Below are 44,257 nucleotides of genomic sequence, written 5' to 3' on the forward strand. Positions count from 1 at the left end.
CGAGGCCGGCGCCTTCCGCCGCGCCTTCGATCAGCCCCGGAATGTCCGCAATCACGAAGCTGCGGCTCGGCCCGACGCGCACGACGCCGAGGTTCGGCGCGAGCGTGGTGAACGGGTAATCGGCAATTTTCGGCTTCGCGTTCGACACCGATGAGATAAACGTCGATTTGCCTGCATTCGGCATGCCGAGCAGACCGACGTCGGCCAACACTTTCAGTTCGAGGCGGACCATGCGGCGCTCGCCCGGCTTGCCGTCAGTCTTCTGACGCGGCGCGCGGTTCGTGCTGGACTTGAAATGAAGGTTGCCGAGACCGCCGGCGCCGCCTTGCGCGATTTGCACGCTCTGGTTGTGCTCGGTCAGATCGGCGATCAGCTCGCCGGTTTCCATATCCGTGATGGTCGTGCCGACCGGCATGCGCAGGATGATGTCGTCGCCGCCCTTGCCATAGCAATCGGAGCCGCGGCCGTTTTCGCCGTTACGCGCCAGATGTTTTTTCGCGTAGCGGTAGTCGATCAGCGTGTTGATGTTGCGGTCAGCAACCGCGATCACACTGCCGCCCCTGCCGCCGTCACCCCCATCAGGGCCGCCAAACGGAACGAACTTCTCGCGGCGCATCGACGCGCTGCCATCCCCTCCGTCGCCGGCGATGACTTCAATCCTCGCTTCGTCAATGAACTTCATCCGTTACTCCGTCCCATGGTGTACTGCCCGATTCGATGCAGGGGTTGATACTGATTGGATGCTGCTATTTTGCCGCGCGCGCCGCGCGTTGATCAATCGACCGAACGGCATAGTCGCCGGTGACGAGCGTCAGCTGCGCGGCTTCAGCGCCACGCGAAAGAGGCGCCGTAATAAAAAAGGCCCCGCGAACTTCGCGGGGCCTTTTCCGGTCCTGAAGCCCGTGCCTGATTAAACTCAGGCTGCCGGGACGACGGAAACGGTGTGCTTCTTCGCCGCGCCCTTCGTCGAGAACTGGACGTGGCCGTCCTTCAGCGCGAACAGGGTGTGATCCTTGCCCATGCCGACGTTCTCGCCAGCGTGCATGCGCGTACCGCGCTGACGCACGATGATGCCACCAGCATTGATAGCCTGGCCGCCGTAAACCTTAACGCCGAGGCGCTTCGATTCGGAGTCGCGGCCGTTCCGGGACGATCCGCCTGCCTTTTTGTGTGCCATTTGATTTGCTCCTTAACCGGTGCGCTTACGCGTTGATCGCGTCGATGCGCAGTTCGGTATAGTTCTGGCGGTGGCCGCCATGCTTCTGGTAGTGCTTCCGGCGACGCATCTTGAAGATCGTCACTTTGGCGTGACGCCCTTGCGACACGACGGTAGCCTTGACGGAAGCCCCACTGACCAGCGGCGTACCGAACTTAATCGATTCGCCTTCGCCCACTGCGAGAACCTGGTCGAGCGTGATTTCAGCGTCAATGTCTGCCGGTATCTGTTCTACTTTAAGTTTTTCGCCGACGGCAACCTTGTACTGCTTGCCACCGGTTTTTATGACCGCGTACATTGAGAACCTCACTCTGTATTCATTTTTCCCACGCACCGCGCGCGGAAACTCTCGATTATACATAGAGTTAGCTGCTCGGTCAAAACCTGCTTACCAAACGGCCTACCGTTCGGGTTCGCCCTCTCTCGCAAGCGCTGGCAGACAATAAACCAGCGACGCGCAGCGGCCCGCAGACGGCCTTGGCGAGCGGCCCTCCCGCCATGCGGAAAGCATCCGCGCCGCAGCCGACGACCCGGAAGCGCCCCGATCGCCTTATAATTCGCGGCACTACCCAATTCAGCCATCATGTCGTCGACTGCCACCACCTCCCCCAACGTCGCCAGCCTGCTTGCTCCGATCGCCGAAGACATGCAGCAGGTCAATCGCGTCATCCGGCAACGTCTTGCGTCGGACGTGATGCTGATCAATCAGATTTCCGAGTACATCATCAGCGCCGGCGGCAAGCGGCTGCGGCCCGCGCTGCTGTTGCTGGTGGCGGGCGCGCTGGGCGATACGACGGGGCACCGGCACGAACTGGCCGCGGTCGTCGAATTCATTCACACGGCCACGCTGCTGCATGACGACGTGGTCGACGAATCCGATCTTCGGCGCGGCCGTCAGACCGCCAACGCGCTGTTCGGCAACGCCGCGAGCGTGCTGGTCGGCGATTTCCTGTATTCGCGCTCGTTCCAGATGATGGTCGGCGTGGGCAAGATGCGCGTGATGGAAATTCTGTCGGAGGCGACCAACATCATCTCCGAAGGCGAAGTGCTGCAGTTGTTGAACATGCACGATGCCGACGTCGACGAAGCCCGCTACATGCAGGTGATCCGCTACAAAACCGCAAAGTTGTTCGAGGCGGCCGCCCAACTCGGCGCGGTGCTGGCTGGCGCGGATGCGAAAACCGAAGCCGCCGCCGCCGAATATGGCCGCCGGATCGGCACCGCATTCCAGATCATGGACGACTGGCTCGACTACACGGGCACGGCCGAGTCGATGGGCAAGAACGCCGGCGACGATCTGCGCGAAGGCAAACCGACGCTGCCGCTCATCTACCTGATCGAACGCGGCACGCCCGAGCAATCGGCGCTCGCGCGCGAAGCCATCGAGCAAGGTGGCACCGACCGTTTCGATACGATTTTCGACGCGATCACGCGCTCGGGCGCGCTCGACCACACGCTCGAGTGCGCGAAGCAGGAGGCGCAAGCAGCTGCGGCAGCGATTTCTTCATTTCCCCATTCCATTTTCAAAGAGAGCCTGCTAGAATTATGTTCTTACTCGACGGCAAGACAGTCTTGAACGAGACTGAAACGCCGAGTTAGTCCGAGTCGAGTCAGCAGTACCAAATCGGGGTGTAGCTTAGCCTGGTAGAGCGCTACGTTCGGGACGTAGAGGCCGGAGGTTCGAATCCTCTCACCCCGACCAGATTCCCCTTGTTAGCTCAAGGTTCAAAAACCGCCGCAGCATTGCTCGGCGGTTTTTTGTTTTGCGCGGCAGTTTTTTTGCTGCTCTCGTGCCTTTCGATGCTTTCTTTTCAGCCGGCTCGACAGACACAGCGCGTACGTTGCGACGTTGTCGTTCTAGCGGGGTCGGCTGCCGTCCACGGCGGAGCGCGTGGCCCCCTCTGCTATATTCTGTCCATCCTTTCCCTGATTTTTCACGACGCGTGGACCAACTTCCCTTATGGGCGCAGATCGGCGCCGTCCTTCTGCTGCTTGTCTGCTCCGCCTTCTTTTCCATTTCCGAGACAGCGATGATGGCGCTCAACCGTCATCGACTCAAACATCTCGCCAGCAAAAACACCCTCGGCGCGAAAACTACCCAGGGACTACTCGCAAAAACCGATCAGTTGCTGAGCGTGATCCTGATCGGCAACAACCTGTTCAACACCATCATTCCGGTACTGACCACATCGCTCGCGTTGCATACGTTCGGCCGCAATAGCCTCGTGCTGTCGATCGCGACCGGTATCGTCGCCTTCCTCATCATCGTGTTCGCGGAAATCACGCCGAAGATCGTCGGCGCAACCTTTCCCGAAAAAATCGCGCTGCCCGCGAGCCTGCTGATCGCGCCGCTGATGCGCGTCGCGAAACCGGTGATCTGGTTCGTCAACCTGTTCGCCACCGGCATCCTGCGCGTGCTGCACATCAACACGAAGGGCGCGCGCGATCAGCGACTGTCCACCGAAGAACTGCGCACCATCGTGCTCGAGTCGGGCAGCTTCATGCCGACCAAACACCGCAGCATCCTGCTGAATCTGTTCGACCTCGAAAACATCTCCGTCGATGACGTGATGATCCCGCGCCGCCGCATCGAAGCGCTCGACTTCGATGCACCGTTCGAACAGATCCTGCATCAACTGGAGACCTGCTACCACAACAAGCTGATCGTCTACCAGGGCGACATCGACCGCGTGCTCGGTGTGCTGCACGTGCGCAAAACGCTGTCAGCGCTGCACAACCAGGAGCTCGAACGCGATACCTTGCGCGAGCTGCTCGCCGAGCCGTACTTCGTGCCGAGCGGCACGCCGGTGTTCCAGCAGTTGCAGTACTTTCAGGAGAGCCGGCACCGCATCGCGCTCGTCGTCAACGAATACGGCGAACTGCAAGGCCTCGTCACGCCGGAAGACATCATCGAGGAACTGATCGGCGAATTCACCACGTCGATTCCGCGTGGCGCCAGTTCGCGCGGCGGCTGGAACGAGGCGGGCGAATGCATCGTCGCGGGCAGCATGCCGTTGCGCGAGCTGAACCGCTGGCTGCAACTCGCGCTGCCCACTGATGGCCCCAAAACGCTCAACGGCCTGATTCTCGAAATTCTCGAAGACATTCCCGACGGCGACGTCTGCGTGCGCATCGGCGACACCAAGCTCGAAGTGATGCGCAGCGACGATCAGGCAATCCGCACCGTCAAGCTGTTCAAACCGCCGTCGCGCACGAAGGCCGGAAAAGCAAGATCTGGCTGAAGTCCGCGCCGTCGCTCGCTAATTGATGGTCAGCATTGCACAGGCTCGCGACGCGCGCCATTAGCCGAATGGCCGAATGGCATTCGGACGCCCGCATCCGGAAGATGAAGCCGTCATGTTCTACAGGCGGCTCATCACCGGTCTCTCATGCAAACACCCTTTGCTACCGCTGCGGCATTGCCGCGCCCACTCGCTGCCGACGGCGAATCCAGCGCAACGAACCTGAACGATCCGGACAACGCCCCGGCCGTGCGGCTGTTGACCGACACGCTGCACGAAGCGACGCGGCGCAATGCGTCGGATATCCACATCGAGCCGGCCGAGCATGGCTGGCGTGTACGGCTGCGCATCGACGGCGTACTGCATGAAATCCCGCGGCCGCCCGCGCATCTACGCGACGCGTTCGTCACGCGTGTGAAGGTGCTCGCGCGCATGGACATCGCCGAGCGACGCGTGCCGCAGGACGGCCGGCTACGCCTTGCGACGTCGCCCGGGCGGCTCGAGGATTACCGCGTCAATTCGCTACCGACGCTGTTCGGCGAAAAGCTCGTGCTACGACGGCTCGACGCGCTGCCCGCCGATCTTTCGCTCGATTCGCTCGGCCTCGATCCGCGGCAGCGCGAAGCCGTGGACGCCGCGATCCGCGCGCCTCACGGTCTGATGCTCGTCACCGGACCAACGGGCAGTGGCAAGACGCTGTCGCTGTACTGCTTCCTGAATCTGCTGAACGGCGAGGCGCGCAACCTGTGCTCGGTGGAAGACCCGGCCGAGATCCAACTGGCCGGCATCAACCAGGTCAGCGTGCGCGAAAAAGCCGGCCTGACGTTCGCGGTCGCACTGCGCGCGTTCCTGCGTCAGGACCCGGACGTGATCATGGTCGGCGAAATCCGCGACAACGAAACCGCCGACGTCGCCGTGAAGGCCGCCCAAACCGGCCACCTCGTGCTGTCCACGCTGCATACGAACGACGCGCCCGCGGCCATCGCGCGGCTCATCGATATCGGTGTCGAGCCGTACAACCTTGCCGCCGCGCTGCGGATGGTGACCGCGCAGCGGCTGGTGAGGCGACTGTGCGTCGCGTGCCGCGCACCCGCGCCGCATTCGGCGACGGCGCTTCACGCCGCGGGCTTCGGCGAACATGAGCTCGACGGCTGGCAACCGTATGCGGCGACCGGCTGCGCGGCTTGCCATGGCATCGGCTATCGGGGGCGCGTCGGCATCCATCAGGTGATGCCCGTTTCCGACGCGATGCGCGAGCTGATCGTCGCAAGCGCGGGCGCGCACGAGCTGGCCCGCCTCGCGCAGACCGAACAGGTCGCGACACTACGCGACGCGGCGTTAGCGCGCGTACGCGACGGCACCACCAGTCTCGCCGAAGCGCTCGCCGCCACGGAGGTCGCATGAGTACCGCCGCGCAGTCACCGACACGGCCCGTCTCAGCCGACCTGCGTTTCAGATGGCGCGGCGTCGACGCGGACGGCACGCGCCAGAGCGGCACACTGATCGCACCCGACGCGAGCGCCGCGCGCACGCTGCTCAAACGCGACAACCTCTTTATCGTCGAGCTCGCAACGCAAGGGCCGGCGCCGCGCCCGAAGACCAGCGCGGCCGATGTCACGCTGTTCACGCGGCAACTTTCGAGTCTGCTGCGGGCCGGCTTGCCGCTCGCGCCCGCGCTCGAACTGCTCGCGCAGACGCCGACATCTGGTCAGCGGCAAGGCATGCCGCGAATCGTCGGCACTGTCGCGCGCGACATCACCGCCGGCCTGCGGTTTTCGGCGGCCTTGCAGCGGCATCCGGCGCAGTTCAATGCGCTGTATTGCCAACTCGTCGAGGTGGGTGAAGCGGCGGGCGCGCTGGTCACCGTGCTCTCGCGCCTCGCCGACGATCGCGAACGCGCCGCCGCGCAGCGTGCCAAGGTGCGCGCGGCTCTCACCTATCCAGTCGCGATCCTGCTGCTCGCGATCGCGATAACCGCCGCTTTGCTGGTGTGGGTCGTGCCGACGTTCAAGCAGATCTTCGATGGCTTCGGCGCGAAGCTACCCGCGCCGACGCAGTTCGTGCTGGCGCTCTCGGCGGGTGCCGCGCGCTGGAGTGTGCCGCTGTTCGTGCTGATGGTCGCAGCGAGCTCGACCATCACGTTCGTGTTGCGTCGATCGACAAACGCGCGCATCCGCTTCGCTCGCCTGTCGCTCAACCTGCCGGTGGCCGGCCCGCTACTGCGCACGCTGTGCGCGGCGCGCTGGAGTCGCGCGCTCGGCACCCTGCTGTCCGCGGGCACACCGCTCGCCGACGCGTTCGATTCGCTCACTCAAGCGACCGGCAATGCCTTCTTCGATCGCGCGACGGCAAGCATCGCCATCAGACTGCGGCGCGGCGAACGGCTCGCCGCGGCGATGCGCGCGGCTCGCTGCTTTCCTGCCGAGGTCGTGCAACCCGTCGCGGTCGCCGAGGAATCCGGCGCGCTCGACAGCATGCTGCTCGATGTCGCGTCGCTTGCGGATCGCCAGGTCGACGACAGGATCGGCACGCTATCGAGCCTGTGCGAACCGCTCGTGATCGTCGTGCTCGGCACGCTGGTCGGCGGCCTCGTAATCGCGATGTATCTTCCCATTATTCAACTCGGCAACGTGGTGTAGCATCGCAGCCGAACCCACACCATCACCATGCAGGCTCCTCTTCCGCTCGTGTCACAAACTTCCTCCAGCCTGCTTGCGGGCTTAGTGCCAGGCCGCTTTGCCAGCGATACCGGCCTCGTGCTCGCGAGCCTGCCAGCCGGCGTGCAGATCGCGTTCGCGATCGTGCTCGGCCTCGTCATTGGCAGCTTCCTGAACGTGGTCGTGCATCGACTGCCGATCATGCTCGAGCGTGCGTGGCGCGCCGAAATCAGCGAGGCCACCGACGCGCCGCAACCCGACGACGGACTGCCCGAGCGCTATAACCTGTGGGTGCCGCGTAGCGCGTGCCCGCATTGCGGCCACGTACTGAGCGCGTGGGAAAACTTGCCGTTGTTGAGCTACCTGCTGTTACGCGGCCGCTGTTCCGCATGCGGCACGCGCATCAGTGCACGCTATCCGCTGCTCGAAATCGCGAGCGCCGCTTTCGCGGCAGGCGCACTGATGGCCTTCGGCCCGACGCTGATGGCACTTGCAGCGTTCGGCCTGTGCGCAACGTTGCTTGCGATGAGCGCGATCGATATCGACACGCATCTGCTGCCCGATTCGTTGACCTTGCCGCTGTTGTGGGCCGGCCTGATCGTCAATTTCAACGGCATGTTCGCGAACCTGCATGATGCGGTGCTCGGGGCTATCTTCGGATATCTGGTGTTATGGGCCGTGCATTGGGCGTTCAGGCTCGTGCGCGGTATCGAAGGCATGGGCTATGGCGACTTCAAACTGCTCGCGGCGCTCGGCGCGTGGCTCGGCTGGCCAGCGCTGCCGCAGATCGTGCTGGTCGCCGCGGTGGCCGGTGCCGTGATCGGCCTCGCGGCGACGTGGGGCGGCCGTATGCGCTTCGAGGAGCCGCTGCCGTTCGGACCATTTCTCGCGGCGGGCGGTGCGCTCACGCTGTTTGCCGGCACGCCGCTTTACCTGGCTTTGGGAGGCTGAAGCATGTTCGTTGTGGGACTCACCGGCGGCATCGGTAGCGGCAAGTCGACGGTTGCCAATCTGTTCGCCGCGCGCGGCGTGCCGCTCGTCGATACCGACGTGATCGCGCATCGCATCACCGCGCCGCATGGCCTCGCGATGCCGCACATTGCCGCCGAATTCGGTACAGAGTTCGTCGCCGCCGACGGCTCGCTCGATCGCGCGCGCATGCGCACGCTGGTGTTCAGCGACGACACCGCGCGCAAACGTCTCGAAGGCATCACGCATCCGCTGATTCGCGCGGAAACCGAGCGCGAAGAGCGCGAAGCGCAAGGCCCGTATGTGATCGTCGTGGTGCCGTTGCTGGTCGAGTCCGGGACCTGGAAGAACCGCGTGAATCGCGTGCTCACCGTCGATTGCAGCGTCGACACGCAAGTCGCACGAGTGATGAGCCGCAACGGCTTCAGCCGTGAGCAGGTGCTCGCGATCATCGCGCGCCAGGCTACGCGCGAAGCGCGCCTCGCCGCCGCCGACGACGTGATCGTCAATGACAATGCGCCGCGCCTGGAACTCGAGGCGCAGGTGGACGCTCACCATCAAGCGTATCTGTCGCTCGCGAAGGGTGAGGCAGAGTCGTAGTGCGCGAAGGTCTCAGGTCGGCCTCGCCGCAAGCATCAAACGCACGATGCCCTGTGCAGGCAGATTCGCATCCTCGACACGCGTCGTCACCGACACAATTGAACTTTTGCGCGCATGCGGGAGCCGAAGCGCTCATACACGGGGAACTGACAAAAAAGTTGCGAAAGCACGCGGAAAGCGTGCGTGATTGCCTGGGTAGTCCCACGGCATTAGAATGTTTTGCATTCCTGTCACCGACCACGCCCGAGGCGAGCCCGCTTGATCCTTTACGAGTACCCCTTCAATGAGCGAATCCGGACGCTGTTGCGGCTCGAAGATCTGTTCGAGCGCTTCACGTTCTTTCTGACTCAGGAAGACGCGCGGGAACATCACGTCGCACTGACAACGCTGTTCGAAATCTCCGAAGTAGCGGGCCGCGCGGATCTGAAGTCGGATCTGATGAAAGAGCTCGAGCGCCAGCGGCAAACGCTCGCGCCGTTTCGCGGCAATCCGGGCATCGAGCAGAACGCGCTCGAAGCGGTGCTCGGCGAAATCGAGCAGACCCTTGCGGGGCTCACGCAGATGCAAGGCAAGACCGGCCAGCATCTTGCAGACAACGAATGGCTCGCGAGCATTCGCAGCCGCGCAATCATCCCCGGCGGCACCTGCAAATTCGACCTGCCCTCGTACTACGCGTGGCAACAGTTGCATCCCGATCAGCGTCGCCAGGACATCGCCAAGTGGGTCACGCCGCTGTTGCCGTTGCGCGACGCGGCCACGATCGTGCTGCGGCTCGCGCGCGAGTCGGGCCAGGCGTCGAAGGTGATGGCGATGCAAGGCAGCTATCAGCAAATGCTGTCGGGCCGCTCGTATCAATTGATGCAGGTTCGCGTCGCTCCCGAATTGCGCGTGATTCCCGAAGCGAGCGCCAACAAGTACATGCTGTGGGTGCGCTTCACGGTGCAGGACGGCGATCTGCGGCCGCGTGCGGTCGACGTCGACGTGCCATTCCAGCTCACGCTCTGCAGCCTGTAACCGCCTGTCAAGCACCGCCGCATTGAGCGGCGCACACCGGATTTGACCGAACGTGCCTTTGAAGCGGCGCGAAATAGCCCTATATTCGTTACTTGTTCCGTTTGCGATTGACCGTCCGACCGTATGCCTACCGTCGTCAAATGTCCTACCTGCGGTAAAGATGTCCGCTGGACCCCCGAGAGTCGCTTCCGTCCTTTCTGCTCCGAGCGCTGCAAGCAGATCGATCTCGGCGCATGGGCCGCCGAAAAATACCGGATTGGCGGCAATGAACAGGAAGGGTCTTCGTCCGAAGAGGAAACGCCGCGCGGCGACTACAACCCGCACTGAGCGAGCCAGTAAAAAAGCCACGCGTACCGACGCTGCCGAGACAGCGCCCGCTATCGCGTGGCCTTTTCAGTCACTCTGTTTCAATCAATCACTTGTGCTCGGCCGCGAGCCACTCCAGCACCGGAATTGTGGCCGGCAGCAACGGCGAGACATCCGCAGGCAAGCTCTGCCACACGAAGGCCTGGCCCTCACGCCCGTGCGGCTCGCCGGACCACTGCGTCACCTTGCAGAAGAAAAGGCGCACATACGCGTGCGGATAATCGTGTTCGAGCGTATGCCACAGATGGCTCGCCTCGACCTCGATTCCGAGCTCCTCGTGCAGCTCGCGCGCGAGCGCGGCCTCGACCGATTCGCCCGCTTCGAGCTTGCCGCCCGGAAACTCCCAATAGCCCTCGTACGGCTTGCCCGCCGGACGCTGGGCGAGCAGATAGCGGCCATCCGGCTGCACCAGCACGCCGACCGCGACTTCGGTGACGGGACGGCCAGCGCCGTTGGCGGCGGCGCGATTGCCCGCGCTTTTGCTAGCGTCGCTCATGCCGGCGTCTTACGGCCGGACCAGTCGCGCGCGAACTGCCACGCGACCCGCCCGGAGCGTGAGCCGCGTTCGAGCGCCCACACGAGCGCATCGCCGCGCGCCGCTTCGATCTCGGCGTCGTCGCAACCGAAATGGCGCAGCCAGTGCGCGATGATCGTCAGATAGTCGTCCTGCTTGAACGGATAGAAGCTGACCCACAGCCCGAAACGCTCCGACAGCGAAATCTTCTCTTCGACCAGTTCACCCGGATGAATCTCGCCGTCCGACGTGTGCTTGTACGTCTCGTTGTCGCTCATGTACTCGGGCAGCAGATGGCGGCGGTTCGACGTCGCGTAGATCAGCACGTTGTCGGACTGCGCGGCGACCGAGCCGTCGAGCGCGACCTTCAGCGCCTTGTAGCCCGACTCGCCTTCTTCGAACGACAGGTCGTCGCAGAACACGATGAAGCGCTCCGGGCGCTTCGCGATCAGATCGACGATGTCGCCGAGGTCGTGCAGATCGTCCTTGTCCACTTCGATCAGACGCAGGCCGTCTTTCGCGTACGCGTTCAGACACGCCTTGATCAGCGACGACTTGCCGGTACCCCGCGCGCCCGTCAGCAGCACGTTGTTGGCCGGCTGGCTGCGCACGAACTGGCGCGTGTTCTGTTCGATCAGCCCTTTCTGGCGATCGATGTTCTGCAGGTCGTCGAGCGTGATCGACGAAATCGCGGGCACCGGCTGCAGGTAGCCGCGCCCCTGGCGCTTGCGCCAGCGAAAAGCGACCGCGGCCGCCCAGTCGATGTCCGGCTCGGCGGGCGGAAGCATCGCTTCCAGGCGGCCGAGCACGGCTTCGGCCCGGGTCAGAAACTGTTCGAGTTTGTCCATGATAAGTGGGCGGCCAGCGGCCGCGCTTTGAACCTGATTACGAGCGGTAGTCGGCGTTGATGCTCACGTAGTCGTGCGACAAATCGCAGGTCCAGATCGTGGCTTGCGCATTGCCGCGGCCGAGCACCACGCGAATGCCGATCTCGCTCTTTTTCATCACGCGCTGGCCGTCTTCTTCGCGGTAGGCCGGGTTGCGGCCGCCGGCAGTCGCGACCAGCACGTCGTCGAGATACAGATCGATCTTGCCGACGTCGAGATCGTCCACGCCGGCATAGCCGATCGCCGCGAGAATGCGGCCGAGGTTCGGGTCCGATGCATAGAAGGCCGTCTTGACGAGCGGCGAGTGGCCGATCGCGTAGGCGATCTGGCGGCATTCGCCGACACTCGAGCCGCCTTCGACATGCACGGTCATGAACTTGGTCGCGCCTTCACCATCGCGCACGATCAGTTGCGCGAGGCTCTGTGCGACCTCGGTCACCGCGTCGCGCAGCGCTGCATAAGCGGGCGAATCGGTGGACGTGATCGCGGGCAGGCTCGATTTGCCCGACGCGATCAGAATGAACGAATCGTTGGTCGACGTATCGCCATCGATCGTAATGCAGTTGAACGAGCGGTCCGCGACGTGCCTCACGAGCTCGTCGAGCACCGGCTGCGCGACGGCTGCGTCGAACGCGAGGAAGCCGAGCATGGTCGCCATGTTCGGCTTGATCATGCCGGCGCCCTTGCTGATGCCGGTCAGCGTGACCGTGTGGCCGCCGATCGTGACTTGACGCGAGACCGCCTTCGGCAGCGTGTCGGTCGTCATGATCGACTGGGCCGCGTCGTACCAGTTCGCTTCCTTGCGGTTCGCGAGCGCGGCCGGCAAACCGGCCTTCAGACGATCGACCGGCAGAGGTTCGAGAATCACACCCGTCGAGAACGGCAGCACCTGCTCAGGCGCGATGTCGGCGAGGCGCGCGAGTTCCGCGCAGGTTTCGCGCGTCGCCGCGAGGCCCGGCTCGCCGGTGCCCGCGTTCGCGTTGCCGGTATTGATCACCAGCGCGCGAATCGGCTTGCCGCCCGCGCGCACGCGCTGCAGGTTCTCGCGGCAGACCGTGACGGGCGCCGCGCAGAAACGGTTCTGCGTGAACACGCCACCTACCGTCGCGCCTTCGTCGACGGAAATGACGAGCACGTCCTTGCGGTTCGGCTTGCGGATATTCGCTTCCGCCCAGCCTAGCGTGACGCCGGCGACGGGGTGGAGTTGAGCGGGATCGATCGAGGGAAAGTTGACAGCCATGGTCGCGACCTGTCGAAGAAAATGCCGGCGGACGCCGGCATCGGGGAAACGGAACTGATGACCCGGGCGTGTTGCCAGGTCACCCGCGAAATCAAAACGGCCAAGCGGCGCTTAAAACGATACGGCGCGCCCTGAAGCGCGCCGCGCCGGCGTCAGGCGATCTTGCCGTGGCACTGCTTGTACTTCTTGCCGCTGCCGCACGGGCACGGGTCGTTGCGGCCGACCTTCGGCACGTTGTCGGTATTCATGTGCACGGCCGCCTGCGGCGCTGCGCCGTGGCCGTGGCCATGGCTCATCGCGTCGCCGATCATTGCGGCGGTGGCCGCTTCGGCAGCAACCGGCGCGGCGGCGCCGGCTTCCGCGAACTCGGCATGACGGAACTCGACGTTCTCCAGATGACCGCCCTGCTCTTCCATCTGCTCCGCGGCCGCTTCGAGCTGCTCCGGCGACTGGATCTGCACGTTCATCACGATGCGCGTGACTTCTAGCTTCACCGCGTCGAGCATCGCGGCGAACAGTTCGAACGCCTCGCGCTTGTATTCCTGCTTCGGGTTCTTCTGCGCGTAGCCGCGCAGATGGATGCCCTGACGCAGATGGTCGAGCGCGGCCAGATGCTCGCGCCATGCGCGGTCGAGCGTCTGCAGCATGATCGAGCGCTCGAACGCGCTGAACGATTCGCGGCCGACCAGCTGGACCTTCGCTTCGTACCCTTCGTCCGCGGCGGCCTCGACAGCCTCGAGAATCTCTTCCGCGCTGATCGAGTTCGACTCGTTGATCATTTCCTGGATCGCGAGGTCGAGCTGCCATTCGTTGCGCAGCACTTCCTCGAGCTCGGGCACGTCCCACTGCTCTTCGATGCTGCCCACCGGCACGAACTGATGCACGATGTCGCCGACCACGCCGTGACGCATCGCGGTGATGGTCTCGGTGATGTCGTTCGCTTCGAGCAGTTCGTTGCGCTGCTGGTAGATCACCTTGCGCTGGTCGTTCGACACGTCGTCGTATTCGAGCAATTGCTTACGAATATCGAAGTTGCGCGCCTCGACCTTGCGTTGCGCCGATTCGATCGAGCGCGACACGATGCCTGCTTCGATCGCTTCGCCTTCCGGCATCTTCAGACGGTCCATGATCGCGCGCACGCGGTCGCCCGCGAAAATGCGCAGCAGCGGATCTTCCAGCGACAGATAGAAGCGCGACGAACCCGGGTCGCCCTGACGGCCAGCACGGCCGCGCAGCTGGTTGTCGATCCGGCGCGACTCGTGACGCTCGGTGCCGATGATGTGCAGACCACCCGCGGCCTTCACCTGATCGTGCAGCGTCTGCCATTCGTCGTGCAGCTTCTGGATGCGGCGCTGCTTTTCTTCGTCGGAGAGCGTTTCGTCCTGCTCGATGAACGACGCCTGCTTCTCCGCGTTGCCGCCGAGCACGATGTCCGTACCACGGCCGGCCATGTTGGTCGCGATCGTGATGCGTTGCGGACGGCCCGCTTCGGCCACGATCGCCGCTTCGCGCGCGTGCTGCTTCGCGTTCAGCACTTCGTGCGGCAAGCCGGCCTGCTTCAGCAAATGCGACAGCAGCTCCGAGTTCTCGATCGACGTCGTGCCGACCAGCACCGGCTGACCGCGCTCGTAGCACTCGCGGATGTCACGGATCACCGCGTCGTAGCGTTCCTTCGCGGTCTTGTAGATCTGATCCTGCTTGTCGATCCGCTTCGGCGGACGGTTGGTCGGGATCACGACCGTTTCGAGACCGTAGATCTCGTTGAATTCGTACGCTTCGGTGTCGGCCGTGCCGGTCATGCCGGCCAGCTTCGCGTACATGCGGAAATAGTTCTGGAACGTGATCGACGCGAGCGTCTGGTTCTCGCTCTGGATCTTCACGTGCTCCTTCGCCTCGACGGCCTGGTGCAGACCGTCCGACCAGCGGCGGCCGGCCATCAGACGGCCGGTGAATTCGTCGACGATGATCACTTCGCCGTTCTGCACGACGTAGTGCTGATCCTTGAAGAACAGCGTGTGCGCGCGCAGCGCCGCGTACACGTGGTGCATCAGCGTGATGTTCTGCGGCGCGTACAGGCTTTCGCCCTCACCGATCAGGCCCCACTCGGAGAGCAGGCGCTCGGCCTTTTCGTGGCCAGACTCGGTCAGGAACACCTGACGGCCTTTTTCGTCCAGCGTGTAGTCGCCCGGCTTCTCGACGCCGGTGCCGTCCGCCTTTTCTTCGCCGATCTGGCGCTCGAGCAGCGGCGGCAGCGCGTTCATGCGCACGTAGAGTTCGGTGTGATCTTCGGCCTGGCCGGAGATGATCAGCGGCGTACGCGCTTCGTCGATCAGGATCGAGTCCACCTCGTCGACGACCGCGAAGTTCAGGCTACGCTGCACGCGCGCGTCGGTCTCGTAGACCATGTTGTCGCGCAGGTAGTCGAAGCCGAATTCGTTGTTGGTGCCGTAGGTGATGTCGGCGGCGTAGGCTTGCTGCTTCGCCGTGTGCTCCATCTGCGACAGGTTGATACCGACCGACAGACCGAGGAAGTTATAGAGACGCGCCATCCATTCGGCGTCGCGCTGCGCGAGGTAGTCGTTGACCGTGACCACGTGGACGCCGCGGCCCGACAGCGCGTTCAGATAGACCGGCAGCGTCGCGACGAGCGTCTTGCCCTCGCCGGTGCGCATTTCGCTGATCTTGCCGTAGTGCAGGGCCATACCGCCGATCAGCTGTACGTCGAAGTGGCGCATCTTCAGCACCCGCTTGCTGGCCTCGCGGCAAACCGCGAACGCCTCGGGCAGGATCTTGTCGAGCGATTCGCCGCTCGCGACGCGCTGGCGGAATTCACCCGTTTTGGCGCGCAGTTGGTCATCCGTCAATTGCTCGATCTGCGGCTCGAGCGCATTGATCGCCGCGACGGTCTTTTGATATTGCTTGACAAGCCGCTGATTACGGCTGCCAAAAATCTTCTGTAGAAAACCGGTGGTCATCGGATCGGTGTCTGCGTCGCGGCTTCGGCTGGCTCGCGGTGTGCGCTACGCGCATACCGCGCCTGGGTCGGAAAGTCCTCGGCGGCTTAGTCCAAGAGTGAATTCGAATCGGGCATTTTAGCACGCGCCTCCGGCTGCGCTCGTGTCGGAGCCGTGACGGCGCCGGCTCCGGCCAGCCCCGCCGGGCAACCTTCGGCGCCGTGCGGACCGGCTTCGCAAGCTGCCCGCGAGGTACAATCGCGGCGTGGGCGCGCATGGGGCGAGCTCACATGTCAATCCCAAACATGAGCCGTTTTTCGTCCTTTTCAAGGCCGCCGAAGCAGTTCGATCTGCGCCGCCCGCAACCGCTCGCCGAGGTTCTCGGCCGTACGGACGCATTCGCGGCGTTGCGCGCGGGCGTCGAGCAGATCGCCGCGCTCGAGAAGGATCTGCGCGAGCTTTTGCCCGATTACCTGGCGACTAGCGTCGAGCCCGGCTTCATCAAGGAGGGCGTGCTAGCCCTATTCGCTGCGCACAATGCGCTCGCGGCGCGTCTGCGGCATCTGGAGCCGCGGCTGCTGGCGGACTTGCAGCAGCGCGGCTGGCCCGTGCAGGCACTGAAGATTCGCGTGCGGCCGCAGCCTCTGAAGGAACCGCCGCCCGTCAAGCAGGCGCGCATGACGCCGGCCGGCGCCGCCGCGCTGCAGGCGTTGAGCGAGTCGCTCGAGCCGTCGCCGTTGCAGGAAGCGCTCGCGCGCATGGCTGCGCGGCATCGGCGCAATCGCTGAACGCTGAACGAAAAAACGGCCCCGAGGGGCCGTTTTTCATTTGCCTGCCTGTCACGCTAGCTTTATGCGAACGCCGTCTGCGTCTCGTACGCGAAGCCGCGCGGGGCCTTCTGCGTGTCGTCGAAAGTGACGATTTCGTACGAGTCTTCGTGCGCGAGCAGCTCACGCAGCAGCGCGTTGTTCAGGCCGTGGCCCGACTTGTACGCGGTGTACGACGCGAGCAGCGGGTGACCGATCACGTACAGGTCGCCGATCGCGTCGAGCATCTTGTGCTTGACGAACTCGTCGTCGTAACGCAGGCCGTCGTTGTTCAGGATGCGGTACTCGTCGAGCACGATCGCATTGTCCATGCTGCCGCCGCGCGCGAGGCCGAGCTCACGCATCATTTCCACTTCATGCGCGAAGCCGAACGTGCGGGCGCGCGCGATTTCGCGCACATACGACGTGTTGGCGAAATCCACTTCCAGCGCCTGGCCGGTTTTGTCCACGGCCGGGTGACGGAAGTCGATCGTGAACTTGAGCTTGAAGCCGAAGTACGGATCGAGGCGCGCGAACTTGTCGCCGTCGCGGATTTCGATCGGCTTCGTGACCTTGATGAATTTCTTCGGCGCGTTCTGCTCTTCGATGCCCGCCGACTGGATCAGGAACACGAACGAACCCGCACTGCCGTCCATGATCGGGATTTCTTCGGCGGTGACGTCGACGTAAAGATTGTCGATGCCAAGACCGGCGCAGGCGGACATCAGATGCTCGATGGTCGACACGCGCGCGCCGTCTTTCTGCAACACGGAAGCCAGACGCGTATCGCCAATCGCCATCGCCGACGCAGGAATGTCCACCGGCGTGGGCAAATCCACGCGCGAAAACACGATGCCAGTGTCCGGCCCCGCCGGACGGAGCGTCAGATTGACTTTACGGCCGGAGTGCAACCCGATGCCGACAGTCTTGACGATCGATTTGATTGTGCGCTGCTTCAACATGGTGGTCTTCTGTTCGATTGAAAATCCTAATCAGGACTTTTTATTCCATAGCGCGAATTATACTCCAATCCCCAGACCAGCGTCTTTGCGGGGAACGTGACAATCTGTTTCGCTGCATTACCCATTGGACTTAGCGACGGAAAGCGTGACGGGCCGATGCCCCGGAACGGAGGCGTTTCCGGTCATCGGCCCGCGTAACGGCCTGTCACAAAAGCGTCGCAATCACCGTTGCCGTCACGCCACGCGGCATAAGCACGCGGGTCGCGGCGACGGTGCGACGTCAGCAACTAGCTCAACGTGGCGAGAATACTCGCTGCATCGCTGACTTCAAATTTGCCGGCAGCCTCGACGTTCAGCGTCTTGACCACGCCGTCGTCGACCACCATCGCGTAGCGCAAGGAACGAATCCCCATGCCGCGCGCCGACAGATCCTGCTCCAGACCAAGCGCCCGTGTAAAAGCCGCACTACCGTCCGCCATCATGCGCACCTTGCCCGAGGTGTGCTGATCGCGTCCCCACGCGCCCATCACGAACGCGTCGTTGACGGACACGCACCAGATTTCGTCGATGCCGGCAGCGCGCAACTGCTCGGCATGCTCGACATAGCCCGGTACATGTTTGGCCGAACAGGTCGGCGTGAACGCGCCGGGCAATCCGAAGATCACCACGCGTTTGCCCGCCGTCTGCTCGCGCACGTCGAAACTGTTCGGTCCGATCGTGCAGCCCGCCCGGTCGTCTTCGACATACTCGAAGAGCGTCGCGTCGGGCAGCTTTTCACCTTCCTTGATCATGCTCAGTCCTTTGCATCGATGCGAAGCACGCTCGCACGTCCTCGTGTCGCAGTGAATATCGGTTCGGCCGTATCAACTATAAGCCACACCGTGCGGCGGCAGTCACTCCGTCCGCTTCGCGAATCCGCAGAGGGCAGTTGCCCCTGCCGCGAACCAGACGATACGCGACCTGCTTGCCGTTCACCCGCCACGCTCGTGCGTTCGTCCGCCAGCGCTGCACTTGCGACCCCAGTCGCAGCGCGGCAACGAAGCCTGCCCGTGCGCTCAGTCCGCCTGCTTGCGCAGGAATGCCGGAATGTCGTACGTATCGACGCCCTTTTCCTGCAGCGCCTGCACGTGCGAGGCCGCCGTGTCGCGCGACGTGCGCCACACCGCCGGCGTGTCGAGCGCGCCGTAGTCGGCCGTGCTGGCATGGCCCGCCGCCGGTGCGTACGCTGCGTGCGCCATCGCGCCGACCGGCTGGTTGTCGGTGCCGGTGCGCAGCAGCGTCATCGGTGCCGATTGCTGCTTCTTCGCAGCGCGGCCGAGACCCGTTGCCACGACCGTCACGCGCAGCGCGTCGCCCATTGCATCGTCGTACACGGCGCCGAAGATCACCGTGGCATCTTCCGCGGCATAGCTCTTGATCGTGTTCATCACTTCGCGCGTTTCCGACAGACGCAGCGAACGGCTCGACGTGATGTTGACCAGCACGCCACGCGCGCCAGACAGATCGACGCCCTCCAGCAGCGGGCTCGCGACGGCCTGTTCGGCCGCGAGACGCGCGCGATCGACACCGGCAACCGTCGCCGTGCCCATCATCGCCTTGCCCTGCTCGCCCATCACGGTCTTCACGTCTTCGAAGTCGACGTTGACGAGACCGTCGACGTTGATGATTTCCGCAATGCCCGCAACCGCGTTGTTCAGAACGTCGTCAGCGCACTGGAAGCACTTGTCCATCTCGGCGTCGTCGCCCATCACCTCGAACAGCTTGTCGTTCAACACGACGATCAGCGAGTCGACGTGATCCTCCAGTTGCTGCGAACCGGCTTCCGCCACGCGCATGCGCTTGCCGCCTTCGAATTCGAACGGCTTGCTGACGACGCCGACGGTCAAAATACCCATTTCCTTCGCGATCTGCGCGACGACCGGTGCCGCGCCAGTGCCGGTGCCGCCACCCATGCCGGCGGTGATGAACACCATGTGCGCGCCGCGCAGTGCGTCGGCGATACGCTCGCGTGCTTCTTCAGCGGCTGCGCGGCCCATTTCCGGCTTCGCGCCAGCGCCCAGACCCGTGTTGCCGAGCTGGATCACCGCGGTGGCGCGCGAACGCGACAGTGCCTGCGCGTCCGTGTTCATCACGATGAAGTCGACGCCTTGCACGCCTTTGTTGATCATGTGCTGAACGGCATTGCCGCCAGCGCCACCGACTCCGACGACCTTGATGATCGTGCCGCTCGTTTCGGTTTCCAGCATCTGGAATTCCATGTTGCCTCCGTCAAGATAAAAAGTTACTGCCACTCGGCGTTATCCGGCAGGAGATCGGGCAACCTCCTGTCGCGCACCGGCCGCCGGCACCAGCGCGAATTTCTCGAAACCCTTAGTCAGAAGTTGCCGAGGAACCAGTCCTTCATGCGCGAGAACACCTGTCCCATCGACCCCGACTGCACTGCAACCTTGCGCCCGCGCATGCGCTGCGAGCGTCCTTCGACGAGCAAGCCCATCGCCGTCGAATAGCGCGGATTGCGCACGACGTCGGCGAGACCGCCCGCGTATTCCGGCACGCCAATGCGTACCGGCTTCAGGAAAATGTCCTCACCGAGCTCGACCATGCCGATCATCATCGACGCGCCGCCCGTCAGCACGACGCCCGAGCTCAGCAGCTCCTCGTAACCCGACTCGCGCACCACCTGCTGCACGAGCGAAAACAGTTCTTCGACGCGCGGCTCGATCACGGCCGCCAGCGCCTGGCGCGACAGCGTGCGCGGACCGCGCTCGCCGAGACCCGGCACTTCGATCATCTCGTCCGGATCGGCGAGCGCCTGCTTGGCGATGCCGTAGTCGACCTTGATGTCTTCGGCATCCGGCGTCGGCGTGCGCAGCGCCATTGCGATGTCGCTGGTGATCTGGTCGCCGGCGATCGGAATCACGGCGGTGTGGCGGATCGCGCCTTCGCTGAAGATCGCGATGTCCGTCGTGCCGCCGCCGATGTCGACCAGCACCACACCCAGTTCCTTTTCGTCTTCCGTCAGCACCGCCAGCGACGACGCGAGCGGCTGCAGGATCAGGTCGTTCACTTCGAGGCCGCAGCGGCGCACGCACTTGACGATGTTCTGCGCCGCGCTGACCGCGCCGGTGACGATATGCACCTTCACTTCGAGGCGGATGCCGCTCATGCCGATCGGCTCGCGCACATCTTCCTGACCGTCGATGATGAATTCCTGCGTGAGGATATGCAGCACCTGCTGATCGGTCGGGATGTTGATCGCCTTGGCCGTTTCGATCACGCGCGCAACGTCCGCCTGCGTGACTTCCTTCTCCTTGATCGCGACCATGCCGCTCGAATTGAAGCTGCGGATATGGCTGCCGGCGATCCCGGTGAACACGTTCGTGATCTTGCAGTCGGCCATCAGCTCGGCTTCCTCGAGCGCGCGCTGAATCGACTGCACGGTGGCTTCGATGTTCACCACCACGCCCTTCTTGAGCCCCTTCGATTCGCTCTGGCCGAGACCGATCACCTCGTAGTGACCCTCGCCCTTCAACTCGGCGACGATGGCCACTACCTTCGACGTCCCGATGTCGAGGGCGACCAGCAGATCCTTATAGTCTTTACTCATAGCGTGCTCAGTGCGTGTGATGTCCGTTTACTTCTTGCCCTTGTCGGGTTCGCTGATGAAGCGCATGCCAGCGGCACGAATCGCGAAACCGTTCGGATAGCGCAAGTCCGCATTCTCGATATCCTTTCCCCAACGTTGCGTCACCGCGCCCCATGCCGCGGTCAGGCGCTTGCTGCGATCGGCCAGCGTGTCCTGATTGCGTTCGCGGCCCAACTCCACCTGCGTGCCGTTCGACAGCTTCACCGTCCACGCGTAGCGCGGCGACAGCGTCACTTCCTCGGGCGTCGCGTTGATCGCCGCGAACCACTTCTGGAAGTCGTGATAACGCGCGACGACTTCCTTCGCCGTACCGTCCGGGCCGTCGAACGCGGGCAGCTCTTCGTCGAGTTCGCCCTGGTTCGCGGTGAACAGCTCGCCGTCGACGCTTACCAGCTGATCGCTGCCCCACGTCCCTAGCGGCTTGTACTCCTCGAGCGTGACAGCCAGCGCATTCGGCCACACGCGCCGCACGCTCGCGTGACGCACCCACGGCATCTGCTCGAACGCCTGACGCGCGGCGTCGAGATCGACCGTGAAGTAGTTGCCCTTCAGGCGCCCCACGACGCCGGCGCGCACCGTCGGCGAATTGATGTGCTCGGTATCTCCGTCGATCTGGATCTCGCGCAGCGCGAAGTTCGGGCGCTGGATCAGCCAGTAACCGCCCGCCGCCAGCAGCACGAGCACCAGCAACGCGTGCAGCGCGTTGGTGGCGAGATTGAGCTGGCGAACGTTGTTCCACATGGTGTTGCTTGCGCTTACCTTTGGTTAATCCTGCAGCGTCAGCGCCAACACGCCGACCACGAGTTCCTGATAGCTGATGCCGACCGCGCGCGCCGCTTTCGGCGGCAGCGAGTGATCGGTCATGCCAGGCGCCGTGTTCACCTCGAGGAAGTACGGCTTGCCTTCGCCATCGAGCATGAAGTCAGCGCGGCCCCAGTCGGTGCAGCCGAGCACGTCGAACGCGCGGCGCGCGAGCACTTTCAGGCGCGCTTCTTCTTCGGAGCCGAGACCGCACGGAATCAGATACTGCGTGTCGTTGGCGATGTACTTCGCGTGATAGTCGTAAAACTCGCCGGCCGGCACGATGCGGATCACCGGCAGGTCCAGATTGCCGGCGATGCAAGCGGTGTACTCGCCGCCGCCTTCGATGCTCTTCTCAACCACGACGATACGGTCGTACTTCACGGCCTCGATCAACGCGGCCGGCAGCGCGTCCGCGCTCTTCACCTTGATCACGGCGACGCTCGAACCTTCGCTCGCCGGCTTCACGAACAGCGGCAGACCGAGCTTCGCGACGATCTCTTTCGCGCGCGCTTCGTAGTCGTCACCGCGCAGCACCGCTTCGAACGGCGGCGTCGGAATGCCGAGCTGCTGCCACACGAGCTTGGTGCGGAACTTGTCGAGACCGAGCGCCGAGCCGAGCACGCCGCTACCCGTGTAGCGGATGCCGTAAAAATCGAGCGCGCCCTGGATCTGGCCGTTTTCGCCGTAGCCGCCATGCAGCGCGTTGAATGCGCGCACGAAGCCTTCGTCCTTCAACGCCGACAGCGGACGCTCGGCCGGATCGAACGGATGCGCGTCGACGCCGGCGTCGCGCAGACCTTGCAACACGAGGCGCCCGGAATTGAGCGACACTTCGCGCTCGGCGGAATTACCACCGAGCAGCACGGCCACCTTGCCGAATTGTTTGGGATCGATACTGCTCATCTCACACCTTCAGTTCCTGAGCGAGGCGACCCGGCACACCGCCGATCGAACCCGCGCCCATCGTAATCACCACATCACCGTCGCGCACCACCGTAGAAAGCGCGTCCGGCACTTCATCGACCGTATCGACGAACACCGGCTCGACCTTGCCGGCGACACGCAGCGCGCGCGCCAACGCGCGGCCGTCCGCGGCGACGATCGGCGCTTCGCCAGCCGCATAGACTTCGGTCAGCACGAGCGCGTCGACGGTCGACAGCACCTTCACGAAATCCTCGAAGCAATCACGCGTGCGCGTGAAGCGGTGCGGCTGGAACGCCAGCACCAGGCGCCGGCCCGGAAATGCGCCGCGCGCCGCCGCCACCGTGGCAGCCATTTCGACCGGGTGGTGACCGTAGTCGTCCACCAGCGTGTAGGAGCCCGCGGCCTGGCCGTCGCTGACGACCGGTACTTCGCCGTAACGCTGGAAGCGTCGGCCGACGCCGTTGAAATCCGCGAGCGCTCGCTGGATATCGGCATCTTTCACTTCAAGTTCAGTCGCAATTGCAATTGCGGCCAATGCGTTCTGCACGTTGTGCTCGCCCGGCAGGTTCAACGTGACGTCGAGCGGCGCCGCATCTTCGCGCATCACGGTGAAATGCATGCGCCCTTCGCGCGCTTCGACGTTGACCGCGCGCACCTGCGCCTCGGCCGCGAAACCGTAGCGAATGATCGGCTTCGACACGAACGGCAGGATCTCCTTCACGTTCGGATCGTCGACGCACAGCACCGCGATGCCATAGAACGGCAGACGGTGCGTGAATTCGATGAACGCCTGCTTCAGACGCGCGAAGTCGTGACCATAGGTATCCATATGATCGGCGTCGATGTTCGTGATGACTTCGATCACCGGGAACAGGTTCAGGAACGATGCGTCCGATTCGTCCGCCTCGGCGACGATGAAGTCGCCGGTGCCCAGACGCGCATTCGCGCCCGCGCTGATCAGCCGGCCGCCGATCACGAAGGTCGGATCGAGCCCGCCCGCGGCGAGCACGCTCGCGACCAGCGACGTGGTCGTGGTCTTGCCGTGCGTGCCGGCGATCGCGATACCCTGCTTCAGTCGCATGAGTTCCGCGAGCATCACCGCGCGCGGCACGATCGGAATGCGGCGATGACGCGCGGCCAGCACTTCCGGGTTGTCGCTGCGCACCGCGGTCGACACCACCACCGCGTTCGCGCCTTCGATGTTCTCCGCTGCGTGCCCGATCGAAATGCGCGCGCCGAGCCCGGCGAGACGCTCGGTGACCGCATTGCCCGACAGGTCCGAGCCGCTCACCTGATAGCCGAGATTGACGAGCACTTCGGCGATGCCGCTCATGCCGACGCCGCCGATGCCGACGAAATGAATATGTTTGACGATGTGTTTCATTGCTTTCCTTCTGGGCTCACGCCCGCCATCGAACCCGCACCCGCCACCGTCGCGCAGATCTGCGCGACCTGTTCGGTGGCATCCGGTTTCGCGAGCGAGCGCGAACGCTCCGCCATTTCCGCGAGACTTTCCCGCGTCTGGCTGCGCAACCAGTCGGCGAGCTTTTCCGCCGACAGATCGCGTTGTTGCACGACCAGCGCCGCGCCGTTGTCGGCGAGGAACGCTGCATTACTGGTCTGGTGATCGTCGACCGCGTATGGGAACGGCACGAACAGCGCCGCGACGCCGACCGCCGATATCTCCGACACCGTCATCGCGCCCGAGCGGCAGATCACCAGATCGGCCTGCGCATAGGCGCTCGTCATGTCGTCGATGAACGGCACCAGCGACACGTCCGCGCCTGCCTGCAGGCCCGCGGCCGCGTAGTTCTCGCGCAGTGCGTCGATATGCTTCGCGCCCGCCTGATGCACGATGCGCGGCCTCTCGTTGGAGCCAAGCAGCGCGACCGCGCGCGGCACGACTTCGTTCAACGCGGCGGCGCCGAGACTGCCACCCACCACGAGCACGTTCAGCGGACCGTTACGCTGCGCGTAGCGTGCTTTGGGTGCAATCGCGCGCGCAAGTTCCGCACGAATCGGATTGCCGGTCCATTCGCCGTGCGGCAGCGCATTCGGAAACGCCACCAGCACGCGTTTCGCGAGCTTCGCGAGCACCTTGTTCGCGAGACCCGCGATCGAATTCTGTTCGTGCAGCACGAGCGGACAGCCGCTCAGCGCGGTCATCAGCCCGGCCGGGAACGTGATGTAGCCGCCCATGCCGAGCACGACGTCGGGCTTCACGCGGCGCAGCACGCTCAAGCTCTGCGCGCACGCGCGCAGCAGGTTCACCGGCAGCATTAGCTTGGTCTTCAGACCTTTGCCGCGCACGCCGCCGAAGCGCACGTACTCCATCGGGATGCCGTGCTTCGGTACCAGCGTCGCTTCCATGCCCGCGGGGTTGCCGAGCCATACGACTTTCCAGCCCCATGCCTGCATCAGATGCGCGACCGCGAGCCCCGGGAACACGTGTCCCCCGGTGCCGCCGGCCATCACCATCAGCGTGCGTTGTGGCAGAGCCGTCATACTTTGCCCCCGCGCATCAACACACGATTTTCGTAATCCACCCGCATCAGCACGGCGATCGCCACGCAGTTCAGCAAAATGCCCGATCCGCCGTAGCTGACGAGCGGCAACGTCAGGCCCTTGGTCGGCAGAAGACCGAGGTTCACGCCCATGTTGATGAAGGTCTGCGCGCCGAACCAGATGCCGACGCCCTTCGCGACCAGACCTGCGAACGTGCGATCGAGCGCGAGCGCCTGACGGCCGATCTCGAAGGAGCGGCGCACGATCCAGTAAAACATCAGGATCACGACGAGCACGCCGACGAAACCGAGCTCCTCGCCGATCACCGCGAGAATGAAGTCGGTATGCGCTTCGGGCAGATAGTTGAGCTTCTCGACGCTGCCGCCGAGACCAACGCCGAACCATTCGCCGCGCCCGAACGCGATCAGCGAGTGCGTCAGCTGATACGCCTTGCCCTGCGCGTAGCGATCGTCCCACGGATCGAGGTACGCGAAGATCCGCTCACGACGCCAAGGCGACGCCCACACCAGCAATGTGAACGTGCCCACCGCGGTCGCGACGAGGCCGCCGAACAGCTTACCGTTCACGCCGCCGAGGAACAGCACGCCCATCGCGGTCGCCGCGATCACCATGAACGCGCCCATGTCCGGTTCGAGCAGCAGCAGCGCGCCGACCAGACCGACCGCGACCGCCATCGGCAGAAAGCCCTTGGCGAAGCTGTGCATGTATTCCTGCTTGCGTACCGTGTAGTTCGCCGCGTAGATCGTCACCGCGAGCTTCATGATTTCCGACGGCTGCATGTTCGTGATGCCGAGCGGAATCCAGCGGCGCGCGCCGTTCACGCCCTTGCCGACGTGCGGAATCAACACGATCACGAGCGCGACGAGCGAGATCAGGAAGAGCTTCGGCGCGTACTTGTCCCACGTCGAAATCGGAATGCGGAACGATACGATGCCGACCGCCGAGCCCATCAGCACGAAGACGATCTGCCGCACGAGGAACGCCCAGTCGCGATACGACGCATACTTCGGTGAATCGGGCATCGCGATCGACGCCGAGTACACCATCACGATGCCGAGTCCGAGCAGCGCGACGACGACCCACAGCAGCGAGTGGTCGTAGTCGAGCATGCGCGAGCGCAGCGGCCGCGCGCCGTTGACCGCGCTCGCGAGACCGCTGCCGCCCGTGCGGGTCGACGTGCGGGAAGACGTATCTGCGGCGGCGCCGTTGCCGCCGGCGGCTTCGCGCGAGCCGAAACGTTCCGACCAGCTCATATCATCGTCCCCCGTTCGGCCGCGATGTCTTCGACCGTGCTGCGGAATACCGCCGCACGGTGTGCGTATCCCTTGAACATGTCGAAGCTCGCGCACGCGGGCGACAGCAGCACCGCGTCGCCGGGCTGCGCGATTGCAGTGGCCGCGCGCGTCGCTTCTTCGAGCGTCGCGTGATCGGTCATCGCGACGCCGCAATGTTCGAGCGCCGCGCGAATCTGCGGCGCGTCGCGGCCGATCAGCATCACCGCGCGGCACCAGCGCATCACCGGTGCGGCGAGCGGCTCGAATTCCTGGCCCTTGCCATCGCCGCCCGCGATCAGCACCACACGCTGGGCGAGACCGTCGAGCGCGGCGACCGTCGCGCCGACGTTGGTGCCCTTGCTGTCGTCCACATAGTCGATGCCGTCGATCGACGCGATCAGCTCCACACGATGCGGTTCACCGCGGTATTCGCGCAAGCCGTGCAGCAGCGGCGCACCGGGCAGGCCGATCGCGCGTGCGAGCGCGTATGCGGCCAACGCGTTCGCGGCGTTGTGCAGGCCGCGGATGCGCAGCGCGTCGGCGGGCATCAGACGCTTCAGCGCGATGTCGGGCGTTGCGGTTGCTTCGTTCTTGCGACGGCGCTTCGGCGTGGGCGCCCCGAAAGAAGTCCCCTTGGGGGATTCATCGGTCGCATCACGATCTTGTGCTTCGACGAGCCACACCATGCCGTTGTCGCGAAACAGGCCGTAGTCGCCGTCGTTCTTCGGCTCGGTCACGCCAAACGTGACGACCGCCGCCTCGCCGCTGGCGGGCGCGAGCGACATCACACGGGCGTCGTCGCGATTCAGCACGCGCACCGTTCGTGTACCGAAGATGCGGCCCTTCGCGGCCGCGTACGCATCGAGTCCGCCGTGCCAGTCCAGGTGATCCTGCGTGATGTTCAGCACGGCGGCCGCGTCCGGCGTAAACGTATGCGAGGTCTCCAGCTGGAAGCTCGACAGTTCGAGCACCCACACGTCGGGCAGCGCGGTCTGGTCGATCGCTTCGGACAGCTTGTCTAGCAGCGACGGGCTGATGTTGCCCGCTACCGCGACCTTCTTGCCCGCACGCTCGCACAGCAGGCCGGTCAGGCTCGTCGTCGTGGTCTTGCCGTTCGTGCCGGTGATCGCGATCACCTTCGGCGCGTAGCCGGACTCGCCGAGCGTGCGCAGCGCTTGCGAGAACAGCTCGAGTTCGCCCCACACCGGAATGCCCCGCTCGCGTGCCGCCGTGATCAGCGGCAGCAGATCGGCGGCCAGCGGCGACAGCCCCGGGCTGATCGCGACCAGCTCGACGCCTTCGAGCAGTACCGGCGAAAACGGACCGCCGACGAAATCGGCATCGACACCATGCGCTTCGAGCGCGGACAAGTTCGGCGGCACTTCGCGCGTATCCGCCACGCGCAGCCGACAGCCGTGCCTGGCGCACCAGCGCGCCATCGCGAGACCGGATTCACCCAGTCCCAGCACGAGCACCATCGGCTTTTGCCGATCCCGAAACTTCTCGCCGAACATCGCCTGCTTCCTTAAATACTGCTGCTTAACGCAATTTGAGAGTGGACAAACCGAATAGGCACAACATCAACGTGATGATCCAGAAACGCACGACCACCTGGGTTTCCTTCCAGCCCGACAATTCGAAATGGTGATGCAGCGGCGCCATCTTGAAGAAGCGCCGCCCTTCGCCATAACGGCGCTTCGTGTATTTGAACCACGTGACCTGCAGCATCACCGACAGCGTTTCCGCAACGAAAATGCCACCCATGATGAACAGCACGATTTCCTGACGCACGATCACCGCGACCGCGCCGAGCGCGCCGCCGAGTGCGAGCGCGCCGACGTCGCCCATGAACATCTGTGCCGGGTGCGTGTTGAACCACAGGAACGCAAGACCCGCGCCGCCCATCGCCGAACAGAAGATCAGCAATTCGCCCGCGCCGGGAATGTGCGGAAACAGCAGGTATTTCGAGTAGACCGAGCTGCCCATCACGTACGCGAACACGCCGAGCGACCCGCCGACCAGCACGACCGGCATGATCACGAGACCGTCGAGGCCGTCGGTCAGATTCACCGCGTTGCTCGCGCCGACGATCACCAGATACGTCAACACGATGAAGCCCCACACGCCGAGCGGATAAGTGATCGACTTGAAGAACGGCAGCAACAGGTCGGCGCGCGCGGGGAGGCCCATCGACAGGCCACTGCGCACCCACGCCATGAACAAGTCGAACACGCGCACGTTGCTCGCCTCGGACACGCTGAACGCGAGATAAACCGCCGCGAACAGCCCGATCACCGATTGCCAGAAATACTTCTCGCGCGATGACATGCCGCGCGGGTCCTTGTAGACGACCTTGCGGTAATCGTCGACCCAGCCGATCACGCCGAAGCCGAACGTGACGAGCATCACGATCCAGATGAAACGGTTGGTCAGATCCGCCCACAGCAACGTGGCCACGCCGATGCCGAGCAGGATCAGCACGCCGCCCATCGTCGGCGTGCCCGATTTGACGAGGTGAGTTTGCGGGCCGTCCTTGCGAACGGCCTGGCCGACCTTCATCGCGGTCAGCTTGCGAATGACCGCCGGGCCGCAGACGAGCCCGATCAACAACGCGGTGATGGTCGCCATCACCGCGCGAAACGTCAGATAACTGAACACGCGCAAGAAGCTTGCGTCATTCTGCAGCCATTGCGCCAGCGCCAGTAGCATGCCTGGATCCTTCTTTTAATGTGCGGCGGGCGTCGAGCCCGCGGCGTTGGGTTGTGGACTCGTAACGGCGTCCACCACGCGCTCCATTTGCATGAAGCGCGAGCCTTTCACGAGAAGCGTTGCGGCAGCGCCGAAACCGGCCTGCTGCAGTTGCGCGACCAGCGCGCCGACATCGGCGACGTGGTGCGCGCCCGCGCCGTACGCGGTGCAGGCGTCGCGCGAGGCATCGCCCATCGCATACAGCGCGTCGATACCGCGCTCTTTTGCATACGCGCCGATTTCGCGGTGAAACGCCGGGCCGTTGTCGCCGACTTCGCCCATGTCGCCCATCACGAGCACACGCGGCGATTCACGCGACGCGAGCACGTCGATCGCGGCGCGCATCGAATCGGGATTCGCGTTGTAGGTGTCGTCGATCACGGTTGCGCCCGCGAGCGAGCCGAGCGCGGCCTGCTTGACTTGCAGACGGCCCTTCACCGCGCCGAACGATTCGAGACCGCGCTGGATCGCGTCGAGCGACACGCCCGCGGCCAACGCGGCCGAAGTCGCCGCAAGCGCGTTGTGCGCGTTGTGATTGCCGAGCACCTGCAGCGTCACGTCGAGATGGCCTTGCGGCGTGTCGATGCTCAAGCGCTTGCCGTCGAACGTGCCCTGCACCGCGGCTTCGGTGGTGCGCTCCGCATTGTTCAATGCGAAATCGATGATGCGATTGCCGGTGGCGGCGACGCGCCAGATGCTCGCGTACGCGTCGTCGGCGGGGAACACTGCCGTGCCTTCCGGCGACAGCGCGTGAATCACGCTCGCGTGTTCGAGCGCGACCGCTTCGACGGTCGCCATGAATTCCTGGTGCTCGCGCTGCGCGTTGTTGACGACCGCGACCGTCGGCTCGGCGAGCTTCGCGAGCTGTTCGGTTTCGCCCGGATGGTTCATGCCGAGCTCGACCACCGCGAGCCGATGCGCGGCATGCAGACGGAACAGCGTGAGCGGCAGGCCGATGTCGTTATTGAAATTGCCGGCGGTGGCGAGACGCGCATCCGCGCCGACCGCGGCCGCGAAGATCGACGCGATCATCTCCTTGACGGTGGTCTTGCCGTTGCTGCCGGTGACCGCGACGAGCGGCAGGTCGAACTGACGACGCCAGCCGCGCGCGAGCGCGCCGAGCGCTTCGCGCGTATCGCCGACGCGGATCGCCGGCACGCTCCAGTTCTCCGGCGTGCGCGCGACCAGCACGGCCGCGACGTTGCGCTCGGCGACTTGCGGCAAGAAGTCGTGCGCGTCGAATCGATCGCCCTTGATCGCGATGAACAGATCGCCGGGGCCGGCGCTGCGGCTGTCGGTCGACACGCGCTCGAAGCGCACGCTGTCGTCGCCGGTGACGCTCGCGCCGGGGATCTGCGCGGCGGCTGCACGTAGCGAGAACATCGTCATTCGCCACCTCCGCGAGTTTGTGTGGCCCGCGCGGCGAGCGCGAGGCGGGCGTGGTCCTGATCGGAGAAAGCGCGTTTCTTGCCCATGATTTCCTGTGTGGCTTCGTGCCCCTTGCCGGCCAGCACGATCACGTCTTCGCGCGCGGCGCCGCGGATCGCCTGCAGGATCGCGCTCGCGCGGTCCTCGACGCGGCGCGCCTTCGACGCATCCTGCATGCCCGCGGCAATTTGCTCGATGATCGAGAGCGGATCTTCGCTGCGCGGGTTGTCGCTCGTCACGACGACGTTGTCCGCCAGCCGCTCGGCGATCGCGCCCATCAGCGGACGCTTGGTCGCATCGCGGTCGCCGCCGCAGCCGAACATGCAGACGAGTTCGCCGCCGCGCGCGGTGGCGATCGGGCGCAGTGCCTCGAGCGTTTTTTCGAGCGCGTCGGGTGTGTGCGCGTAATCGATCACGACGAGCGGCTCGTCGTTTTGTAGTCGGCCGCCCAGACGCTGCATGCGGCCGTTCACCGGCTCCAGCTTTGCGAGCTCGGCGAGCGCCGCGCCGAACGGCACGTCGGCGGCGAGCAGCACTCCTAGCACCGCGAGCAGATTGCTGACGTTGAACAGGCCGAGCGTCTGCACTTCGACTTCGGCGTTGCCCCAGTCCGAAGTGCTCAGATGGAACGCGGTGCCGGTCGCGGTGGCACGCACGTTTGATGCGGCGAGCCACGCGTCGGCTTGGTGTGCGCCCTTGGCGTCGGCGTCGCCATGCTCGCCCTCGATGCCATAGGCGATCGTGCGCGCGTGACCACGCGTGCTCGCGAGCAAACGCCGGCCGGCGGCATCGTCGCGATTGATGACGGCCGCCCGCAGCTCGGGCCATGCGAACAGCCGCGCCTTGGCGGTTTCATAGGCCTCGAACGTGCCGTGATAGTCGAGATGGTCCTGCGTCAGATTCGTGAACACGGCGATGTCGAAAGCGGTGCCGTTCACGCGCCCCTGATGCAGCGCATGCGACGACACTTCCATCGCCACCGCCTGCGCGCCCGCGTCACGCAATTGCGCGAGGCTGCGCTGCAATTGCGGCGCGTCGGGCGTCGTGAAGCCGGTGTGCACGAGCTGGCCAACGAAGCCGGTGCCGAGCGTGCCGACGATCGCACAGCGCGTGCCGCGCGCGGACAGCGCCGCGGCAACCCACTGGCTGCACGACGTCTTGCCGTTCGTACCGGTGATGCCAACCGCGAGCATCGCGTCGCTCGGATCGCGATACCACGCGCTCGCGATCGTGCCGGCGAGTTCGTTCAATGCCGGCACCGCATGCGCGACGGACGCGTCGAGCTTGCCGGTGAAGCCTTCGGGTTGCACGAGCACGGCGGCCGCGCCGCGCTCGATCGCCGCATCGATGAATGCGCGATTGTCCGCGCCATCGACCGCGTACGCGAAAAACGCGTCGCCGGCTGCTAGCGAGCGCGTGTCGGCGTGCAGATGCGCGTCTGGCTGCACGTGCGCGTGCAGCCAGCTGAGGGCGTCGGCGATCTGCCGGTGCGCTGGATGTTGCTCGCGCAGCGCGCTCATCGCTCGACTCCTGGATGGGTTTTCTGGTTGGCGGAAATGGTCATTTTCTTCACGCCGGGGTTCGTCGGCAGCTTCTTCGCCCCGGACGGCGCGGACGGAGCGCCGGGCGCGGGCGGCGCCGAATCGTCGGACACGACCATCTGCTTGACGGGCATGTCGGGCGGCACGTTCAGCGCGCGCAGCGTATCGCCGACGATGCCCGAGAACACCGGCCCCGACACCTGGCCGCCGAAGTGGCTACCCGCCGTCGGCTCGTCGACCGACACGGCGACGACGATGCGCGGATTCGGCATCGGCGCCATGCCGACGAAGGACGCGCGATATTTCGAGTGGTCATAGCCGTGCGGCCCGTGCTTGTACGCGGTACCGCTCTTGCCGCCGACGCGATAGCCGGGCACCGCCGCATCCGGCGACGTGCCTTGCGCCGACACGACGGTTTCGAGCATCGCGCGCACCGCACGCGCGGTGGTCGGCGAAAAGATCTGCGGACCGGTGGCCGGCTGGTCACCCGGCGCATGGAAAATCGTCACCGGCATGATCTGGCCGTCGTGCGCGATCGCGGTGTACGCGCGGCCGAGCTGGAACAGCGACGCTGACAGGCCGTAGCCGTACGACATCGTCGCCTGCTCGATGCGGCGCCAGCTCTTCCACGGACGCAGACGGCCCGCCGCCGCGCCCGGAAAACCGACCTTCGGCGCCTGGCCGAGACCGATGCTGGTATACATGTTCCACATTTCTTCGGGCCGCAGCTGCATCGCGATCTTGGTCGCGCCGATGTTGCTCGACTTCTGGATCACGCCGCCGACCGTCAGCACGCCGAAGCCGCTGTCGTCGGTGATCGGCGCGCCGTCGAGTACGAAGTGACCGTTGCCCGTATCTACCAGTGTAGTCGGCGTCACCCGGTGCAGATCGAGTGCGAGCGACACCGTGAACGGCTTCATGATCGAGCCCGGCTCGAACGTGTCGGTCAGGATGCGGTTGCGTAGCTGCTCGCCGGTCAGGTGCGAGCGGTCGTTAGGGTTGTAGGTCGGGTAGTTGACGAGCGCGAGCACTTCGCCGGTGCGCACGTCGATCACCACCGCCGCGCCGGCCTTCGCCTTGAATTTCTCGACGGCCGCCTTCAGGTTCGTATAGGCGATGTACTGGATCTTGCTGTCGATCGACAGATCGACGTCCTTGCCGTTGTGCGGCACGACCTGCTCGTCGACGTCCTCGATGATGTGGCCGATCCGGTCCTTGATCACGCGACGGCTGCCCGATGTGCCCGCGAGCAGCTTCTGGTCGCCGAGCTCGACGCCTTCCTGGCCCTCGTCCTCGACGTTGGTGAAGCCGATCAGGTGAGCGGTGATCTCGCCTTCCGGATAGAAGCGCTTGTACTCGGCGCGCGAGTAAATGCCGGGGATGTCCAGCGTCGCGACTTTTTCGGCGACGTCGACCGGCACCTGGCGTTTCACGTAGACGAAGGTTTTGTCTTCCGACAGCTTCGAGCGCAATTCCTTCGTGGTCATGCCGAGCAGTTTGCCGAGCGCGTCGAGCTTGTCGGCGCCGAGGTCGTCCGGCACCGATTCGGGAATCGCCCAGATGGCGCGCACCGGCAGACTCGTGGCAAGCACGAGGCCGTTGCGGTCGAGAATCTTGCCGCGCGTGGCCGGCATGTCGATGCGGCGCTGATAGCGGATTTCGCCCTGCTTCAGATAGAACGCATTACCCGGCCCCTGAATCCAGAACGCGCGCGCGGCGAGCGCGACGAACGCCATGAACAGCAGGAACACGACGAGCTTCGAGCGCCACATCGGCAGGCGCACCGACAGAATCGGGTTGGCCGAAAACGCAACGCTCTTGCGGGCCGACGATTTTTTCATCGCGTGGCTCCGCGACGGGTCGCGACCGGCGCCGAGGCAGGCGCGGAAGTCGGAATGGGAGCGTCGGTCGCCGTCGCGGCACCCGGGGCGAGCGTCAGGTACTGCGTGCGGCCCGTGGTGGCCGATTGCATCTTCAGCGAGGCCGTGGCGAGTTGCTCGATGCGCGACGTTTTGGACAGCGCGCTCTGCTGATATTGAAGCTGCGAATAGTCCTGCTGCAGCTGACGCTCCTGCGACTGCGCGCGCTGCAGCTGGATAAAGATCTGACGCTGCTGATTGGTCGCGTTGACGACCGACAAGGCACAGCCCATCACGATGATCAGCAGGAAGATATTGAGGCGGTTCATGGCGCGATCCGCTCCGCCACGCGCATCACGGCAGAACGGGCGCGCGGGTTGTCGGCGACTTCAGCGTCGCTCGCAAAGACGCGGCCGATGATCTTGAGCGGAGGGCTCGGCAGGTCGACCGCGCGGATCGGCAGGCGGCGATCAACCGCCGGCGCACTTGCGTGCGCCTGCATGAATCGCTTGACGATACGGTCCTCGAGCGAATGAAAGCTGATGACCACCAGCCGCCCCCCTTGCTCCAACAACGACAACGCTGCTTCTAGAACGACTTGCAGCTCCGCAAGCTCTTGATTGACGTGAATCCGTATAGCCTGAAAGGTGCGGGTTGCCGGGTCCTTGCCCTTCTCACGGGTTTTGACGACGTTAGCCACGATTTGGGCAAGCTCGCCCGTGCTGACGAGAGGCCCAAGACGGTCGGACTCTGCCCGGCGAGCAACAAGCGCCTTTGCAATCTGAAAAGCAAACCGTTCTTCCCCATAATCTCGTATCACCTCCGTCAGTTCCTGCACCGTAGCCCGCGCGAGCCAGTCAGCCGCGGATTCGCCGCGCGTCGGGTCCATCCGCATGTCGAGCGGGCCGTCGGCGCGGAAGCTGAAGCCCCGCTCCGGATCGTCGACTTGCGGCGACGACACGCCCAGATCCAGCAACACTCCCGACACACGCCCTACCCCGCGCTCCGCCATCGCGGCGCGCAGTGAAGCAAAACTCTCGTGGACGATGGCAAAGCGCGGGTCGGCGATCTTCTGCGCCGTCGCGATCGCGAGCGGATCTTTATCGAACGCGATCAGCCGCCCCGCTTCACCGAGCCGCTCAAGTACGAGGCGGCTATGGCCGCCACGGCCGAACGTGCCGTCCACATACGTGCCGTCGGCGCGCGTGACCAGCGCATCGACCGCTTCGTTCAACAGCACCGTGCGATGCTGCAATTCGTTTCTCATCGCAGAAGCCATATAAATAAGCCGCGATCAGAACGTGAAGTCTTTCAACGCGTCGGGCATGCCCTCGGCGATCGCCGCCTGTTCCTTCGCGGCGTAAATCTGTGCATCCCACAGCTCGAAGTGACGGCCCATGCCGAGCAGCGTCACCTCTTTCTCCAGCGAGCCAGCCGCGCGCAACTCCGGCGACACGAGCACACGGCCTGCGCCGTCCATATCCACATCCATTGCATTGCCGAGAAAAATGCGTTTCCACCAGGCCGCGTTCATAGGCAGCTTGTCGACCTTGTCACGGAAGATTTCCCATTCGGGGCGCGGAAAGAGCAACAGGCAGCCGTCCGGGTGCTTGGTGATCGTCACCCGGCCCTCTGCCTGTGTTTGCAGCGCATCCCGATAACGAGAGGGAATCGACATCCGCCCTTTCGCATCGAGCGTCAGCGCCGACGCCCCTTGGAACACTTCGCTCTCCCCTATTGCGGTGCTGTTTGCGCCGCCCGCCCCGTCCGTGAAAATCTACCTGAAAGTGGTGTCGAGAGCACACAAAAATACACTTTCTCACACTGTCTCCCACTTTAGAGTAACGCTAAACACGGGTCAAGGGAGCGGCCCGCTTTTCCGGCGGATTTTGTTTGTTAGAACAAGGACTTAGCGCGACTCCTTCACGTCCCGTATAAAACGGAAAACCGTTATAAATGAATGGGCTAGTGCAACTTGTGAAGGTGATACTTGAAAAGTGCGAGGAAACAGCGCGGATTGAAAGAGATCGTTAAGGGATTTTGAAAGGGAGAAGGCGCCGCCGCGGGGACGGTTGATGAACGGCGCATGCGGCGTCGTCCCACTTACGAATAGTGCGTTCAGCGATGGTCGAAGCGATACGTGCGGCGCTCCGGTCGGCGAAGCAAAGCCGGCGAAACGCTCATATGTAATAGGCGGTGCGCGTCATCACCTTCGACATCGCGCGCATCAGCGCGCGCGCCGGAAACGGCAATTCGATGCCTCCCGCGTCCATCGCGGCCTTGCCGTGCTGGGCTTCATCGACGCGCATCTGCTCGACGATCGCGCGCGATTCATGGTCCGTGGCGGGAAGTCGATCGAGATGACTGTCGAGATGCTGTTCTACCTGGCGCTCCGTTTCGGCCATGAAGCCAAGACTCACGCGATCGCCGAGACGTCCCGCGGCGAGACCGATCGCGAGTGCGCCGGTGTACCACACAGGATTGAGCAGACTCGGGCGCGAGTCGAGCGCCTCGAGGCGTTTGGCGGTCCACGCCAGATGATCTTCTTCTTCCGACGCAGCGTGATCGAACATGGCTCGCAATGAAGGGGAGTCGGTGGCGAGTTTCTGCGCCTGGTAAAGCGCCTGCGCGCACACTTCGCCGACGTGGTTCACCCGCATCAAGCCAGCCGCATGCGCGCGCTCCGCGGGCGAGAGTTCGGGCGCCCCGGCCGTCGCCGCGGACGCCTGCGGCAGCGGCAGCGGACGGGTCATCCGCGAGACCCCCGTCAGTGAGCGTAAACCCCGATCAAACTCGCCAATCAACTCGTCCAGCAACATAAAGCGCTCCCTGATTCGACAACCGCCGCATCTTTCCGGAAGGTCCGTGCGACAAGGCCTTGCGACGCGAAACCCGCGGTCCGACAGGCATCAATCCGCATGAAATGAGCGGTTAATTTCGGATTTTAGACCATGTTGCGTAAACGAAACAGCGGCCGTCCGGAGCGCCTCCTTTTTCTTTGTCCCATGTATGCCTTTTGTTACATTACGTGGCAACTTCTCGCGAAGTTGGACAAGCAAGGCTCAGTACTAACTAAATATCTCGCCTTGAACAAAAGATTCGTAATCCTTGGAGATCATTCGATGAAAAAGTCGCTTCTCGCTCTCGCAGCACTGGGCGCATTCGCAGGCGTCGCTCATGCGCAGAGCAGCGTGACCCTGTACGGCATCGTTGACGTTGGTATCAACATGAATACCAACGCAGGTGGCTTTCACAAGTACGACATGTCCAGCGGCGTCCTGCAAGGCTCGCGTTTCGGCCTGCGTGGCACGGAAGATCTGGGCGGCGGTCTGAAGGCGCTGTTCGTTTTGGAAAACGGCTTTGACTTGACCAACGGCAAGCTCGGCCAAGGCGGTCTGATGTTCGGTCGTCAGGCATATGTCGGTCTGTCGAGCAACTTCGGCACGGTCACGCTGGGTCGTCAGTACGATTCCGTCGTCGACTACGTGGGTCCGTTCGAATCGGGTGATCAGTGGGGCGGCTACATCGCCGCTCACCCGGGCGATATCGACAACTTCAACAACGCGTATCGCACGAACAACACGATCAAGTACACGAGCGCGAACTACAGCGGCCTGACGTTCGGCGGCACGTATAGCTTCGGCGGCACCGCTGGTGACTTCTCGCACAACCAGATCTGGTCGTTGGGCGCTGGCTATAACAATGGTCCGCTGGCATTGGGCGTTGGTTACCTGAACGCCCGTACGCCGGCAGCTTCGGGTGGCCTGTTCAACAACGGCGGCACGATCGCAACGAACACCCCCGCCACCGGTACTACTGCGGCTAGCTTCGCAGTCACGACCCCGATCTACGCTGGCTTCGCATCGGCCAACACGTACCAGGTCATCGGCGCGGGCGGTGCATACACGTTCGGCGCGGCAACCATCGGCCTGACGTACTCGAACATCCAGTTCGGCAACCTCGGCAAGACGTTCGCGTCGCCGTTCGCCGGCCAGAAGGCAACGTTCAACAACGGCGAAATCAACTTCAAGTATCAGTTGACCCCGGCACTGCTGGTCGGCGCAGCGTACGACTACACGCGCGGCGAGCAGATCGAAGGCAACTCGCGTGCTCAGTACCATCAGGGTGCTCTGGGCGTGGACTACTTCCTGTCGAAGCGTACCGACGTGTACCTGGTCGGCGTGTACCAGCACGCTCTGGGCGACACGGTCAACACGGCGGGCCAGGTGGTCGCAGCAACGGCCGCCATCAACGGCCTGACCGGTTCGACGACCAACAACCAGTTCACGGCTCGCGTTGGTATCCGCCACAAGTTCTAATAAGTCGTAAAAAAGCAGTTTGTCTCAAAGGCGCCTTCGGGCGCCTTTTTTTGTGCGCGGGTTTTGTTGGCACAAAAAAGCCCGGCGCACTTTCGTGCGCCGGGCTTCTGTTCTTCGCTCGCTTAGGCCCTGCCGTCGCGCAATTCACGGCGCAGGATCTTGCCGACGTTGCTCTTGGGCAGCTCGGTGCGGAATTCGACGACCTTCGGTCGCTTGTAGCCGGTCAGTTGCGTTTTGCAGTACGCGAAGATCTGTTCGTCGGTCAGCGACGGATCCTTCTTGACGACGAACAGCTTCACGGCCTCGCCCGAATGCTGATCGGGCACGCCGACCGCCGCGACTTCGAACACGCCCGGCAGCTTTGCGACGACGTCCTCGACTTCATTCGGATACACGTTGAAGCCGGACACCAGAATCATGTCCTTCTTGCGATCGACGATCTTCACGAAGCCGTCCGCGCTCATGATGCCGACGTCGCCCGATTTGAAGAAGCCGTCCGCCGTCATCACCTTTGCGGTTTCGTCGGGCCGGTTCCAGTAGCCCGCCATCAACTGCGGGCCGCGGATGCAGATCTCGCCTGCCTGGCCGGGCGGCACTTCGTTGCCTGCGTCGTCGCGGATCGAGATCTCGGTCGACGGCAGCGGCAGGCCGATCGTGCCGCTGTATTCAGTGACGGTGACGGGGTTGCAGGTCACGCACGGCGACGTTTCCGACAACCCATAGCCTTCGACGATCGGCGTGCGCGTCCGCTCGAACCAGCGCTTCGCGACCGCCTCCTGCACCGCCATACCGCCGGCGTTCGCTGTCAGCAGCTTCGAGAAGTCGAGCTTGTGGAAGTCGGGGCTGTTCAACATCGCGTTGTACAACGTATTGACGGCGGGAATCGTCGTGATCGCATAACCCTCGAGCGACTTGATCATGCCGGGGATATCGCGCGGATTCGGAATCAGCACGCCGAGACCGCCGGTGCGGATCGTCAGCAGCCCGCACACGGTCAGCGCGAACACGTGATACAGCGGCAGCGCGACGACCGTGATGAATTGGTCGATATCGGTGCGGTTTGCGCGCACCGGATTGAGCCAGACCTCCGACTGCAGCACGTTCGCGATCAGGTTCCGGTGCAGCAGCGTCGCGCCCTTGGCCACGCCGGTGGTGCCGCCCGTGTATTGCAGAAATGCGATATCGTCAGGCCCCTGCTTGACCGGCTTGAAAGTCTGGCGCGCGCCCTCCGAGACCGCGTCGTTGAACTTGACGTGTCCGGGCAGGCTCCACGCCGGCACCATCTTCTTGACCTTGCGCACGACGAAGTTCACGAGCGGGCCTTTAATGCCCATCAGGTCGCCCATCGCCGCGACGAGAACATGCTTGACCGGCGTATTGCGCACGATTGCCTGCAAGGTCCCCGCGAAATTCTCGAGCAGGATGATCGCTTCAGCGCCGCTATCCTTCAATTGGTGTTCGAGTTCGCGCGGCGTATACAGTGGATTCACATTCACAACCACATAGCCCGCGCGCAGAATCGCGGCAATTGCGACCGGATACTGCAGCACGTTCGGCATCATGATCGCGATACGCGCGCCGCGCGCGAGCCCCTTCGACTGCAGCCACGTCGCAAGATTGCGCGAAAGCTCGTCGAGTTCACCGTAGCTGATCTGCTTGCCCATGCACACGAACGCCGGCTTCGCGCGGTGTTCGCGAAAGGCTTCCTCGAGCAACTCGGCCACCGACGAATAGCGTGTCGGGTCGATCTCTGCGGGAACGCCGGGCGGATAAGATTTCAGCCAGATTTTCTCCATGCAGCGTCTCCTGAATTATTTTCGAATGATCGTGCTAAAAACGCATCGTAGCATGGGCATATTGCGGCCAATGGCCAAAGCGATGGGGTTAGACGGCAACCTCGAACTTGCGAGGCTTGCCGTTGGTTTCAAAGTGCGGTGCGACTTTCAGGCCGGCTCGACTTCGACGAGACAGTCGTAAAACGTCGCGGAACCGCCGAGATCGGTGAGTGCCTGGCTCGTCAACTGGTTGGCGTTGCGGCCGTCCGGCGCGAGCTTCTTCCACCAGATCGATAACCCGACGACCAGGCCTTCGCGCGCCCGGTCCGTCACGCGCGCGCGCGCCTGCATCGAGCCGCGGTCGTTGAAGATGCGCACCTGATCGCCGTCGCCGATGCCGCGCGCGCGCGCGTCGGCAGGGTGGATGTCCAGATGCGGTTCGCCTTCCGTCGCGCGCAGACTCTCGATGTTCACGAAGGTGCTGTTCAGGAAGTTGCGCGCGGGAGGTGAAATCATCGCGAGCGGATAGCGGGCCGCCAGTTCGGGCGCACCGTCTGCGGATTCGTAGGGTGGCAGATAGTCCGGCAGCGGGTCGAGGCCCTGTTGCGCAAGCCGCTCGCTGTAGAACTCGCACTTGCCGGACGGCGTGCGAAAACCGCCGTCGGCAAATGGAGCGTCGGGCAGATTGAGACGAGCCCAGCCCACTTGCTTCAGCATCGTCCAGTCGACACCGTCGAGCGTCTTGTCTTCCCAGCGAAATGCGGCTTGCGCGACAGCTTCGTCGCTGTCGAAGAGTGACGGTTCCGTCAGGCCCATGCGGCGCGCGAGGCCGCGGAAGATCTCGGTATTCGGGCGTGCGTCGCCAAACGGCGCGATGGCGGGCAGGTTGACCATCACGTGCGTGTGGCCGTATGACTTGTGCACGTCGAGATGCTCGAGCTGGGTCGTGGCGGGCAGCAGCAGGTCGGCGTAATCCGCGGTGTCGGTCTGGAAATGCTCGAGTACGATTGTGAACAGATCCTCGCGCGCAAAGCCGGCCGCGACGCGTTCGGAGTCCGGCGCGACCGCGACCGGATTCGAGTTGTAGACGACGATCGCTTCGACTTTGGGGCCGAACGTCGCGTCGCCCGGATGCAGCAGCGCGTCGCCGATCGCATTCATATTGATCACGCGGCTTGGCTTCGACGGCCAGCCCGGCATCAGGTCGGGACGCTGCAACGCGTGCGAGTCGACCGGCGCCCAACCGCTCGACGACAACAGCGCCCCGCCCGCGCGCTCACGCCATGCGCCGGTCAGCGACGGCAGACACGCGATCGCGCGCACCGCATTGCCGCCGCCGCGCACCCGCTGCAGACCGTAGTTCAAGCGGATCGCGGCTTTCTTCGTGCTGGCGTAAAGTCGCGCAAGATCAGCGATTTCCTGTTCTTCAACGCCACAAATTTCACTAACGCGCGACAGTGGATAGCTGAGCGCCCGCTCCTTCAGGTCAGCGAAGCCCAGCGTGTGCGCCGCGATGTATTCGTGGTCGAGCAGGTCCTCGGTGATCAGCACGTTCATGACGCCTAGCGCGAGAGCTCCGTCGGTTCCGGGCTTTAGTGCGATGTGCTGGTGGCATTTCTCCGCGGTCAGCGAGCGATACGGGTCGATTGCGATCAGCCGGGCGCCGCGACGCTTGGCTTCCTGCGCACGCGTCCAGAAATGCAGATTCGATGCGATCGGGTTGGCTCCCCAGATCAGGATCACCTCGCTCTCGGCGAAAAACTCGGTGTGCATACCGACGCCGGCGCCATACGTGTATTTCAGGCCAGCTGCGCCGGCAGCCGCACAAATCGTTCGATCCAACTGCGATGCGCCGAGCTTGTGGAAGAAGCGTTGCGCGATGCTATCGCCTTGCACCAAGCCCATCGTGCCCGCGTAGCTGTAAGGCAGAATCGCTTCCGGCGCGCGATGGGCAACTTCGCCGAGGCGGCTTGCGGCGAGGTCGAAAGCTTCGTCCCAACTGATTGGCGCGAAGCGGCCCTCGCCCTTGCGGCCCACACGCTTCATCGGCGTCGTCAGTCGGTTCGAATGATATACACGCTCCGCGTAGCGGCTGACCTTCGTGCACAGCACGCCTTGAGTCGGCGGATGGTCGGGATCGCCGGCGACCTTGATCGCCCGTCCGTTGTCGACGGTCACGCGCATCGCGCAGGTGTCTGGGCAATCGTGCGGGCATACGGCGCGCGCGAATTCGGTCGGGGCGTTCATCGGCGAGGTGTCCTGGCGAGCAGTAAGCGGTCGGGCAATATGGAATTTTATTACGTCAATGGGCCGCGGACCCGGGTGGTGCCGCCAAAAATGCCTTCGGCGTAGAATGAATTATCCGCAGTGCCCGGGCCGACGCGGTCCGCGGCTATCTCATGCTCGTCGAGCACAAACGCATAATCACTCCATCATGAAACTCATCCCCGAAATTCAGGCCGCTCGCGGCGAAATCCAGACCCTTCGACGAACCATCCATGCCCACCCGGAACTGCGCTACGAAGAGACGGCGACCGCTGATCTCGTCGCGCGTTCGCTCGAGGCTTGGGGCATCGAGACTCACCGTGGTTTGGGCAAGACGGGCGTGGTCGGCGTATTGAAGCGCGGGAACGGCTCGCGCGCGATTGGTTTGCGCGCCGACATGGATGCGCTCCCGATCCAGGAGCTCAACAGCTTCGATCATCGTTCGACGAACGACGGCAAGATGCACGCGTGCGGGCATGATGGACATACGGCGATGCTGCTCGGTGCCGCGCACTACCTGGCCAAACACGGTGATTTCGACGGCACGATCGTGTTCATTTTCCAACCGGCCGAAGAAGGCGGGGCCGGCGCGAAGGCGATGATCGACGACGGCCTGTTCACCAAATTTCCGGTGGACGCCGTGTTCGGCATTCACAATTGGCCGGGCATGCCAGCGGGCCACTTCGGCGTGACCGAAGGCCCGATCATGGCATCGAGCAATGAATTTCGCATCGAAATCAAAGGCGTCGGCTCGCATGCGGCGCTACCCCACAATGGCCGCGACCCGGTCTTTACGGCGGTGCAAATTGCCAGCGGGCTGCAAAGCATCATCACGCGAAACAAAAAGCCGCTGGATACCGCGGTGTTATCGATTACGCAAATACATGCCGGCGATGCCGTCAATGTCGTGCCGAACGACGCCTGGATCGCGGGAACCGTGCGGACCTTCACTACAGAAACGCTCGACCTGATCGAGACACGCATGCGCAAGATCGCGCAGAGTACCGCTGATGCATACGATTGCTCCGTTCAGATCCAGTTCCACCGGAATTATCCGCCGACGATCAACAGCAGCGAGGAAGCGCGTTTTGCGGCGTCGGTCATGAAGGAGGTCGTTGGCGCGGAAAATGTCGATGATGCAGTTGAACCGACCATGGGCGCCGAGGATTTTTCGTTCATGCTGCTGGCGAAACCGGGTTGCTATGCGTTTTTGGGCAACGGCGATGGCGGCCACCGCGAAGCCGGCCACGGCGCGGGCCCTTGCATGCTGCACAACGCGAGTTACGACTTTAACGACGAGCTATTGCCGGTGGGGTCGACGTATTGGGTTCGACTGGCGCAGAAGTTTCTGGCGCAGGGGAAGTAGGAGGATGAGAAGCATTGAGGCGGGTCGAGGTTTCGCTTGCTTCAATGCTGTTTGTTAATTTCGCCGCGTAAACGCAAAAACCCCACCGCTGGGGGTGGGGTTTCTGGCTTTGGGGGAGCCTGACGATTACCTACTTTCACACGGGCAATCCGCACTATCATCGGCGTGGAGTCGTTTCACGGTCCTGTTCGGGATGGGAAGGGGTGGGACCGACTCGCTATGGTCATCAGGCATGACGGGTTGCTGCGTCGCTCTCAGGTTGGGGTCAACCGGGCGCCACAGCCAATCGGGAAGAAGCGTAAAGGATTCGTGTGTGGGGCTGTGTTGTTTCTGGCACAACACCGATCTCAACCGG

At 63.9% G+C, this 44,257-nt stretch carries 38 protein-coding genes, 1 tRNA gene and 1 rRNA gene (1 of these 40 running past the window's edge); 12 read left to right on the plus strand and 28 right to left on the minus strand.

Translation table 11 applies throughout. The annotated features are described in order from the left end of the window. From cgtA to rplU, 3 genes are all read right to left on the minus strand, one after another. Positions 1-682: the 5' portion of an Obg family GTPase CgtA gene (gene cgtA, locus GCT19_RS16110; protein ID WP_018437632.1), read on the minus strand. 440 nt of this gene lie to the left of the window's left edge; only the first 682 of its 1,122 coding nucleotides appear in the window; it begins with the start codon at positions 680-682; its stop codon lies off the left edge, out of view. Positions 683-916: 234 nt separating this feature from the next. Continuing rightward, entirely contained in the window at positions 917-1,177 is a 261-nt protein-coding gene (gene rpmA / locus GCT19_RS16115; RefSeq protein WP_008923994.1) for a 50S ribosomal protein L27, read from the minus strand. A gap of 25 nt (positions 1,178-1,202) precedes the next feature. Then, positions 1,203-1,514 carry a 50S ribosomal protein L21 gene (rplU, locus tag GCT19_RS16120; protein WP_007180329.1) on the minus strand — a complete coding sequence of 104 codons (312 nt, stop codon included), beginning with the start codon at positions 1,512-1,514 and terminating at the stop codon, positions 1,203-1,205. A 285-nt stretch (positions 1,515-1,799) separates the two neighbouring features. On the opposite strand from rplU, the gene GCT19_RS16125 reads away from it, so the two are divergent. From GCT19_RS16125 to yacG, 9 genes are all read left to right on the plus strand, one after another. After that, positions 1,800-2,792 (plus strand): polyprenyl synthetase family protein, encoded by a 993-nt coding sequence (locus GCT19_RS16125; RefSeq protein WP_026229109.1) that lies wholly within the window; start codon positions 1,800-1,802, stop codon positions 2,790-2,792. Between the two features lie 49 nt (positions 2,793-2,841). Next, a tRNA-Pro gene (locus tag GCT19_RS16130) sits at positions 2,842-2,918 on the plus strand. 241 nt (positions 2,919-3,159) lie between these two features. Next, entirely contained in the window at positions 3,160-4,458 is a 1,299-nt protein-coding gene (locus tag GCT19_RS16135) for an HlyC/CorC family transporter (protein ID WP_321576813.1), read from the plus strand. Between the two features lie 147 nt (positions 4,459-4,605). Continuing rightward, a complete protein-coding gene (locus tag GCT19_RS16140; protein ID WP_152852496.1) occupies positions 4,606-5,862 on the plus strand; it encodes a GspE/PulE family protein in 1,257 nt (418 codons plus the stop codon). Next, complete coding sequence (locus tag GCT19_RS16145; protein WP_152852497.1) at positions 5,859-7,097, plus strand: type II secretion system F family protein; 1,239 nt, start codon at positions 5,859-5,861, stop codon at positions 7,095-7,097. Before GCT19_RS16140 ends, GCT19_RS16145 begins: the two co-directional genes overlap by 4 nt. Positions 7,098-7,124: 27 nt before the next feature. Next, positions 7,125-8,066 (plus strand): prepilin peptidase, encoded by a 942-nt coding sequence (locus GCT19_RS16150; RefSeq protein ID WP_152852498.1) that lies wholly within the window; start codon positions 7,125-7,127, stop codon positions 8,064-8,066. Between the two features lie 3 nt (positions 8,067-8,069). Next, entirely contained in the window at positions 8,070-8,684 is a 615-nt protein-coding gene (gene coaE / locus GCT19_RS16155; protein WP_013090595.1) for a dephospho-CoA kinase, read from the plus strand. A 258-nt stretch (positions 8,685-8,942) separates the two neighbouring features. Next, positions 8,943-9,698 (plus strand): cell division protein ZapD, encoded by a 756-nt coding sequence (gene zapD / locus GCT19_RS16160; protein ID WP_008921182.1) that lies wholly within the window; start codon positions 8,943-8,945, stop codon positions 9,696-9,698. Between the two features lie 123 nt (positions 9,699-9,821). Further along, positions 9,822-10,025, plus strand: a complete 204-nt coding sequence (yacG, locus tag GCT19_RS16165) for a DNA gyrase inhibitor YacG (RefSeq protein WP_013090597.1) — start codon at positions 9,822-9,824, stop codon at positions 10,023-10,025. Positions 10,026-10,113: 88 nt separating this feature from the next. On the opposite strand, the gene GCT19_RS16170 is transcribed toward yacG, so the two are convergent. The 4 genes from GCT19_RS16170 to secA form a co-directional block, all read right to left on the minus strand. Next, positions 10,114-10,560 (minus strand): NUDIX domain-containing protein, encoded by a 447-nt coding sequence (locus tag GCT19_RS16170; RefSeq protein WP_013090598.1) that lies wholly within the window; start codon positions 10,558-10,560, stop codon positions 10,114-10,116. Next, positions 10,557-11,426, minus strand: coding sequence for an ATP-binding protein (locus GCT19_RS16175; protein WP_018437622.1), 870 nt, complete (start codon positions 11,424-11,426; stop codon positions 10,557-10,559). The genes GCT19_RS16170 and GCT19_RS16175 overlap by 4 nt, the downstream gene beginning before the upstream one ends. Before the next feature lie 37 nt (positions 11,427-11,463). After that, positions 11,464-12,705, minus strand: coding sequence for a bifunctional glutamate N-acetyltransferase/amino-acid acetyltransferase ArgJ (gene argJ / locus GCT19_RS16180; RefSeq protein WP_018437621.1), 1,242 nt, complete (start codon positions 12,703-12,705; stop codon positions 11,464-11,466). Between the two features lie 152 nt (positions 12,706-12,857). After that, the gene (gene secA / locus GCT19_RS16185) at positions 12,858-15,680 is read right to left on the minus strand and encodes a preprotein translocase subunit SecA (RefSeq protein ID WP_013090601.1); all 2,823 of its coding nucleotides are present in this window, start codon (positions 15,678-15,680) and stop codon (positions 12,858-12,860) included. A 284-nt stretch (positions 15,681-15,964) separates the two neighbouring features. Here secA and GCT19_RS16190 point away from each other — a divergent pair, with 284 nt between their 5' ends. After that, entirely contained in the window at positions 15,965-16,447 is a 483-nt protein-coding gene (locus GCT19_RS16190) for a DciA family protein (protein WP_018437619.1), read from the plus strand. A 62-nt stretch (positions 16,448-16,509) separates the two neighbouring features. Here the strand turns inward: GCT19_RS16190 and lpxC are convergent, their stop codons facing one another. From lpxC to coq7, 18 genes are all read right to left on the minus strand, one after another. Beyond that, entirely contained in the window at positions 16,510-17,427 is a 918-nt protein-coding gene (lpxC, locus tag GCT19_RS16195) for a UDP-3-O-acyl-N-acetylglucosamine deacetylase (RefSeq protein ID WP_013090604.1), read from the minus strand. Between the two features lie 287 nt (positions 17,428-17,714). Then, positions 17,715-18,218, minus strand: a complete 504-nt coding sequence (locus GCT19_RS16200) for a peroxiredoxin (RefSeq protein WP_013090605.1) — start codon at positions 18,216-18,218, stop codon at positions 17,715-17,717. A 264-nt stretch (positions 18,219-18,482) separates the two neighbouring features. After that, on the minus strand, positions 18,483-19,685 hold the full coding sequence (gene ftsZ, locus GCT19_RS16205; RefSeq protein WP_013090606.1) for a cell division protein FtsZ: 1,203 nt from the start codon (positions 19,683-19,685) through the stop codon (positions 18,483-18,485). A gap of 116 nt (positions 19,686-19,801) precedes the next feature. Beyond that, positions 19,802-21,034, minus strand: a complete 1,233-nt coding sequence (gene ftsA / locus GCT19_RS16210) for a cell division protein FtsA (protein ID WP_008921172.1) — start codon at positions 21,032-21,034, stop codon at positions 19,802-19,804. Between the two features lie 27 nt (positions 21,035-21,061). Beyond that, positions 21,062-21,814: a cell division protein FtsQ/DivIB gene (locus GCT19_RS16215; protein WP_018437617.1), complete on the minus strand. Its 753-nt coding sequence runs from the start codon at positions 21,812-21,814 to the stop codon at positions 21,062-21,064. Positions 21,815-21,838: 24 nt separating this feature from the next. Then, on the minus strand, positions 21,839-22,780 hold the full coding sequence (locus tag GCT19_RS16220; RefSeq protein WP_018437616.1) for a D-alanine--D-alanine ligase: 942 nt from the start codon (positions 22,778-22,780) through the stop codon (positions 21,839-21,841). 1 nt (position 22,781) lies between these two features. Beyond that, positions 22,782-24,185 carry a UDP-N-acetylmuramate--L-alanine ligase gene (gene murC, locus GCT19_RS16225; RefSeq protein WP_018437615.1) on the minus strand — a complete coding sequence of 468 codons (1,404 nt, stop codon included), beginning with the start codon at positions 24,183-24,185 and terminating at the stop codon, positions 22,782-22,784. Further along, positions 24,182-25,306, minus strand: a complete 1,125-nt coding sequence (murG, locus tag GCT19_RS16230) for an undecaprenyldiphospho-muramoylpentapeptide beta-N-acetylglucosaminyltransferase (protein ID WP_152852499.1) — start codon at positions 25,304-25,306, stop codon at positions 24,182-24,184. Before murG ends, murC begins: the two co-directional genes overlap by 4 nt. Beyond that, the gene (gene ftsW / locus GCT19_RS16235) at positions 25,303-26,580 is read right to left on the minus strand and encodes a putative lipid II flippase FtsW (RefSeq protein ID WP_152852500.1); all 1,278 of its coding nucleotides are present in this window, start codon (positions 26,578-26,580) and stop codon (positions 25,303-25,305) included. The genes murG and ftsW overlap by 4 nt, the downstream gene beginning before the upstream one ends. Next, the gene (gene murD / locus GCT19_RS16240; protein WP_152852501.1) at positions 26,577-28,115 is read right to left on the minus strand and encodes a UDP-N-acetylmuramoyl-L-alanine--D-glutamate ligase; all 1,539 of its coding nucleotides are present in this window, start codon (positions 28,113-28,115) and stop codon (positions 26,577-26,579) included. Before murD ends, ftsW begins: the two co-directional genes overlap by 4 nt. A 25-nt stretch (positions 28,116-28,140) precedes the next feature. Continuing rightward, the gene (gene mraY / locus GCT19_RS16245) at positions 28,141-29,310 is read right to left on the minus strand and encodes a phospho-N-acetylmuramoyl-pentapeptide-transferase (RefSeq protein WP_013090614.1); all 1,170 of its coding nucleotides are present in this window, start codon (positions 29,308-29,310) and stop codon (positions 28,141-28,143) included. A 15-nt stretch (positions 29,311-29,325) separates the two neighbouring features. Then, positions 29,326-30,738, minus strand: a complete 1,413-nt coding sequence (locus GCT19_RS16250; RefSeq protein WP_152852502.1) for a UDP-N-acetylmuramoyl-tripeptide--D-alanyl-D-alanine ligase — start codon at positions 30,736-30,738, stop codon at positions 29,326-29,328. Next, a complete protein-coding gene (locus tag GCT19_RS16255) occupies positions 30,735-32,297 on the minus strand; it encodes a UDP-N-acetylmuramoyl-L-alanyl-D-glutamate--2,6-diaminopimelate ligase (protein ID WP_018437611.1) in 1,563 nt (520 codons plus the stop codon). The genes GCT19_RS16250 and GCT19_RS16255 overlap by 4 nt, the downstream gene beginning before the upstream one ends. Continuing rightward, positions 32,294-34,159 (minus strand): peptidoglycan D,D-transpeptidase FtsI family protein, encoded by a 1,866-nt coding sequence (locus GCT19_RS16260; RefSeq protein WP_018437610.1) that lies wholly within the window; start codon positions 34,157-34,159, stop codon positions 32,294-32,296. The genes GCT19_RS16255 and GCT19_RS16260 overlap by 4 nt, the downstream gene beginning before the upstream one ends. Next, complete coding sequence (ftsL, locus tag GCT19_RS16265) at positions 34,156-34,506, minus strand: cell division protein FtsL (RefSeq protein WP_013090618.1); 351 nt, start codon at positions 34,504-34,506, stop codon at positions 34,156-34,158. The genes GCT19_RS16260 and ftsL overlap by 4 nt, the downstream gene beginning before the upstream one ends. Beyond that, positions 34,503-35,456, minus strand: coding sequence for a 16S rRNA (cytosine(1402)-N(4))-methyltransferase RsmH (gene rsmH / locus GCT19_RS16270; protein WP_035492159.1), 954 nt, complete (start codon positions 35,454-35,456; stop codon positions 34,503-34,505). Before rsmH ends, ftsL begins: the two co-directional genes overlap by 4 nt. Before the next feature lie 15 nt (positions 35,457-35,471). After that, on the minus strand, positions 35,472-35,900 hold the full coding sequence (gene mraZ, locus GCT19_RS16275) for a division/cell wall cluster transcriptional repressor MraZ (RefSeq protein WP_013090620.1): 429 nt from the start codon (positions 35,898-35,900) through the stop codon (positions 35,472-35,474). A 457-nt stretch (positions 35,901-36,357) separates the two neighbouring features. Continuing rightward, positions 36,358-36,996 carry a 2-polyprenyl-3-methyl-6-methoxy-1,4-benzoquinone monooxygenase gene (coq7, locus tag GCT19_RS16280; RefSeq protein ID WP_026229106.1) on the minus strand — a complete coding sequence of 213 codons (639 nt, stop codon included), beginning with the start codon at positions 36,994-36,996 and terminating at the stop codon, positions 36,358-36,360. A gap of 303 nt (positions 36,997-37,299) precedes the next feature. Between coq7 and GCT19_RS16285 the strand changes: the two genes are divergently transcribed. Beyond that, entirely contained in the window at positions 37,300-38,496 is a 1,197-nt protein-coding gene (locus tag GCT19_RS16285; RefSeq protein WP_013090622.1) for a porin, read from the plus strand. A gap of 122 nt (positions 38,497-38,618) precedes the next feature. Here the strand turns inward: GCT19_RS16285 and GCT19_RS16290 are convergent, their stop codons facing one another. Both GCT19_RS16290 and GCT19_RS16295 read right to left on the minus strand, forming a co-directional pair. Then, positions 38,619-40,292 (minus strand): long-chain fatty acid--CoA ligase, encoded by a 1,674-nt coding sequence (locus GCT19_RS16290; RefSeq protein ID WP_152852503.1) that lies wholly within the window; start codon positions 40,290-40,292, stop codon positions 38,619-38,621. A gap of 147 nt (positions 40,293-40,439) precedes the next feature. Then, positions 40,440-42,518, minus strand: a complete 2,079-nt coding sequence (locus GCT19_RS16295) for a molybdopterin-containing oxidoreductase family protein (protein WP_018437607.1) — start codon at positions 42,516-42,518, stop codon at positions 40,440-40,442. A 187-nt stretch (positions 42,519-42,705) separates the two neighbouring features. On the opposite strand from GCT19_RS16295, the gene GCT19_RS16300 reads away from it, so the two are divergent. Next, positions 42,706-43,902, plus strand: a complete 1,197-nt coding sequence (locus tag GCT19_RS16300) for a M20 aminoacylase family protein (protein ID WP_018437606.1) — start codon at positions 42,706-42,708, stop codon at positions 43,900-43,902. 117 nt (positions 43,903-44,019) lie between these two features. Here GCT19_RS16300 and rrf read toward each other — a convergent pair. After that, positions 44,020-44,133 (minus strand): 5S ribosomal RNA (rrf, locus tag GCT19_RS16305). Positions 44,134-44,257: the final 124 nt, after the last annotated feature.

The organism is Paraburkholderia atlantica, assembly GCF_009362785.1.
Taxonomy (GTDB): domain Bacteria; phylum Pseudomonadota; class Gammaproteobacteria; order Burkholderiales; family Burkholderiaceae; genus Paraburkholderia; species Paraburkholderia atlantica.

Bases quoted from the DNA above. Each gene is read 5' to 3' on its own strand.
- rpmA (WP_008923994.1), bottom strand. From the start codon at position 1,177: ATGGCACACAAAAAGGCAGGCGGATCGTCCCGGAACGGCCGCGACTCC.
- rplU (WP_007180329.1), bottom strand. From the start codon at position 1,514: ATGTACGCGGTCATAAAAACCGGTGGCAAGCAGTACAAGGTTGCCGTC.
- GCT19_RS16125 (WP_026229109.1), top strand. From the start codon at position 1,800: ATGTCGTCGACTGCCACCACCTCCCCCAACGTCGCCAGCCTGCTTGCT.
- GCT19_RS16140 (WP_152852496.1), top strand. From the start codon at position 4,606: ATGCAAACACCCTTTGCTACCGCTGCGGCATTGCCGCGCCCACTCGCT.
- GCT19_RS16145 (WP_152852497.1), top strand. From the start codon at position 5,859: ATGAGTACCGCCGCGCAGTCACCGACACGGCCCGTCTCAGCCGACCTG.
- GCT19_RS16150 (WP_152852498.1), top strand. From the start codon at position 7,125: ATGCAGGCTCCTCTTCCGCTCGTGTCACAAACTTCCTCCAGCCTGCTT.
- coaE (WP_013090595.1), top strand. From the start codon at position 8,070: ATGTTCGTTGTGGGACTCACCGGCGGCATCGGTAGCGGCAAGTCGACG.
- yacG (WP_013090597.1), top strand. From the start codon at position 9,822: ATGCCTACCGTCGTCAAATGTCCTACCTGCGGTAAAGATGTCCGCTGG.
- GCT19_RS16170 (WP_013090598.1), bottom strand. From the start codon at position 10,560: ATGAGCGACGCTAGCAAAAGCGCGGGCAATCGCGCCGCCGCCAACGGC.
- GCT19_RS16175 (WP_018437622.1), bottom strand. From the start codon at position 11,426: ATGGACAAACTCGAACAGTTTCTGACCCGGGCCGAAGCCGTGCTCGGC.
- argJ (WP_018437621.1), bottom strand. From the start codon at position 12,705: ATGGCTGTCAACTTTCCCTCGATCGATCCCGCTCAACTCCACCCCGTC.
- secA (WP_013090601.1), bottom strand. From the start codon at position 15,680: ATGACCACCGGTTTTCTACAGAAGATTTTTGGCAGCCGTAATCAGCGG.
- GCT19_RS16190 (WP_018437619.1), top strand. From the start codon at position 15,965: ATGAGCCGTTTTTCGTCCTTTTCAAGGCCGCCGAAGCAGTTCGATCTG.
- lpxC (WP_013090604.1), bottom strand. From the start codon at position 17,427: ATGTTGAAGCAGCGCACAATCAAATCGATCGTCAAGACTGTCGGCATC.
- GCT19_RS16200 (WP_013090605.1), bottom strand. From the start codon at position 18,218: ATGATCAAGGAAGGTGAAAAGCTGCCCGACGCGACGCTCTTCGAGTAT.
- ftsZ (WP_013090606.1), bottom strand. From the start codon at position 19,685: ATGGAATTCCAGATGCTGGAAACCGAAACGAGCGGCACGATCATCAAG.
- ftsA (WP_008921172.1), bottom strand. From the start codon at position 21,034: ATGAGTAAAGACTATAAGGATCTGCTGGTCGCCCTCGACATCGGGACG.
- GCT19_RS16215 (WP_018437617.1), bottom strand. From the start codon at position 21,814: ATGTGGAACAACGTTCGCCAGCTCAATCTCGCCACCAACGCGCTGCAC.
- GCT19_RS16220 (WP_018437616.1), bottom strand. From the start codon at position 22,780: ATGAGCAGTATCGATCCCAAACAATTCGGCAAGGTGGCCGTGCTGCTC.
- murC (WP_018437615.1), bottom strand. From the start codon at position 24,185: ATGAAACACATCGTCAAACATATTCATTTCGTCGGCATCGGCGGCGTC.
- murG (WP_152852499.1), bottom strand. From the start codon at position 25,306: ATGACGGCTCTGCCACAACGCACGCTGATGGTGATGGCCGGCGGCACC.
- ftsW (WP_152852500.1), bottom strand. From the start codon at position 26,580: ATGAGCTGGTCGGAACGTTTCGGCTCGCGCGAAGCCGCCGGCGGCAAC.
- murD (WP_152852501.1), bottom strand. From the start codon at position 28,115: ATGTTCGGCGAGAAGTTTCGGGATCGGCAAAAGCCGATGGTGCTCGTG.
- mraY (WP_013090614.1), bottom strand. From the start codon at position 29,310: ATGCTACTGGCGCTGGCGCAATGGCTGCAGAATGACGCAAGCTTCTTG.
- GCT19_RS16250 (WP_152852502.1), bottom strand. From the start codon at position 30,738: ATGACGATGTTCTCGCTACGTGCAGCCGCCGCGCAGATCCCCGGCGCG.
- GCT19_RS16255 (WP_018437611.1), bottom strand. From the start codon at position 32,297: ATGAGCGCGCTGCGCGAGCAACATCCAGCGCACCGGCAGATCGCCGAC.
- GCT19_RS16260 (WP_018437610.1), bottom strand. From the start codon at position 34,159: ATGAAAAAATCGTCGGCCCGCAAGAGCGTTGCGTTTTCGGCCAACCCG.
- ftsL (WP_013090618.1), bottom strand. From the start codon at position 34,506: ATGAACCGCCTCAATATCTTCCTGCTGATCATCGTGATGGGCTGTGCC.
- rsmH (WP_035492159.1), bottom strand. From the start codon at position 35,456: ATGGCTTCTGCGATGAGAAACGAATTGCAGCATCGCACGGTGCTGTTG.
- coq7 (WP_026229106.1), bottom strand. From the start codon at position 36,996: ATGTTGCTGGACGAGTTGATTGGCGAGTTTGATCGGGGTTTACGCTCA.
- GCT19_RS16285 (WP_013090622.1), top strand. From the start codon at position 37,300: ATGAAAAAGTCGCTTCTCGCTCTCGCAGCACTGGGCGCATTCGCAGGC.
- GCT19_RS16290 (WP_152852503.1), bottom strand. From the start codon at position 40,292: ATGGAGAAAATCTGGCTGAAATCTTATCCGCCCGGCGTTCCCGCAGAG.
- GCT19_RS16295 (WP_018437607.1), bottom strand. From the start codon at position 42,518: ATGAACGCCCCGACCGAATTCGCGCGCGCCGTATGCCCGCACGATTGC.
- GCT19_RS16300 (WP_018437606.1), top strand. From the start codon at position 42,706: ATGAAACTCATCCCCGAAATTCAGGCCGCTCGCGGCGAAATCCAGACC.